The following is a 54,676-nucleotide window of genomic DNA, read 5'->3' as shown; positions in this document are numbered from 1 at the left end:
GGACGTCCGCGCGGTGGACCTGTCCATGCGACTGGAGGGCTGAACATGTCGACGCCACTCGATGCCATGCCCGATCGTCCGCTGCGACTGGGCGTCGCGGGGCTGGGCCGGGCCTTCTCGCTGATGCTGCCCACCTTCCTCGCCGATCGGCGGGTGCAGCTCGTCGCCGCCTGCGACCCGCGACAAGTCGCGCGCGACCAGTTCGCCCGCGACTTCAGCGCCACGGTGCACGAGACGGTGGAGGCGCTGGCGGACGATCCGGCGGTGGAGGCGGTGTACATCGCTAGCCCGCACCAGTTCCACGTCGCCCACACCGAGGTGGTCGCGGCCCGCGGCAAGCACATCCTCGTCGAGAAGCCGATGGCCATCACGCTCGACGAGTGCGACCGCATGCTCGAGGCCTGCCGCCGGGGCGGCGTGCAACTGGTGGTGGGGCATTGCCACAGCTTCGACACGCCTTACCTCGAGACGCGCCGGCTGATTGACAGCGGACGGCTGGGGCGCGTGCGGATGGTGCAGGCGCTGAACTACACCGACTTCCTCTACCGGCCGCGACGGCCGGAGGAGCTGCGCACCGCCGAGGGCGGCGGCGTGGTCTTCAGCCAGGCCGCGCACCAGGTGGACATCGTGCGCCTGCTCGCGGGCAGCCGCGCCACGCGCGTGCGGTCGGTGTCCGGGGCATGGGATCCCTCGCGTCCCACCGAAGGCGCCTACTCGGCGTTGATGTGGTTCGAGGACGGGGCGTTCGCCAACCTCACCTACAGCGGCTACGGCCACTTCGACTCGGACGAGTGGATGCAGTGGCAAGGCGAACTCGGTCAGACCAAGTCGCCCGCCGACCATGGTGCGGCGCGGCGCAAACTCGCGCAGCTGGGCTCACCGGAGGAAGAGACGCGGCTGAAGGCCGCCGCGACCTATGCGGGCCCGGCGTGGAAGATGCCGAGTGTGGCGGCGGCGACCGCCCACCAGCACTTCGGACCCACGCTGATCTCCTGCGAACGCGGCGTGATCCGGCCGATGGCCGATGGGCTGTGGGTGCTGGAGGATGACCGTCGCAGCTTCCTGCCGATCGCCGCACCCACCGTGCCCCGAGCCGAGGTGATGGACGAGCTGCTTGCCGTCGCCCGGCACGGCCGGCCGCCGCTGCACGACGGCCTGTGGGGCCGTGCGACGCTTGAGGCATGTTTGGCGCTGTTGACCTCTGCAAGCGAAGGCCGGGATGTCAGCCTATCGTTTCAGGTCGCGCTGCGCTCGAATCAATAACAAAGCACGCACCGGTAAGGCATCGAGGCCATAGATGCGCTGCCCCCAGGTTTCGTAGCGCTTCGATTTAGAGCTCAGGGGACTGCATCGTAGTCGTCAAAGCGGTGTTTGGCGCGGTGCCGCCAGCATGCTGGCGGCACCGCGCGGCGAACACGGCCGGCGGCACGTGCCCGAGGGTGCTGTGGCCGGTGGCGGTTGTAGTCCTCGCGCCAGTTCTCGATGACGCTGCGCATGTGGCTCAGGCTGGCGAACCAGTGCTGCGACAGACACTCGTCGCGGAAGCGGCTGTTGAAGCTCTCGATGTAGGCGTTCTGCACCGGCTTGCCGGGCTGATGAAGCGCAGCTCGACGCCGTTTCGGGCGGCCCTGGCCCTGCATATCGTCTGGCCCGCGGACTCCGGGCCGTTGTTAGTCAGTGCGGATCACCTTGGGCAGGCCCCGCCGGGCCTTCACTTGGTCGAGCACTTGTGTGACGTACAGCGCTGGGATCGACGTGTCCACGGCGATCTGGACTGCCTCTCTGCTGCAGTCGTCCACGACGGTCAGTGTCGTCGCCCGGCGGCCATCGGCCAGCTCGTCGAACACGAATCCGATGCTGCACACCTGGTCGCGGGTTGCATTGGGCGCACCAGAGGCTGCCGCACGGGCACCGGCAGCTTCTCGCGCCGGCGCTTGCGCTTGCGCACCATCAGGCCTTCTTCGCGGTAGACCCGGTAGGTGCGCTTGACGTTGATCGCCCAGCCGTCGATGCGGAGGCGGCTGTGCAGCATCCGGTAGCCGTGGCGGCGGTGCTGGCCGGCAAGCTCTGTCAGGCGCTTGCGCAGCCGGCCGTTGCTGTCGTCGCGGGGGCGGTAGCGCAGGGTGCTGGGCTCATGCCCACTTGCCTCAGGGCCTGGCGCTCCTCAAGCCCAAGTCCTGCAGCTGCCGCACCACCTCGCGACGCGCCGCCACGGCCGTCGCTTTCCCTTGAGCACCTCGCGCATCGCGTCGACTTCGAGCATCGAGTGGTCCAGCAGTTTCTTCAGCCCGTGTTCTCCGCCTCCAGCGCCTTCAGGCGCTGCGCGTCCGACACCTTCATGCCCGCGAACTTGGCCTTCCAGGCGTAGTACCTCGGCTCGCTGAAGCCATGCTTCCTGCACAGCTCCTTAACCGGCAGCCCGGCATAGGCCTCACGCAGGAAGCCAATGATCTGTTCCTCGGTGTAGCGCTTCTTCATCGGTCCGATCTCCATCTCGGGTTGATCGGACTCTAGAACTACTCGCTACGAATCCCTGGGGGACAGCGCGGCGAGAGTCCACGGCCTTCAACGACTCCATCGGCACTTGAACGGACGCTGGCGGTCCGCCTAGTCGCGACCACGGCATGCCCAGCGCTGTTCGCGCAGTGGGTGCAACCTCGCTTGACATGTCATACAGGCAGCGCGAAGAATAAGCTTAGGCGCCTAAAGAAGGCGCTGGTGGATCCACACGTAAAGTCGTATGGAACTGCATGACAAACGGCAGACGTGCCGCTTTACCGTGGCGGATTGCCGCCGGAGCCTTTTGACAAAGTTAACTAGGAGACACCTTATGAGCGACCAGTTCAGCCTGCGCCTTCGCGCGCCTGCCTTTCACTTCAAGGCGCTGTCGTTGGCAGTGATCTTGTCCATTGCCGGTTGCGGAGGCGGTGACGACGACGCCCCAGCGCTGGCCCAAATTCTGGGCTGCAACGGCACCGTGACGTACGACGAAGTCGAGGGGACGCTCCCCGGCGGGACACCTTGGGGCATGCGGCGACCGACGAATTGGAACGGTGTGCTGATCAACGATCTAGACTACATCCCACGGAAAGACAGCGCGCAGAACTGCTACTGGCTGCAGAGAGGGTACGGCCTTTCCGGCACGAACCGGCATCCGCAGCGAAATAACATCTACGATCCGGAGCGCGAAACTACCGAGTTGCTGTCGGTCATGGACAGCTTCACACAGCGTTACGGAAAGCCGACCAGGACCATCCAATATGGCCATTCGGGCGGCGGGTACGTCGCACTGAACTTTGCCGAGCGGTACCCGAATCGGGTGGATGGCGTGGTCGCGGGTTGCGCCCACGAGCCGGTCGTGTTAATGAACATGATGCACGACGGTTGGTACGTGCTGCGCACGCTTCTTGCGCCGCAGTTGCAGATCCTTAATTTCGATGCCTTGACCACTGTAAGCAGTCAGGCGCAGCAGTGGCGTACCGCGTTGACGCAGGCGCAGGCTACACCTGCGGGCAAAGCGCGCATTGCTCTTGCCTCGGCAATCGGTCAATGGGCGCCGTGGACGGACACCACCAAGCCGAAGCCCAACTTCAACGATCCGGTGGCGTTTCAGCAGGCGATCTTCGAAACTGCCATTGTCAATTCATCCCAGCCGGGCGGGCAGTCTCGCTACATGTTCGAGCACGCCGGTGGGTCGGCCACCGCGCGCAATCTGTCGTGGAATAGCGGTATCGACTACGGCCAGTTGTTTAATCGGGCCGAGCCGGCAACCAAGGCCTTGGTGGAGTCTCTCTATGCTGCAAGTGGTACCACGTTGCAGGCGGACCTGGCAACGCTGGGAAGCACGCAGCGGGTGCAGGCAGATCCTGGTGCGATTGACTTCTGGAACCAGCCGGGGCGCATCGTCCGCGGACGTCCGCAAGTGCCGGTGCTGCGAACTCACACCACCGGCGACCATGCGGTACCGCCAACAATCATCGACTCGTACACGCAGAAGATGCAGGCAAATCAGGGCAACACTGCCCTGTATCGCACGGCCATTGTCGATCGAACCGGTCACTGCACCTTCGATGCGTCGGAGGCGGCTGCATCGGTGGAAGTGCTGCTCGAGCGGATCAGCACGGGCACTTGGCCAGACACGACGCCCGCGGCGATGAACGCGCGCGCGAAGTCGCTGTTCCCGTCGTCCACCCCGCTGTTCGTCGCCTATCAGCCGGTGAGCGCGAACCGCCCACAGAACAACCCGTCGGGCGGTCTCTAAAGTGCTAAGGGCGGGGGCGCATCTGGCGCCCCCGCTCGTACTCATCATCTAGAAGCAGACATTACCATCAACCTTCCCCTTAGCGAGGGGGTCCGCCGCGCGGCCCTGCCGATCACTACCGTCGTCCAGGTCGCCGCGTCGGCGGCCGTTATCGGGCCGACCGTCGCGGCGCCGCTGCTCCTGCAGCGGCTCCAGCTCGGGCTGTTCGCGGTCGGGGTGTTCGTCGCGCTGGTCTACATCGGCGCGGTGTTCTCCACCCAAGTCGCCGCGATCGCGGTGGGACGCCTGGGGCCCATCCGCACCAGCCAGCTGTCGCTGCTTTGCACCGCGATCGGGGTGCTGCTGCTGACTTCCACGTTGCTGCCGCTGGCCGCGCTCGGCGCCGTCGTCATCGGCCTGGGCTACGGGCCGATCACGCCGGCCAGCAGCCAGATGCTGGCGCGCAGCACCGACCCTCGTCACTATGCGCTGGTCTTTTCGATCAAGCAGACCGGGGTGCCGCTCGGTGGCGTTCTGGCCGGTCTGATCGTTCCACCGCTGGCCGCCTTCAACAGTGGCGTAGTCGCGCTGCTCGGACTGGCCGTCATGTGCGTGGTGGCGGCTCTGAGCGCGATGCCGCTGGCCCGGGAACTCGACCGCGAACGCGTCGCCAGCGCCCGCTGGCCCCACTGGCGGGACTTCCTGGGGCCGGTGCGCGTCGTCATGGCCCACCGGGTGCTTCGCAGCGTGGCGCTGTGCAGCCTAGTGTTCTCCATCGTCCAGGTCACCCTGACCTCCTACATGGTCAGCTACCTCACTGCGGACCTGGGCTGGACGCTGGCGCGGGCTGGTGGCGCGCTGGCCATGGCCCAATTCTTCGGTGTCGGGGCGCGCATTGGCTGGGGGTACTGGCCGACCGGTGGCTCGGGCCGAAGCGCATGCTGCTGTGCCTCGCGGCGTCCATGGCCTGCTGCGGCCTGCTGATGCCGCTGCTGTCTGTCCATAGCCCCGAGGGGTTGGTGCTCACGTTGCTGTGCGCCTACGGCGCTACCGCGGTGGGGTGGAACGGGGTTTCGCTGGCCACGGTCGCGCGCGCCTCGCCGCCAGGGCAGGCGGCGACCGCGACGGCGGGCACCCTGTTCTTCACCTTCTCCGGCGTGGTCTCTGGGCCGCCGGTCTTCGGGTTCATCGGGGGTGCGCTGGGCGGTTACGGCTGGGCCTTCGCGCTCCTGGCGTTGCCGCTGGCAGGCAGCATCGTGCTGCTTACCCGGGCCTCCTTCGGCCCTGCTCGGTAGCGGTCCAGACACGGTGCGAATCACCGTCGAGTTGGTGCGGCCACAGACACGCACACCGCCGGCGGCCTGGGACGCTCTGCGACAATGGATTCAATTGATTCCCCAAAGGGCGCGTGTGGCTGGTGTGAAGGTCGATCGCAGTAAGGAGATTGCCGAGAGGGTGCTTCGCCACTGGCACGACGCCGTGCCCAACGATCGGATCGCCCATCTGGTGAAGGACGCCACCCGGGCGCTGCTGCGGTCGCTGCAGGCGCGGCTGTCCGCCCACAACGTGCAGCTTGGTCACTGGACGTTCCTGCGCATCCTGTGGGAGCAGGACGGCGTCACCAAACGCGAATTGAGCGTTGAGGCTGGCGTGTCCGAGCCGACCACCTTCATCGCGCTGCGGGCGATGGAGGCGCTGGGCTACGTCACGCTGAGCCAACGGGCGGAGAACCGCAAGAACGTCTATGTCTTCCTGACGCCGAAGGGCCGCCAGTTGAAGGGGAAGCTGGTGCCGCTGGCCGAAGATGTGAACGCCATCGCGCTCGCCGGCGTTTCCGATAAGGACGTGAGGATCGTGCGGCAGACGCTGCTGCGCATGATCGACAACTTGGCGGACGACGGGGCGCTGAACAAGGCGGGTTAGCCGGCGTCCCGGTCGACGTAGTCGCCCGTGCCGGGTGGTGACATCACCTTGGCGATCACGCCGCGCAGCCAGCGATGCCCATCGTCGAGGTGCTGGCGCCGGTGCCAGAACTGGTTGACCTGAAGGGCCGGCGTGGCGAACGGCAGCGCCATGACGCGCAAGCCCGACACGGTCGGCATGGCGCGGATCACGCGGTGCGGCACGCAGGCCAGCAGTTCGGTGCCCCGCACAATGAGCGGTGCCGCCAGGAAGTTGGGCACGGCCAGCGAGACTCGACGCTGAATCTTCAAGGCGCGAAGGGTCTGCTCCAGCGCGTTTGGCGACGGGCCGACGGGGACTACCGCGACATGCGATTCCGCGACGAAGCGGGCGAGGGTCAGCGAGCGGCCGACGCGCGGATGCTCCGCCCGTGCTAGGCCGACGAAACGGTCCTCGAGCAGGCGCTGCTGGAAGAAGGCGTCGCCCAACTGCGGCAGGTGGCCTACGGCCAGGTCGACGTCGCCCGCCTCCAGTGCGTCGCGGTAGCGGTCGCGGGGCAGCGTGACGGCGGTGAGGGTCACGTGGGGCGCGGTGTCGTGCAGCTCCACCATCAGCGCCGGCAGGTAGAGCACCTGGCCGACGTCGCTCAGCAGCAGGCGGAACTCGCGCCGCGAGGTGGCCGGATCGAAGCTCGACACGCCCTCCAATCCGGTGCGCAGCAGTTGCAGCCCGGCCCGCACCTGCTCGTGCAAGGCCAACGCCCGCGGGGTGGGGGCCATGCCGTGGCGCGTCCGCACGAACAGCGCGTCGCCGATCTGGGTGCGCAGGCGCTGCAGCGCCGCGCTGACCGCCGGCTGCGACATGCCGAGCGCGGCGGCCGCCCGTGTCACGCTGCGCTGGGCGACGAGCTGGTCGAGCACCGTGAGCAGGTTGAGGTCGACGTCCCTGATATTCGCCATCCGGATTCACCGAATACCCTTTATCGATTTGACCCATGATAGGTGTGGGCAGAAGATCCACGCTCGACACGGACAGGGAGACCGGCGATGGAACGGGTCCGGCAACCGCTGAACAGTGAGATGGGCTGGAGCACCCGGGAGCGCATCGTCGTTCGCGGGCTCGACCTGCCCAACGACATCCTCGGCCACCTCGACCTCGGCGAGATGGCGTGGCTGGAGCTGACCGGCCGGCGACCCACGCCGGGCGAGGCGGCCGTCTTCAACGCGGTGGTGGTGACGCTGGTCGAGCACGGCCTCACGCCCAGCGCCATCGCGGCGCGCCTGACGCTGCTGGGCGCGCCCGAGGCCATGCAGTCGGCGGTGGCCTCGGGCCTGAACGGCATGGGCAGCGTCTTCGCCGGCGGCTCCGAAGGCGTGGCGCGCCTGCTGATCGAGGCACAGGCGGCGCACCCGACCTCCGCGCACGAGGCCGTGGCCGCACAGATCGTGGAAGACCACCGGGTTCGGCGGACCGCGCTGCCCGGCCTGGGCCATCACCTGCACAAGCCGATCGATCCGCGCACCCCGCGGCTGTTCGAGATCGCGGCCGAGCATGGGTTCAAGGGCCGCCACGTCGCGCTGCTGGAGGCGGTCCAGCGCGAGGCGGAACGCGTCCACCAGCGCACGCTGCCGATCAACGCCACCGGGGCCATCGGCGCGTTGACCTGCGAGCTCGGGCTGCCCTGGCAGGCGTCCCGCGGGCTCGCCGTCATCGGTCGCGCCATCGGTCTTGTCGGGCACCTCGTCGAGGAGCTGCGCACACCGATCGGCAAGGAGATCTGGCTGCGCGCCGAAGAAGAGAGTTCGCGGGCCGCCGGCGCGGCCTGACGTCGCCTTCCGGGCCTTTCACCGCATCGGCCCTGTCCGAGGAGATGACATGAAGCGTTTTTCCCGAGCCGCCCAGCACCTGGCCGGCCTGCTGCTGCTGGCCCTGGCCACCGGCGCCGCCGCCCAAGGCGCATGGCCGAACAAGCCGGTTCGCCTGGTCGTGCCGTACCCGCCGGGCGGCGGAACCGATGCGGTGGTGCGCGTGCTGGCGCCGAAGCTGTCGGCGGCCCTGGGCCAGCAGGTGCTGATCGAGAACCGCGGCGGCGCCAGCACCATCATCGGCTCGGACCTCGTCGCGAAGGCGGCGCCGGACGGCTACACCTTCGGCGTCATCACCGACTCCCACTCGATCAACCCGAACTTCCATCCCTCGTTGCCGTACGACTCCATGAAGTCGTTCAAGCCGGTCGGCCAGTTGGTGACGGTGCCGTTCGCGCTCGTGACGTCGTCCTCGTCACCGTACAAGTCCCTGCAGCAGTTCATCGCCGGCGCCAAGGCGGCCCCTGGGCAGGTGCCCTATGCCTCCATCGGCGACGGCAGTCCGCATTACCTGGCCATGGAATGGATGAGGCTGCTGGCCGGCATCCAGCTCGTCCACGTGCCCTACAAGGGGGTGGGGCCGGCGCTCACCGACGTGATGGGCGGGCAGGTGCAGGCGATGTTCACCGGGCTGTCCACCGCCATCCCGCAGGCCAAGGCCGGTCGGCTGACGCTGCTGGCCGTCTCCAGCCCCAAGCGCGACCCGACGCTGCCCGACGTTCCCGCCGTCGCCGAGGCGCCGGGGCTGTCGGAGTTCGAGTACCGCGCCTGGTACGGGGTGGTCGCGCCCACAGGCACGCCGGACGACATCGCCAACCGCATGTCGACCGAACTGCGCAAGGCGCTGACGGACCCGGAGGTGGTCGAGCGGCTGCAGTCGCTGGGCGTCGATCCCGAGCCGTCGACGCCGGCGCAGTTCGCCCAGTTCCTGCAGCGCGACGCCGTCCGGATGACGAAGATCATCAAGGCCACCGGCGCCAAGGGTGGCGGTTGACGCCATGGGCCGCGCTGCACGGGGAGATGGACGATGACGATGCTCGATGGTGTTCGTGTCGTGGACCTGGGGTCCTTCATCACCGCGCCGTATGCGGCCATGCAGCTCGCCGAGCTGGGGGCCGACGTCGTCAAGGTGGAGCGGCCCCAGGGCGGCGATCCCTTCCGATCGTTCGCCGGCGGCCTGTACAGCCCCCAGTACCAGGCCCACAACCGCGGCAAGCGCAGCCTGGCGCTGGACTATGCGTCGCCGCAGGGGCTGTCGGTGCTGAAGGCGCTGGCGGCCAACGCCGACGTGCTGATCGTCAACCTGCGCCCCGGAGCGGCCGAGCGGCTGGGCCTCGGGGCGGCGGCGCTGCAGGCGTCGAACCCACGGCTCATCTACTGCGCCATCAGCGGCTTCGGCGAGTCCGGACCCTACCGCGACCGGCCGGCGTACGACACGGTGGGCCAGGCCCTGAGCGGCTGGCTGAGCCTGTTCCACGACTCCGCCGACCCGCGCATCGCGGGACCGGCGGTGTGCGACGCCATCACCGGCCTGTTCGCCGCGCAGGGGGTCCTGGCCGCGCTCTACGAGCGTGAGCGCACCGGCCGTGGCCGCCTGGTGGAAGCGAACATGGTGGAGGCCTGCCTGGCGTTCGCCACCGAGCCGCTGTCGCAGTTCTTCGCCAGCGGCAAGGCGGTGAGCCCGTTCAGCCGCACGGCGCTGTCGCAATCGTTCGTGCTGATGTGCGCCGACGGACGCCGCATCGGCCTGCACCTGTCGTCGCCGGACAAGTTCTGGCGCGGCCTGCTGCTGGCCATCGAACGGCCGGACCTGGGCGAGGACGAGCGCTTCGCCCGGCGCGAGAGCCGGGTCCGCCACTACGAGGACCTGGCCCGCGCGCTGGCCGAGGCGTTCGCCCGCCGGCCGGCGGCGGAATGGGAGCGGCGCCTGCTGGCCCACGACGTGCCGTTCTCGCCCGCCCTGCGGCTGGACGAGCTGGAGGACGACCCCCATGTGCGCCACCTCGACCCCTTCGTGCGCGCGCCGCACCCGCGGCAGGGCGAGGTGCGCGGGGTGCGCCACCCGCTGCGCTACGACCGCCAGCGGCTCCCGGACCTGCCGGCCCCGCCGGAGCTGGGCGAGCACAGCCTGCAGCTGCTACGGCAGATCGGCTTGTCAGATGGCGAAATTGACGCCATGGTGAAGGCCGGCATCGTGGCAGGCGCCTGAACTACCCGAGCATGACGGTGTGGGGTGGGGGAGCAGCTTTCGCGAACCGATCGCGTTACGCTTGAAGGCGGGCCAGCCGAAGCGCAATTATCACCTCAGTGATGCAGCATCCCTTCACCTTCAGGCCATTAGCGGATGGCGGACACGCTGCCCACTGGCACGGTCCCTTTCCACCTTTTGCGCCTCCTGCATCAGAAAGTCTGCGGTGGCGCTGTACCTAGAGTGGGCCTTCGATTTGACAAGCGTGAATGTTTGCTGCCAGGGGGAAATTGCCGAGCTAGACGGGACCGCCCACTTCCGGACACTGGAGATGACTAGCTCGTCGGCTTTCTTTTTCGCCGGCTTGTGCAATCACGTATGCAAACTACTTAAGCAGTGGATGACGCTTCGCTAGACCGCCTTACATACGAGAATTCGAGATTGTTAGGATCGTACAGGTCCTCGAAGGGGAGGGGCGTCAAGTGAAAATTTGGGGACCCGTCTTCTTTCAGTGGACGGGGATCGCGAGGAGTTGCGGCGCATGGTACGGCAGCCCCACTGCGGCAGCAGTGCGGTCGGTCGCTAAGGGTCACGCACGAAGGGCACTCGACATCGCTGCCCTTGTTCAGTGGAGGTTGGATATTGGTGGACTTCAATGATGGTGTATGTCAAGCATACAAGCGGGGAAGAGAGGCCGGCTGGACACCCGGTTTAGAGCAATTATTTGCCGTCGCTGAACGCCGCCATGTCTGCGCCAGTCGAATCAATCAAGCCTGTTTTGCAGGCGCGCCACCAGGACCTTACGCTTGACCTCGCTGCTGCGGAAAGCGTGCTCGCGCATTAACGCTTCCGCGCGGGACGCTTGGCCGTTTTCCAGCGCCGAAACAATGTCGGCATGGTCCTGCTGCGCCCGCTCCAGGAAGTGCAGCTCGCGCTGCTGTTGGCTCCGGTCGAAACCCATGGCGGCGGCGCTGGCCAGGGGCCGTCGAGCCACGTTCTCGAGCGCGGCGGCCAGCGCGCCGTTGCGCGCGCTGTCAACCAGCAGCCGGTGGAAGCGCTCGTTCACGGACACCCACGAGGTGTCCACCAAGTGACGGCCGCCGTCTCGCATGCTGCACACCACCGCTTGGCCCTCGGCCACGCAGGCCCGCATCTGCTCCAGCACGGCGGTGGTCAGACCGCGCTCAACCGCCAGCCGTGCGGCCATGCCCTCCAGCACGCCGCGAACGTTGATCGCGTCCGCGATCTCGTCGACCTCGAAAGCGCGGACCTTGAAGCCGCGGGTGGGCAGGCGCTCGACCAGGCCCTCCTTCTCCAGCTCCTCGAAGGCCAGCCGCACCGGCGTGCGGGAGACGCCCAGTTCGGCGGAGATCGGGACCTCGGTCAACCGACGGCCTGGCTCGAGTTGACCGGACAGGATCCGGCCTCGAACGTTCTGGATGACAGCGTCGACTTGCTTGGCCATCACACGGATTGTAGGAAGCCGGATCAGGACGGCGTCGCCAGCGCAGCGGGCTGGGTGCACCGCTGGCCACCTCGGTCCCGAACGCTGGACTGCATGCGGGAGGTGGTCGTTTGATGCGATTTGTGCCAGGATACAGCTCACAATGCATGCAAAGTGCTGAAGCCGCACGCCAGGAGCGAGCCATGGATCCGACCCCGACGCCACAAGGAACAGGCCCCTTCATCGGGGTGCCGCCCCCCTGCACCCCGGCATCACCGACACCAAGCACTGGTTCCAGGCCCTGGACAACTTCAGCCGGTTCATGGCCATCCGGCAGGGCGACCGGGTGCTCATGCTCACCGACCCCCTCCTGGACCCGCGCGTGGTCGACGCCTTTTCCGGACTGGCGGCGGCGCGCGGTGCGACGCTGACGGTTTACATGGCGCCGGACACCCGCCTGCCCCGAGTGCCGGACCAGCTCAAGCCGCTGATCGAGGACGCCACCTTCGTGGTGTCGACCTGGTTCTGCTCCATCGAGGATCCGTTCAACGTGGCGATGCGCAAGGCGGGTCAGCGCTGGGTGAAGATCACCTACTTCCGCGACCTGGACCTGCTGAAGACGCCCCAGGCCCGCTTCCCGGTGGAACTGGTCAGCGAATTGATCCGCGCCACCGAGCGGCGCATTCCCAAGGGGCGGGCCTTCGACCTGCGGTTCACCGATGGTCGCGGCAGCGACCTGCGCATTCCCTTCACCGCCGCCATGCGGGACGCGATGTACGCGAGCCTGCGCTGGCAGGGGAAGATCTCCGCGGCAGAGCCGGGCTGCTATGCGCACTACCTGCCCACGCACGGCCCCAACTTCTGGGACAGCACGGCGATGAAGCACGACAGCGATGCGCACCTGGCCGTCGAGGGCGTGCTCTACCCGCAGTCGGCGATCGGCTTCCCCCGACCCTTCGACGAGCGCATCGCCGTGGTGTTCAAGGACCGGTTCGTGACCGAGGTGCGGGGCGAATCGGCAGAGGCGGCCGAACTGCGCGACATGCTGGTGGGCGGCAGGCTGATCGAGGGCGGCGGGTGCGGCTTCAACCCCAAGGCGCCGCGCAACACCGTCTATCCGGCAGGCTCGAACGCGCCCGGCGCATTGCACTTCGGCATCGACCTGAAGAAGCCAAGCGACTTCCTTCGCCGGGTGCTGCCGAACTGGGAGGAGCCGCCGGTGCACCAGGACCTGGTGGTGCTCGACGCCACGGTCACCGCCGACGACGCGACGCTGATCGACCGGGGTTTCCTGGTGGCCCTCCGTGACCCGGCCGTGGTCGAGCTGGCCAGCCGGTTCGGCGACCCGGTCGAGCTGCTCGAAGCGTCCCTTTGACGCCGGTTCGCCCGGGCGATCCGTCGACGCCACGCGGTGCCGACGACCCACGGCGAAGGATCGACATGGACGACGACCGCGCCCACGCCAAGGGGGCCATCGTGGTGACCGGCGCGGGCCGGGGCATCGGCGCCCGGACCGCCATCACCCTGGCGCGCACCGGCTCGCCGATCGTCGCGGTCTACCGCAGCCGCACCGAGGACGCGGAGCAGGTGGCCACGGCCATCCGCGATGCCGGGGGGCGCGTGCTGCTGGTCCGTGCGGACGTGGCCAAGGAAGAGGACGTCCCGCGCATCTTCCGTGAGGCGAAGGACGCGTTCGGGACGATCGCCGGGCTGGTCAACAACGCGGCCACGAACGGGGGGCGGGCCCGCCTGACCGAGTTGCAGCGCCACCAGCTCGAGGAGACCTTCCAGACCAACGTCTACGGCTCCTTCCTGTGCGCGCGGGAGGCCGTTCGCCTGATGTCGGCCTCCAGCGGCGGCGCGGGCGGCGCCATCGTCAACGTCTCATCGGGGGCCAGCCGCACGGGGTCGCCCGGCGTGTGGGTGCATTACGCGGCGTCGAAGGCGGCCATCGAGACCATGACCGTCGGACTGGCCCGAGAACTCGCGTCCGAGGGCGTTCGCGTCAACGCCGTCCGCTGCGGGGTGATCGACACCGACGTCCACCAGGGCCATGGCGCGGACCGCCTCCAGCAGCTCATGGCCATGGTCCCGATGAAGCGCATGGGGCAGCCGGACGAAGTGGCGGGCGCCATCGCCTTCCTGATGTCGGAGGCCGCGTCATACGTCACGGGGGCCGTGCTCGATGTGGCGGGCGGGCTGTAGGGGATCGGCGCCATGAAGGTCACCGGCGCGGAACTGATCGTTCGCTCGCTCATCGCCTGCGGCGTCGACACGGTGTTCAACGTTCCCGGCTTCGGCATCCACCCGTTGCTGGACGCCATCCGCCGGCACCGGCAGGCCCTCGCCTATTACTGCGGACCCAGCGAGAGCGCGGTGGCGCTGATGGCCGACGGCTACGGCCGCCTGCGCCGCAAGCCGGCGTTCGTCAATGTCTACCACGCGTCGGGCACGGCGTTGGGCCTCATCGGCGTCACCACCGCCTGGGCCGACCGCAGCCCGATGCTGTTCACCAGCACGACCACCAGCCGCAAGCTCGCCCGCAGCGACGGCTATGCGTCGGTCCCCGGCGACGTGACCGAGATGAGCCGCCAGTTCTGCAAGTGGTCGTGGGAGGTGCCCACCGCCGAGCGCATTCCCGAGGCCATCGCCCGTGCGGTGCGGCTGGCCAGCACGCCGCCCATGGGCCCCGTGCACCTGGCGTTCCCGGGCGACCTGTACAGCGAGGAGGTGGACGAGGCGGTGCTCGCGACCGCGCTGCGTGCGGCGCAGGCGTCGGTCTACACCGGCGCGATGCCCGAGCCGGCAGGGCTGTCCGAAGCGCTCGCACTGCTGCGCGCCGCCCGCCGCCCTGTCGTCATCGCCGGCGGCGAGGTGGCCCAGCGTGAAGCCGTCGCCGAGCTGGTCGGCCTGGCGGAGGCCTGTTCGGCGGCGGTGTTCGGCGAGCCCTACGTGGCCTACATGGGCTTCCCGAACGCCCACCCTCGGTTCGTCGGTCGGTTCTCCGGCCGGGCCGCGCTGGTGAACGAAGCGGACCTGGTGGTCGTCGCCGGTGCGGAGCTGACCGGCGGCAGCGGCGCGCCCCTGCAGCCGCCCGCGTCGGCGAAGCAGCTGCTGCTCACGCACGAGCCGGTGGCCGTCGGCAAGCAGGTCTGGCCGGACGTGGCGCTGGTGGCCGACCTCCGCCACACCCTGGCCGCGCTGCGGGCCGGCCTGCAGGCCGATCCGGGAGCCAGCCGCGTCGAATGGGCGCAGCACACCAGCGCGGCCCAGGCCGCCTGGCGTGCGTCGCTGCCGCCCAAGCCCGAGGCGCCTCGGCCGGGGCCAGGGCCGGTCGGCATGCCGGCGCTGGTCGCGGCGCTGGAACGCGCGTTCGGCGACGACGTGGTCCTGGTCGACCATGCCACCACCGGAACCCCATACCTGCTGGACGTCGGCGACTTCTCACATCCAGAGCGCTATTTCGGCATTTCCGGCCGCGCCAGCGCCCAGGGCTGGGGAGTGCCCGCGGCAATCGGCATGCAGGTCGCCGCGGGCAAGCGCCGGGTGGTCAACATCGTGGGCGACGGCGGTTTCATGTTCACCGGCAACGCGCTGTACGCCGCCGCCCTGTGGCGGCTGCCCATGGTCTTCATCGTGCTGGCGAACGGCGGCTGGTACGACGTGGCGTACGGCGCACGGGTCAACCGCGGGTGGACGGACGAGGACATCCGCCATTTCGGCTGGACACACGACCCGCCGATCGACTTCGCCGGACTGGCGCGATCGCTGGGCCTCACCGGCCTGCGCGCCGCCGACGAGGCCAGCCTGGAAGATGCCCTCGCCACCGCGCGCGCCGCCCAGGGCCCCGTGCTGATCGAGGTCGACGCCGATCCGGTGGCGACCGAGTACTACCTGTCCTTCATCTCGCGCTGAGGGGCCGCCATGTTCCATTGCCCACGACGGCGCCGGTGAGGTGGCGACGCTGGGCGCTTGGAGGGAATGCCAGCGTTGCGCTCTTCGCTTCGGGCGCTCAAGGTTGCGCTGGCATCGACACACACACAGGAGACGAGCATGAAGAGAAGGTCATTCGTCACCACCGTCATGGCGACGCTGGGTTCGGCATGGGGCCCGGCCGGGGCCCAGAACGACGTCTTTCCGAGCCGGCCCGTCCGGCTGGTGCTGCCCTATTCCGCCAGCAGCGGTCCCGACGTCGTGCTGCGCATCATGGGCATCGAGCTGGCGAAGAAGTGGGGCCAGCAGGTGGTGGTCGAGAACCGACCCGGGGCCAATGGCGTGCTCGCCATCACGGCGGTCAAGCAGGCCAAGCCCGACGGCTACACGCTGACCGTCATCGACAACTCGATGACCTCGATCAACCCGTCGCTCTACAGCGACGTGCCGTACAACATCGACAAGGACCTGACGCCGCTCGCGCTCATGATGTCGACACCGTTCTACCTCATGGTGTCGGCCGACGGGCCGCTGCAGTCGGTCAAGCAGGTCATGGAGGTTGCCCGGGCGAACCCCGGCAAGCTGTCCTTCGGTTCGCCGACCGGCATCGGCCATGTCTCGCACCTGGCCATGGAAGCCTTCCTCCAGGACGCCGGGCTCAAGATGTTCGTCGTGCCTTACAAGGGCACGTCACCGATGCTGACCGACGTCGCCACGGGCGCCGTGTCCATGGGCTGGGCCAGTTGGGCCAGCGCGAGCGGCATGCTTGACAGCGGCCGGATCAAGGCCATCGCGGTGGGTGCGACCGAACGTCAGACGGTCTCGCCCAACGTGCCCACCATGAAGGAAGCCGGCGCGCCGGTGGACGTCGAAGCGTCGGCCTGGACGGCGTTGTTCGGTCCGGTGAACCTGCCCCAAGAAGTCGCGAGGACCCTCGGCGCCGATTTCCGGGAGGTGCTCAAGGCTCAGCAGGTCGCGGCGCGCGCGGCCGGGCTCGGCAATGTCACGTTGGACGGCGACGCGGCCGCGGTGAGGGCACGGATCGATCGGGAATCGAAGCGATTCAAGGACATTATCGAATCGCGGGGCTTGAGGACGTAGCGGCTTCCTCGAAAGGACACGAACCATGAGCATGTCGGCACCGCGTCGAACGCGGCGGGTGGTCAGCCAGCTCAGCGAGGCTGGCTTGATTACCTTGTGGATGGAGGAGACGGAACTGCCGCCGCCCGCGCCGGGCGAGGTCACGGTCCGGATGGAGGCCGCGCCGCTGCACTCCAGCGACATGCACAAGCTGTTCGGGCCCATCGACACCGACAGGTTGGTGCAGGCCGGCAGTGCCAAGGTCCCCCGGCTCACCGCGCCGCTTCGCGACGGCGCGATGGCCTGGCAGAAGAACCGCCTCGGCCTCGTCATCGCCGGCGGGTCCGAGGGCGTGGGGACCGTGGTCGCGACCGGCCCGGGGGCAGAGGCCTGGATGGACCAGCGGGTGGCGCTCTGGAACGTCAGCACGTACGGCGACCACCAGAACGTCAAGACGGCGCAGTGCCTCGTCGTGTCCCGGCAGGTCGATGTGGCGGACGCCGCGTCGGCGTTCAACAACCCGCTGACCGTGCTGTGCATCGTCGAGACGGCGCGGCGCCTGGGCTACCGGGCGCTCATCAACACGGCGGCGGCGTCCAACGTCGGCAGGATGTTGGTGAACGTCTGCCGCGAGGAGGGGCTGGGCCTGGTGAGCGTCGTGCGGAGGCCGGCCGCGGTCCAACAATTGCAAGCATTCGGTGCCGACCACGTTTTAGACAGTTCGTCGGCGGACTTCCAGGGCCGGCTGGTTGACGCCATCGACGCAACGGGCGCCATGGTCTGCTTTGATGCCGTGGGCGGGAAACTGGCCGGCGACATCCTGGCCGGCATGGAAAGCAGCGCCAGGAAACGGTCGTCCGAGTTTGCTCCATACGGTAGTTCGGAACGCCGGCACTATTTCATGTACGGCGCGCTTGACCCGGCGCCCATGGAGATTCCCCGTTCTGCTGGCCAGTCGTGGACCTGCAGCGGCTGGAGGTTTAGGGAGTTCATCAGACAGTCTAGCCCCGAGGACGTTCAGCGGCTTGTCTCTCAAATCGGGAAAGGGCTTGGCACGACGTTCAAGGGGCATTTCTCCCGCAGGATCGGCTTGCTGGACCTGCTGCATGCAAATGTTGTCCGGGAATGCTTTCAGCGCGGCACGGACAGCAAGACTCTGATCGCGATCTGAGGATATCACCGCGCTTCCACGCAAAGGAGTTGCGCGGCTGCTTCGAGGCAACGTAAATATCAGCCTATAGATCTAAGCGAGGCCGCGGCGAGCGATGGTGGCAGCCGCCTAGTTGTGTCGCACGGCACGGGGACGTGGAACAAGGCCATCGCACGCTGCGCACTGAAGGGCCCTTCGCTGCAGTAACGCAGCAGCAAGCTGCGCAGTGGTAGGTAGCGCGATGGAGGTGAGCAAGCCGGTGCTCGAGGATAAGAAGCATGGCGCTGCCTTCAAGGTCGCGCAGGAGTGGCACGTTGTCGTTGATGCGGTGTTGCCATACGCTCATCTTTCAACCAATTTCACGCTGTAGCGGTACGAAAAATAATGCTGCCACGTTGCACGCTTAGATTGTCCGTCAGAACGCAACGGCTCGTGTTCTCAATCGCTGAAATGCCGGCAGAGCTAGTCGCCGGCTACAGGCAGGTTCGCTGGACGGAAAGTACGATGGTTGATTCTGCATTCGAGCTTGACCCAAACGGTCACCTGCTCACAATCAGTCGAGATAGTCACTGTGAACCGCCCCGGATTTCGAGGAGGCTCAACACTCTGAGAGGATTGAGCCATGAGCAAGTCGAACAAGTTTTCGCCCGAGATGCGTGAGCGCGCGGTGAGGATGGTGCAGGAGCACCGAGGGGGAGTACCCATCGCTGTGGTCAGCCATCGAGTCAATTGCGCCGAAGATCGGCTGCGTGCCGCAGACGCTGAACGAATGGGTCAGGCGCGCGGAGGTTGATTCCGGTGTGCGCGAGGGCGTGACGACGAGCGAGGCCAGCGCGTGAAGGACCTTGAACGCGAGGTGCGCGAGCCGCGCAAGGCCAACGAGATCCTGAAGCTGGCCAGCGCGTTTTTCGCCCAGGCGGAGCTCGACCGCCGCATCAAGTCCTGAAGGCTTTCGTCGACCGGCATCGCCAGCGGTTCGGGGTCGAGTCGATCTGTCGCGTCGTGCAGATCGCCCCGTCGGCGTACTGGCGCCATGCGGCTGGCCGGCGCAACCCGGCGCTGTGCTCGCCTCGCGCGCAGCGCGACGCGTGCCTGATGCCCCAGGTCCGGCGCGTCTGGCAGGCCAACATGCAGGTCTATGGCGCCGACAAGGTCTGGCGTCAGCTCAACCGCGAAGGCGTGGCGGTGGCGCGCTGCACTGTCGAACGGCTGATGCGCCAAGAAGGACTGCAGGGCGTGCGCCGCGGCAAGGCGGTGCGCACCACGGTCTCTGACCCCAAGGCGGCATGCCCGCTGGATCGGGTCAACCGGCAATTCCGCGCCGAGCGGCCCAACCAGCTCTGGGTCTCGGACTTCACCTATGTGTCGACCTGACAGGGCTGGGTCTACGTGGCGTTCGTGGTGGACGTCTTCAGCCGGCGCATCGTGGGCTGGCGCCAGAGCAGTTCGATGCACACCGAGTTCGTGCTCGATGCGCTGGAGCAGGCCCTGTACGACCGCAAGCCGACCGAAGAGGACGGGCTCGTACACCACTCGGATCGCGGCTCGCAGTACCTGTCCATCGGAACTGGCGACGCTGGAATGGGTCGCTTGGTTCAACCACCACCGACTGATGGAGCCGCTGGGCCATCTGCCGCCGGCCAAGTTCGAGGCCAACTAGCATCGGCAACGCGCCGGTCAGGCCGCAACCGTCTGACTTAAACCAACGGGCCTCCGCGGAAGCCGGGGCGGTTCAATCGGAAGTCCGCACAGCCGCCCCGAAGCCCATGAGGTCATCCTCATCAACAGCCACGAAAAGGTGCCAGCTCGTACCAAATGCTGGCCGGGCTCTCCCGCTTCGTCTGATGCAATGGCCTGGTGTTGGGCGATGTGGTGGAGGACCTGCGCATCCCACACCGCGGCAATGTGCAGGGCGAGGTGATCGAGGGGGCGTTTTGCGTCCTCGACCAGTTCGAGGCCGTGCAAGCGCACACCGAAGCGATGAAGGGGCTGCAGCTTGAGCCGCCGGAACAAATCGCCTTTGCACGGCCGCCCTGGCCCTGCGCTTCGAGAACCAAAGTGTGGAGGGAGCGGCGGGCCCCGGCCGGCACCGGTGACGGCCGAGCAGCTGATCGAGGCACGCCGCCGCCCTGAGGACATCGGCCGCAGCCTGTGGACCACTTTCCAGCGGGCGCAGGAGAACGCGATCCGGGGTGGACAGCTCGGTCACAGTCCACAGGGCCGACGGCTGCAGACCCGGCCGGTGGGCAGCACCGACCGCGGCGTTAGCCTGAACCGAGCGCTGTGGACGTTGGCCGAGGAGATGCGCAGCTTGAAGGGCTTGAGTTGCGGGTTCAGGTAAAGAACTGCCGGCGAGCGCTGCCAAATCAGGCGCCAAGTACCGTGACAATCATGGCAACGAATGGGTCGGTAGAGGCAAGCGCCCGCAGTGGATCAAAGACGCTCTTGCAGCAGGAAAGACGCTAGAAGAGTTCGCCGAATAGAAGAAGACCCAGTGCATTATTCGTCAGCTGCGAGCAGGCATGGACACCGGAACCGTCAAGCCGGATCAGGGTGGCCGCTTAAAGCCGTCTGCCCGCTGGCTTTTGACGCCAGCACGAAGACGGTGGCGATGCCGGGGATGTAGCGGTACAGCGCGCGGAGCCCCGGGCGTCCTGACCGATCACCAGTTCGCGCAGCCCGCTGCGTACTCTGCGCCCGATCGGTGCCCCATCCCCGGAGGGCCGCGAAGGTGACGGGAGGATATCAACAGCCGCTTCGTCACGCGCCAGCAGCAATTTTGCAGAGAGCGGTCGTTGGCGACACAGGACGGCTCGAGCCCGCTGCGAACCAGCAGCTTCCAGCGGCTGATCTCCAGGCGCAAGCCGCTTACGCGCCCGCAAAACAGTGCTGACAAGCAAGTACGAGTTGCCAGCCCCTACACCTCTCCGGCAGATCAGCAGCGCCAGATACCAAGACCCGGAGCTCCGCTCCGGGTCGGCAGGGGAGCGCTTGCGAAGGGCGTCCGCGTCCGCCTGTGGCCACTCTCGCTGGGTGCTCTGGCGCGGTTGGCCTACGAGAGCGGGAAACCTACCTCTGCCGAATTCGCCTGCCGTCGATGAGAGCCGTGCGATCAAGGAGCCTCATGACAGACTCAGTGCAAGACTCGGCAGTTGCGCTGCCGACCAAACGGTTCTTCGTCTCCATGCTCAAGCGAGACATTGACCTCAAGGACGCGATTGTCGACTTGGTGGACAACTGCCTCGATGGCGCACTTCGATCGGCTGGGGTCTACCCGGCCGACTATGCGAAACACTCCATCGAAATTGAAGTCGGCCGCGCGGCGTTACGGATCGCAGATGACTGCGGTGGCATTCCGCGCGAGATCGCAAAGAACTACGCTTTCAAGATGGGCCGCGAACGCGCCGACCCGCACGACAGCGAATCCGAAACGATCGGCATGCATGGCATTGGTATGAAGAGAGCCATCCCCAACATGGTACGAACGGGTTGTCCGCTCTTTCGATGGTCCCGACAAGTTCAAGGTTCCGATCTCGGCAAGCTGGCTCCAACAACCGAACTGGGATCCGCTTCCGATCGTTGATCGCATGGGCGAGGACGAGCTCACTACACAAGGGACGACCATCGAGGTGAGCGACCTTTACGAGAGCGTCGCGCGCCAATTTGCCAACGATGGATTTGTCGATGACTTGAATACCGCGCTCAGTGAGCTCTCCACAACCTTCATTCAGAAGGGTTTGCGTATCAGTGTGAACTCAGTCGCTGTAGAGCCCGTTCGGATTGAAGTGCTCGTATCCACTGAAGCGGCCGGTCCAGCTCCATAGGTCCATACCAAGGACATTGATGACCTCAGCGTCTCCATCATCGTCGGCATTAACGCCGCTCAAAGCAGTGACGAGGAAGACGATGAATAGACGAAGTTCAGCGGTGACAGGTCGTCAACGACGGCGCGGTGGAACATCTTCTGCAACGACCGCGCCGCCCAGGGGCCGGCCGCTGAAGGTCACACTGGTACCGCTGGCCGAGGACGTGAATGCGATTGCGCTGGAGGGCGTTTGGGATAAGGACATTGACTGTCGTCCGGCAGGCGCTGCTGCGAATTATAGACAGCCTAGCCAGCGATTCGGCGCTCTACGGGCACGCTAGCCGCTGCGCTCGAGACGTCAATGACCGTCAGATTACCGTTGCATGACAGCGTCTCTGCATGGTCCGAGTGGTTGATGTGAGCTTGCGCCGCTAAGGCTGCTGTGACGCGCTCGTGCCGCCCGCTTTCACCCGGTGCAATGAGTTGGGGAAGGCAGAATCATCTGGCCGGTCAGGCGCTGTTCCATCACGTGCGCGACCCATCCGACGCTGCGTCCAATGGCCCAAAGGGCGGAGGCGCTGCGCTTGGGAAGCTCCAGTGCCCGCGCTAGGGCGACCAACCCGAGTTCCAGTGACATCGGAATGCCTGCTTCTGACTCCATCAGCTCAGTGAGCAGTTGAAGGTCAGACAGCGTCTTTGGCTCGGCAACGTCCACGGCCAAACCTAGAAGGTGTTTGGCGCGCGGATCGCCGACGCTGCCAAACCCGGGCAGTTTCGTCTCGCCTCGCCCCGCAGCTTTAACCAATTCACGCACACGGGCCGGGGACAGGCGAGCCACAAAGAAATCTTCTGCCCGGTCGCAGCCGCCGCCAAGAACATGCCCGGAATGGCCAGCGGTGGCCGCAACGATGCAAGCGTGAAGTCCCGCGCCGGTCGACGCAACGACTCGAGCCGCCAACGTGGCGGGTGAAAATCCGTAGTCTGCGCAGCAGATGAAGAGTGCATTAACCGCTGCAACAGAGCTCGGGTTCTGCTTCCCACCGAGCGCCCGCAGCGCAAAGTCGGCAATGGATTCCGCCTCTCTCGGGCGGACGAAGCAACCTTTGGTCTTCAGATGGGCCAGGCAGCCGGTGTAGGCATACACCATCCGCCGAGCGAGTTGGGCGGTGCTGCCCGAGCGCAATTCAGCGCCCGCAGCCTCGCCCAACGCGGTGGAGACGCCGGCCATGATCCGCAGGATCGGCGCCGGCGTTTCGCCATGCTGCAGGGACGCGACCACCGCCTCCAAGTTGTCGGGAAGCGGCATTACCTCCCACACCACCGGTTCATCAATGAGGACGCCGGTCCACAACAGTTCAGCTACGTTCTCGAGCACCCCCGGGCGGAGCGCAAGCGCAAGCGCGTCGCGTCCGCGATAGCGGTGTCCCTCGGGCGTGATGTCGGTGATCGAACTGCTCACGCTTCCCGAAATCTGCACTGATGCGTCAGCCGACTGTGCCCTACCGCGCTCCCGCTTTTTGGCCAATAAACGCTCGACGTCCTCGCGCAAGTACAAGGAGCGCTTCGAGCCCGGAAGGGAAGACCTCCTCAGCAGGCCCCGGCTTGCATAGGCGTACAGCGTCTGCTGCTTGATGCCCAGCAATTTCATCACTGTACTTGCGTCGAGCGGGGAGGGCGTCATGTCAATGGGATCAACGTTGCCGTTATAGAAAATGCCAGAGGATAATAATTGATTGATGGGATGCAAATCAACCTCTCGTAAACCCCATTGATCAATCAAGCAGATGTCATACAGTCGTGACCTGTTCGATCCTCGTAAGCGCGATGAAGCTCTGTCGATTTAACGCGGGGCGGCTCGGTCTGATGCATGGCGACGTGGTGTTCGACGTCACGCCTGCTTTAGACGTGCTGCCGGCTGTCCGCTATCCGCTGCCGCAGTGTGATTTGCTCATTGCGCACCTGTCGGCGGTGTGTGCGGCTGTGCGTCAGTTGTTGGCCACTGCCCCGCGGGTGGCGCTGTCGTCGGTCAGTCTGCTCAGCCCGGTCGCGAACCCTCCGAAGATCATCGGTGCGCCCATCAACTACAGGGCGCACATCGACGAGAGCGTCAAGGATGCGGGCATCGCGCATGGCCGGGCCGTGACTTCAATTCACGATTGGGGGCTCTTTCTGAAATCCCCTAGTTCGCTGATCGGCTTCGGCGAGGAAATCGTGTTGCGGAGGCCGGATCGCCGCAATGACCATGAGTGTGAGCTCGCCGTCGTCATCGGAAAGCGCTGCGACAGGGTGCCGCGCGCGGAGGCCCTGCAGTACGTGGCCGGCTATGCCATCGGCTTGGACATGACGTTGCGCGGGCCGGAGTTTCAATGTTGGCGCAAATCGGTCGACACCTACAGCGTGCTGGGCCCTTGGCTCGTCACCGCGGACGAGGTCCCGGATCCTGACGCTCTCGAGCTCAGCCTGCACGTAAACGGTGAACTCCGGCAACGCTCGAACACCAGACAACAGGTGGTCGACGTGGCGGGTCTGATCGAGATGGCGTCAGCCATGTACGCGCTCCTGCCCGGCGACATCATCATGACCGGAACGCCGGCGGGCGTGGGGCCGGTGAAGCCGGGCGACGTCATCCACGCCAGTGTGCAGGGCATCGGCGACGCGTCCGTCACCGTGGGGGCGCACTATGCCTGAGCTTTCCCTGGTCGATGAGCTCGCGGAGGCCGGCCTGCAGCCTCTCTGGGACCGCTACATGACGCTGCTCACCCGCGAGCCAGCGCCTATCGACAAGCCGATGCGCTGGGGCTGGCGCGAATTGCAGCCTCTGATCGAGCGCGCGGTTGCCGAGGTGTCAATGGCCGACGCTGAGCGACGGGTGATCCTGTTGTCTCATCCCGCCTTCGCACCTGATCCCTACACCACGACCAACCTGTCGGCCGGCTTGCAGATCCTGCTTCCGGGTGAGCATGCCGATTCGCACCGGCACACCGCCGCTGCACTCCGGTTCGTGCTCGAAGGCGAGGGTGCGGTGACTAAGGTTAACGGCAAGGCCTGCCGTATGGCCGAGGGCGACCTCATCCTGACGCCGGCTTGGTGCTGGCATGAGCACCAGAACGACAGCGACAACCGGCTGATCTGGTTCGATGGGCTCGACCTGCCGCTGGCGGCCCACCTGCGCTCCATCTTCCTCGAATTTGGCGGACGCGGTGCCGTGCCGCCTCAGGTAGACGATGCCGTGGCTCGAGCCGGTACCCTGCCGACCGATGTCGATCCTTCGTACCGGACGATCTCGCCGCGGTACCGATATGCCGGCACCGACATCGCTGCGGCCCTGGACGCCCTTCCTGCGCAGGCCGACGGCTCGCGTCGTCTGCGCTACGTCAATCCCGTCACCGGCGGGCCGGTGATGCCGACGCTTGACTGCTACGCCTGGCGCCTGCAGCAAGGCACCGCGACACGCGCCTACCGCACGACGGGCAATGCCGTCGCAGTCGTTGCCAAGGGCGCCGGCTGGTCGCGCGTAGGCGACCAGAAGATCGGCTGGCAGCAGGGTGACGTCTTCACGCTGCCGCACTGGCACTGGATCAGCCATTGTGGCGAGGCGGCTGACAATCAGCTGTTTCTGATGACGGACCAGGCGCTGCTGGACGTCATGGGCTATTTGCGAACGGAGCACGAAGCATGAAAACGACGCAGCAACACCCCGATCGGATCGCCTCGGAGCGGAAAGCGCGCCGCGGCGTGTGGGCGGCCGGTGTGATTGTTTGGTTGGCCGGCACGCTAGCGGGGCCAGTTCATGCCCAGTTCAGGGTCGGATTCATGGGGCCGATGTCGGGTCCGCTGGGCATCACCGGTCAAGAATTGAAGCGCGGCTTCGACTTGGCGCTTGAGCACCTTGGCGGCCGCATCGGCGGCCAGGACACTGTCGTGTCCTACGCCAACGATCAGGGCAGCCCGAGCATTGCTGTCTCGGAGTTTGCGCGTCTCATCGATAAGGACCGGATCGACGTGCTGGTGGGCATCGCCGCATCGAATGTCGCGATGGCCGTGTCCCAGCCCGCGGCGAACGCCGGCGTGACCGTGCTGCTCGCGCACGCTGGGCCGAACGACCTGGCAGGCAAGGGCTGCATGGAGAACGTCTTCGGCATCGGTCACCAGAACGAGCAATTCGGCGAGGCCATCGGCCGCTACATCAAGCAAGCCGGCGCGAAGTCGGTGTTTGCAATGGGGCTCGACTACCAGGCAGGCTGGGAGATGGTCGACGCCGTGCAGGCGGGCTTGGGTGCGCCTGTCTCCGGCAAAGCGCTGACGGCCATGTCACAGGTCGACTTTGCGCCGGAGCTGGCCCGTGTGCGAGAGGCCAAGCCCGACGCCTTGTTCGCGTTCTACCCTGGCAGCGCTGCCGTCGCCTTCGTGCGGCAGTACGCCGGCTCGGGCATCAAGAGCCAGGTTCCGCTGTACTCGGTCGGCGCGATTGCGGATTCGCTGGTGATTCGCGCACAGGGCGACGCGGCGCTCGGGGTGGTCAGCGCCAACACATGGAATGCCAACGTGCGCAATTCGCAAAACGATCGCTTCACGTCGGAGTTCAGGGCCAAGAATGCAGGACGAGACCCGACAACCTTTTCGGCCCAGGCCTACGACACGGTGATGTACCTCGATGCCGCACTGCGCCAAACGCAAGGTGCAAAGGATCCGAAAGTGCTCCGTGCCGCCCTGCGTGATAACAAGGGGTTCAAGTCCATTCGCGGCACGGTGAAGCTGAACACGAACCAGTTCATTATTCAGGACATGGTCATCCAGAGGGTCGAGAAGGACGAGAAAAACGGCTTTCAGCAAAAGCTGATTGCGACGATCCCGGCAGTGGGCGACCGGTTCGCCGCCGACTGCCGGCTGAAGTGACGACAGGGAACGCAGTGCGGAACTGTCGGCCATGAGCATCGTCTTGCTCTTCGAGCAGTTGCTGAACGGGCTGCAGTTCGGCCTCATGCTGTTCTTACTGTCGATCGGCGTGACACTGATCTTTGGCGTCATGGGACTGGTCAACATCGCGCACGGCAGCCTGTTCATGCTGGGCGCATACATCGGTTTCACGGTCGCGGACCGGTGGGGCTTCGCTATGGGCGTGTTCGCCGGACTGGCCGGGGCCGCGCTCGCCGGGTTGGCCATGGAAGCGCTGGTGATGCGCCGGCTCTACCACCGAGACCACTTGGACCAAGTGCTCGGCACGTTCGGCCTCATGCTGGTCTGCAACGAACTGGTCGTGCTGGTCTGGGGGCGCGAGCCGCTGATGGCGCCCATGCCCGGCTGGCTGTCGGGCTCGGTTCTGCTGTTCGGTGACCTGCAGTACCCGGCCTACCGCATTGCGATCTCGGCGGTCGCGGTCGTAGCCGGTCTGGGGGTGTACGCGCTCGTCGGCCGCACCCGGGTCGGCATGCTGATCCGCGCCGGCGCGGACAAGCGCACCATGGTCGAGGCCCTGGGCGTCAACATCGACGCCCTGTTCTGTGCGGTGTTCGTGCTGGGGGCGGCACTGGCAGCGCTGGCCGGCTTGATGATGGGGCCGCTCATCACCCTTGAGTCCGGAGTCGGCGAGCCGCTGCTCATCCTCGCGTTGGCGGTGATCATCGTCGGCGGTGCTGGCTCGCTGAAGGGCTGCTTGGCGGCCAGCCTGTTGATCGGGGTGATGGACACGTTGGCCCGCGCCTACATGAGCACATTGGGCGGCGGCGGCCGTGCAGCGGCCGGCATGGCGGTCTACTGGTTGATGATCGGCGTGCTGTTGTTGCGCCCCCGTGGGTTGTTCGTGCGATGAGTCCCGACTTTGTCTCGAAGGCGCTGGCGCCGGTGTCTTCCCGCCCGTCTTGTGATCGTCGCCTGGCGCTTCGCCTCCTGGGGGTGCTGACCCTCGGCCTGCTCGCGGTCGCGCTGCTAGACACCTATGCGCTCAAGCTGGTGGCTCGGGTGTACGCGGTCTGGATCTCGGTGGTGGGCCTGCAGTTGCTGGTGGCACATTCCGGCGTGATGAGCCTGGGCCATGCCGCGTTCGTCGCCATCGGCGCCTACGTCGCCGGCGTACTGTCGCTCGCCGGCGGCCATACCCTGTGGACCTTTCTCGCCGCGCTGCTCGTCGCCGGTGCCGGTGCCGGCCTGCTGATTGGCGTGGCGGTGCTGCGTACTCAGGGCCTGTACCAGCTGATGGCGACGCTCGCGTTCGGCCAGATGACCTACTACGGTCTGCAGAGCCAGCGCTCGCTGGGCGGCGACGACGGCTTCGCGCTCGTCGTGCGCCCGTCGCTGCTGCCCGGATGGTCAATTGACGTCGACCGGGCATACGGCGCCGCGGTGGTGGTGCTCGGCTGCGCCAGCGCGGCGCTGGTGGCCCGGCTGCGTGCGTCGGAACTTGGCGCTCGGATGCAGGCCGGTCGCGACGACGAGCGGCGCCTGTCCAGCCTAGGCGTCAACGCCTTCAACGTCAAGCTGGTGGCTTTCGTCGTGTCCAGCGCTCTCGCCGGGTTGAGCGGCGGGCTGCTCGCCCAGCTGTCGCGATTTGCCAGCCCGCAGTTGAGCCACTGGTTTTACTCCGGGGAACTGCTGGTGCTGGTGCTGCTGAGCGGGGGCTCGTCGCCGCTGGGCGCACTGCTGGCCTGTGCCGCGCTGGTGGTGCTGCAAGAGCTGCTCGCGCAGTACACCGAGCATTGGGCGCTGGCGTTGGGTCTACTGGTGCTGGCCCGGGTGCTGTTCTTCCAGCGCAGGGAGGGACGCCGATGAGCGCTGATCTCCAGGCGCTGCGGCTGCAGGGACTGAGCAAGCGTTTCGGCGCACTCCAGGTCACGCGCGACGTGTCCCTGGACGTCCGGGCGGACGAGATCCATGCCCTGATCGGACCGAACGGCGCCGGCAAGAGCACGCTGATGGCGCAGATCGCCGGCCAACTGGCGCCCGATGGCGGTCGCGTGTGGCTGCAGGGCGTTGACGTCACCCGCTGGACGCCGCACCGGCGCGCCCGCCATGGCCTCGCCCGCACCTTCCAGATCAGCAGCGTCTTCCGGTCCATGTCGGCTCAGGAGAACGTCGCGCTTGCGCAGAGGGCCAGACGGGGCCAGGCGTCGGCGTGGCGGCGTTTCGCCGCGTCGCTGGCCGGTGGCGCTTCCTCGGTGCTGAGCCAAATGCACTTTGCCGCCGACCCGACCGCCCGTGCCGCCACGCTGGACTACGGGGCAGTGCGCCAGATCGAACTGGCGATGGGGCTGGCGACGGCGCCGAAGGTGCTGTTGCTCGATGAGCCGCTGGCCGGCCTCAGCGCGGCCGAGGCCGAACAGGCCGTGGGCTTGCTTGCCAGCCTGCGTGGCCGCTTCGGCATGCTGCTGATCGAACACGACATAAACGCCGTCTTCTCGATCGCAGACCGCATCACGGTGCTGGTCGCCGGCGCGGTGATCGCCACCGGAACGCCTGACCAGATTCGCGCGGACGAAGGGGTCCGCAGGGCCTACCTGGGCGAACCATGAGCACGCCGATGCTGGAGATTTCCGAGGTCTGCGCGTCCTACGGCGAGGCGCAGGCGCTGTTTGGCGTAACGCTGAGCGTGATGCCCGGCGAGGCCGTCAGCCTGATGGGCCGCAACGGCATGGGCAAGTCGACCACCGTCAAGGCGGTGATGGGGATGCTGCCGCTGACGGCGGGCAGCATCCGGTTCGATGGCGAACTGCTGCGCGGCGAACCCGTCTATCGCGTCGCGCGGCGCGGCATCGGCTTGGTGCCGGAAGGCCGGCAGATCTTTTCGACGCTCTCGGTGCGGGAAAACCTCATCGCCACGGCCGGTGGAGAGGGTCCGTGGACGTTGAGCTCGGTTTACGCTCTGTTCCCACGGCTGCGCGAACGTGAGAACCACCTGGGCGCGCAGTTGTCGGGCGGGGAGCAGCAGATGCTGGCCATCGGACGGGCGCTGATGACCAACCCGCGCCTGTTGATTCTCGACGAGGCCACCGAGGGGCTGGCGCCGCTGATCCGCGAGGAAATCTGGTCGATCATCCGCCGCCTGCGAGATAGGCGGCAGGCCATCCTGATCATCGACAAGAACATCCGAGCGCTTAGCGAACTGTGTGACCGGCATGCAGTGCTAGAACGCGGACGGATCGTCTGGGAGGGGGGATTCAGGTGCCTTGGCGGAGCACAGCGACGTGGTCTCCCGGCACCTGAGCGTCTGAGGCGGCCCGGTCGGTCTCCTGCCAGGCAGGTCTGCAGGCTGGCAGGTTCATCGTCAACAGTGAATGAGTGATAGGGGATTGTGATGTCTCAAGTGGCAGCAGCGGCAACCCAAGACAACTTTCTGCGCGAAGGGTGGTACGTGGTGGCCCAAGCGGCGGACGTTGGACGCGCGCCGAAGCCGATCACGGTTTGCGGGGAACTGGTCGTGCTGTACCGGGCCGAGGACGGGCAGGTGGTCGCGTTGCAGGACCGTTGTCCGCATCGGCTCGTGCCTCTGTCAATGGGTCGGTTGATTGGTGATCGGATCCAGTGCGCCTACCATGGCGTCACCTTCGACCGCACCGGCCGCTGCGTCCACATCCCGGGCGACCCCCGCGGCGAGGAGCGGCTGCCGCGGCAGTACGACGTGCCGACATACGCCGTGCGCGAGGAGTACGGCTTCATCTGGCTGTGGCCCGGCTCCGGCGAGCAGGCGCCCACGGCGCCGCTGCCGCCGTTCACCGAGTACCTGGACCAGCCCGGCTGGACCTGTTTCCGGGGTTATCAGTACACCAAGGCCGATGCTTCGCTGATCATCGACAACCTGCTGGACCTGTCGCACGAGGCGACATTGCACCCACAGACTATCGGCAATGCGGCGGTGGGCGAGACCCCAGCCAAGACGACGATCGGCGAGCGGCGCATCGAGGTGGAACGCTTGATGGCCGACTGCCCGCCGCCGGCCATGTTCAGGGAGGCTGCCGGCTTCACCGGCAACATCGACCGCTATCAGCGGGTCGTCTTCACGCCGCCGAGCAGCTTCTGCATCGTGGTGCGGGCGACGCCAGTGGCCGGCACCACGGGCGCTTCGCTCGCATGGTACGTGCACCACCTGCTGACCCCGGAGAAGGACGGCGCGACTCACTACTTCTTTGCCCTGACGCGCAACTTCTCCATCGACGAGCCGAAGGTTACCGAGGTGCTGCGGCAGGGCGCCCACCGTACGCTTGCAGAGGACCACGTCATCCTGGAGGCGCAGCAGGTGTCGCTAGGCAGCGTTGCGTTCGAGAGCCGGCGCATCCACACCGCCTTCGACGGCGCGCCGAATGCCGGCCGAAAGATGATCGAGGCACTGCGGCGACTGGAGCGAGATAACGGTCAACGCGATCAAATGTCCGCATAATGCTGGCTGGACTCGCTGGACTCGCTGGAGTCCGCCTTCCGCGTCCTTCGTATGCAAGACAAGTTGCTCGCTTTGTATTGAGATTCCTCTAGGCAATCGACAGACAGCTTCAATCAAGGAGACATTCGATGGACTATTTGAAGCGCCGTCACCTCTTGCTGGCATCCGGCGCCGCCTTGCTGCCACCGTTGATGGCTGGCTGCGGCGGCGCAAATGCACAAGAGACACTGCCATTTCCCGACGTCGCGGACACGAAATACGCCTCGGCCGAGCTGGTTACCTTCATGAACAGCTACTTCGCCGCGAAGACCAGGCGAGACGTCAGCACGACGATGTCGTTTTTCTCGCCCGATCTGGTGACCTACATTGACGCGACCCTCGGCTGGGATGTCGCCGGCTTCTCGGCGCTTCAGGGGCTGTTCGCTCAGTACATGGCGCAATGGCCCAGCACAGCGAAGTCGTACCCCACCCGCATCGTCGGCGACATGACGGGCGCGATGATTGCCTTCACTGACACTCCTGAATTGTTCGGTGGGGAGTTGCGGCTGCAGGGCATCGTCGACTTTAAGGACGGCAGAATCGTCCGCTGGGTTGATTACTGGGACAGCCGCGGCTGGGAAAACAACTTCGGCTTGCCGAAGACGCAGTTGCTCAACCTGCGCGAGTCCCAGGTCCCCGCCCGTGCCAGCTACCGATTCAAGACGACGGGCCAGCAACTTGCTCAGACCCTGGGCATCGGCAACGCTGCCGCGGCCGTCGCCTTGTTTTCCGAAGACGCAATCTACGAAGACACGGCGCTTCGCCTGCGCCTGCAGGGTGCGCGTCAGATCAAGCGCTATTTTGATCGCGCCATCACCCAGTTGCCTCACGGGACTGGATCGACGCTGCGGCACCTTGCCGGCAACGACGCCGGCGGCGCCGTCGAGTGGGTCTCGGCCCCCGGGGCGCCGACCCGCTCCGGCATGTCGGCGCTGGTGCTGGACAGCGACGCAAAAATCATCCGCTGCAGCGTGATGTATGACGGTGGCTGGTACTCATCGCCTCAGCTCCTTGCCCTCGGCGCCTTGTCCTTTGACAACTAAGGACTTTCTGCTAAATCTGCCGACAACAGTAACCTGGCCGGCCCGCAACGCTCGCGGAGCGGGCCGGTAGTTCCTGCACCGTCTGCATCCTGCTGGCTGCAGACAGTTTTTCTTCGCATTGCAAGAAGTGGCTGTGCCGGTTCGAATCGACATGGATTCCCACTTACGAGTCGCCCTCAAAGTCAGTGCAGTGGCTGCCTCGGATACCGGAAAGGGGCCGAGTCACCTAGAAGGGAATCGACGTTACGGTGTTGGCCCTGCACATTCCGGCCACGTCTACTGACCTCCAGTGCAGCCCTGCCATCTCGTTGGTGCAAACCCCGGTGAAAAAGCGCGACTCGACCATGTTGCGCACCTGAGCTTCCGGGCATGGCAGCGATGGGCCAGGCCCTTGTCGGGCCGGCATCCCTCACGCAACTCGGTTGGGCCGGCATGGCCGGCAGTCATCACCACTTGATAGGGTGGCGTGCGGCGGGTGGTTTGCCTTGTCGATCCACGCTACCCCTTTCTTGCCGTCAAGGTCAGCTCGCTCGCGGGCGAGCGCTTTCGGCCTAAGGCCGTCTTCAAACCCTTACGGCTTCGCTGCGCCGTGGTACTCCGGTCTCGCGCAATCCCGCCCGACACCGACCGGAGTGCGTCATGTCGCATTTAATCTCTTCATCTGTGCAGCCTGCTGGCAGCAATAGCCTGCACGTTCGCGAGGCCGATGAACAGTGCCGGTCTGCTAGTGCCGACGAGGTGCTGCAGCATGCTCGCCGGGTGCTGGCGCACAGGGTTCGACGCGGCGCGACGACGAACTCGCCTCAGGCGGTCAAGGATACCTAAGACTGGAGAATGGGATGCTTGGGGGACGAGGTCTTTCGCGTGCTCTTCCTGGATGCACAGCACACGGTGATCCAACTCAAGCCGATGTCCCGCGGCACGGTGTCGCAGACCTCGGTCTGCGCGCGCGAGGTCGTCAAGGAGTCGCTGCGTTTGAACGCCGCGGCGGTGATCCTGGCCCACAGCTACCCGTCCGGGACGGCCGAGCCCAGCAGGGCCGATGAGCTCCTCACGCAGACGCTCAAGACCACGCTGGCGCTCGTCGACGAGCGGGTGCTGGATCACTTCGTCGTCACGGCCTCAGAGGTCGTCTCGTTCGCTGAACGTTGCCTGAACCGCCCCGGCTTCCGCGGAGGCCCGTTGGTTTAAGTCAGACGGTTGCGGCCTGACCGGCGCGTTGCCGATGCTAGTTGGCCTCGAACTTGGCCGGCGGCAGATGGCCCAGCGGCTCCATCAGTCGGTGGTGGTTGAACCAAGCGACCCATTCCAGCGTCGCCAGTTCCGATGGACAGGTACTGCGAGCCGCGATCCGAGTGGTGTACGAGCCCGTCCTCTTCGGTCGGCTTGCGGTCGTACAGGGCCTGCTCCAGCGCATCGAGCACGAACTCGGTGTGCATCGAACTGCTCTGGCGCCAGCCCACGATGCGCCGGCTGAAGACGTCCACCACGAACGCCACGTAGACCCAGCCCTGTCAGGTCGACACATAGGTGAAGTCCGAGACCCAGAGCTGGTTGGGCCGCTCGGCGCGGAATTGCCGGTTGACCCGATCCAGCGGGCATGCCGCCTTGGGGTCAGAGACCGTGGTGCGCACCGCCTTGCCGCGGCGCACGCCCTGCAGTCCTTCTTGGCGCATCAGCCGTTCGACAGTGCAGCGCGCCACCGCCACGCCTTCGCGGTTGAGCTGACGCCAGACCTTGTCGGCGCCATAGACCTGCATGTTGGCCTGCCAGACGCGCCGGACCTGGGGCATCAGGCACGCGTCGCGCTGCGCGCGAGGCGAGCACAGCGCCGGGTTGCGCCGGCCAGCCGCATGGCGCCAGTACGCCGACGGGGCGATCTGCACGACGCGACAGATCGACTCGACCCCGAACCGCTGGCGATGCCGGTCGACGAAAGCCTTCAGGACTTGATGCGGCGGTCGAGCTCCGCCTGGGCGAAAAACGCGCTGGCCAGCTTCAGGATCTCGTTGGCCTTGCGCGGCTCGCGCACCTCGCGTTCAAGGTCCTTCACGCGCTGGCCTCGCTCGTCGTCACGCCCTCGCGCACACCGGAATCAACCTCCGCGCGCCTGACCCATTCGTTCAGCGTCTGCGGCACGCAGCCGATCTTCGGCGCAATTGACTCGATGGCTGACCACAGCGATGGGTACTCCCCTCGGTGCTCCTGCACCATCCTCACCGCGCGCTCACGCATCTCGGGCGAAAACTTGTTCGACTTGCTCATGGCTCAATCCTCTCAGAGTGTTGAGCCTCCTCGAAATCCGGGGCGGTTCATCTCGCTGGTACGAACCCCCGTGAAAAAGCGCCACTCGATCAAATTTCGCTCCTGGCCTTCGGGCATGGCAGCGATGATTGCTTCTGCCTCCTCCCGTGTGAACGGATCGGGTGGGTCACGCTGCCATGCCGCCGACGGCACTCCGTCAACCGGATTGACGGTCAACAGTCGGTCGACGACAGCCAGCGCGCAAGCTAGACGCAGCACGCTGACGTAGTTGTTGACCGTCTTACCGGACATGTCGGGACGAGCGGCCAGGGCTGCCAGCACCTCACTGTGCTTCAGCGCCCGCAGAACGCGTGCACCTACCTGGACGCCGACCGATGGCGAGCGCATCGACCTCGAAGAGTAGGACCTCGAGGCACGGCGCAAGGCCATCAAGGAAGCGCGCCAGGTCTGGCGCGGCGACGATAAGGCGCACGCCGAGGTCATCGTCACCGTGGGTCGTGATGGGTCCGTCTAGATCATCCGCGGCCTGGTGCGCCCGGAGGATCGGCAAGCGACGAAGGCCGAGGCGCGAAGCCGGACCTCCCGGAAGCAGGGAGACGAGTCGGGCGCACTTGAAGCGGGAATGGCCGAGCCCGCCGAGGCACGCGCGCCGTTCAGCGAAACGCTGCTGCGCCGGCTTGCCGCGCATCGCACCGCGGCGCTGCAGGCCGTGCTGGCGAAGGACGCCCGTGCGCCGCTGGTGGCCTTGACGCACGCCCTGGCGCTGCAGGTGTTCGAGCGCCTCGGCCTGGACGCTCGGTCGGCGTTGCAGGTCACGGCTCGGCCGCCGCGGCATGAACTGCTGCGCGCCGCGGACGACCTGCTGGCCGGACGGGCATGGACCAGCCTGGAGGCGCGTCGCGCGGAGTGGCTCGGGCGCCTGCCGCAGGCTGAGAGCGAATGGCTGAATTGGCTTGCCGCCCTCCCTCAGCCGGAGTTGCTCGACCTGCTCGGCCTGTGCGCTGCGAGCCTGGCGCTCGTGCCGACCGGACAGGCGAGTGCGGCCAGTGCGCTCGGGCGCCTCGCCGGTCTCGACATGCGGCAATGGTGGGAGCCGACGCCGGAGGCCTTCCTGAACCACGTGTCGAAGGCGCAGATCGCGCAGGCGCTGCGGGAGGGCGGTGCCGGGTCGGAGGCGTCGGCGGCTGGCATGAAGAAGGGCGAGCTGGCCACCTTGGCGGCGACGAAGCTCACCGGCAAGGGTGGTTGCCGGAGCCGCTGAAGGCCGCCGCCTGCACGTAGCAGCTGAACGAGGGCGGGCGAGTTTCAGCGCCTGCCCGCTGAGGAGAAGGGCGATGTGGGTGATCTTTGCGCGGGCGCCATCGCCCGACGCCCAGGTCTGGCCGGGACGGCGGGTTCTCGCGTTCGTCGACGCTGTCGCCTGGCCCGCGGCGTGGGCGGCGTGGCTCCTTGGTCTGTCGATACCGCTCGGACTGGTGGGCCAGTGCGCGTTGGCGTGGTGCGGCGTCGTAGCGGTACGGCGTGCAGCACGCGCGGTGGTCGAGAACCACCGCTACCACTTCACCACCTGGCGATGGGGACGCTGGCTCGCGCTCGTGGTTCTCTTCGCCTACGGGTTGAAGCTGGTGGCGTCGCTCAGTGTGTGACGGCCGGGCGCGACTCGCTCCACTCGTCGAGATCCGACTGGCGCCACGCCACCGCGCGAGGTCCCAGGCGGACCGGGCTCGGAAACTTCCGCGCCACCACCATACGATAGATCGTCGAGCGGCCGAGGCCCGTGAGCCGCATCACGGTGGGCATACGCACGAGAAGCGGCGTCACAGCGTCCGAGTTGCGTGGCGATCGGGCGGACGGGTTGCGTTGCACGGTCGGTCTCCAATGAGAGGCATGCCGCCAACTCTAGGACCCCAGCAGCGGCAATCGCACGCCGGATTCGGCCCGAAATCCTGCAGACGCGGCCGTCTTCGTCTTCTAGCCGTCCACGGGCGCGCGCTCGCGCGCGGCCCGCTTTGCCGCAGGGCGCGATGGCTTCGAAGGCACGACGGGCACCAGGCCCCGTTCCACCTTCGCCAAGAGAGACGCCCACGCCGCCAGTGCGGCAGCTCGCTCGGAGAAGTAGTCGTGCCGGTCGTAGATGCCTTCGATATTGCCCAGCTTGTGGTTCAGCGACCGCTCGGCGACGAAGCGATCTACCCCGAGCCCTGCGAGGTGCGTCCGTGCTGTGCGTCGCATGTCGTGCACGGTGAAGTGTTCGATGTCGAGCAGCTTTAGGCGCCGCAGTGCGACGTTCAAGGTGTCAGGCCCCACATGGGCGTACCGATTCTTGCGCGCCTCGCCCATGCGCGACCGGACCAGACGGCGGGCCGGAAAGACGTAGGGCTTACCGAAGGAGAACACTCTGGCTTCCTCCAGCCAGGCGATGACGGGCTTCGCCAGCGGGATGCGGATCGACGAGCGGGTCTTCGTGTTCTCGCGTGCAAGGGTCCATACACCTGCATCGAGATCGAAAGCGTCCCATCTCGCGGACAGCAACTCCATCTTGCGAACGCAGAGCGCAAGCAGGAGCCATACCGCCAGCTCGTTCTCACGCCCGAAGTTGGGCGTAGTCCGCATGGATTGGGCGAGTTGCTGAAGCTCTTCGATGGTTAGCCAGCGGTCGCGCGAGGCCTCGTCGCCGCCTGCGTCTACGAGGTCGAAGTCGGCCGCTGGGTTGCGCTCAATCCAGTGATTGCGCACAGCCATCCGGAACATGCGACTCATGTAGCGCAAAGCGTCGTTGGCGACCGTCGGAGCACCACCGGCGACGATGCGTGTGAGCACACGGTCCACGTGAGCCGGCTGCACGTCGGGCGGGGCGACGGCCCCGATCACCGGATTGATGTGCTTGCGCAGCACGCGCGCGACGACCTCCGGATGCTTGTAGCGAGGCTGGATGTACCGCGCGAACCAAGCTTGACCGAGCCGCTCCACGGTGGGTACTTCGAGCACCAGTGCCTTCTCGGCCTGCTTGGCCGCCGCAACGTCGATGCCGCGTTCGATCCGCGCCCGGTCCTGCCTGGTTTGCTCCCGAGCATCTTTCAGCGACAACTCGGGGTAGCGGCCGAGGACCTTCTCCTTGGCCCGACCGTTCATGCGGTAGCGAAGGATCCACGAAGCCTTCCCGGCCTGTGCCGCGGCGACGCTCGCGACGAATGTCAGTCCTTCGCCGACGCCGCGATCGACGGCGCCGGCAGCAAGCCAGGCCTTGAGCTCGCGATCAGTGAGGGGTCGTTGCTGTCTGTTCATGTCCCAAAGGCTCCTGTGAGGCTGCGGGGGTTTTTGTCGGGAAGACGGGCGATGAGCGCCGCGAACCCGAAAAACCCCACAGTAAACCCCACAGGTTGCGCGCGCTTCGCTGCGACGCCCTGGGACGGCCCGGGACAAAATATCCTTATACGACAGCAGGTTAGCGTGATATCGGGGATCCCTTGGGACCCCCTGAAACCTCACTCCAAGTTCTGCACCTGCTCGCGCATTTGCTCGATGGCGACCTTCATCTCCACCGAGAGGCCGGTGAGCTCCAGCGCGGCGGACTTCGAGCCCAGGGTGTTGGCCTCGCGCTGCAGCTCCTGGATCAGGAAGTCGAGCCGCTTGCCCACCTCGCCGCCGGCCTTGAGCAGGCGCTCGATCTCGTCCAGGTGCGAGCCCAGGCGGGCGAGCTCCTCGGCGACGTCGATGCGCAGGGCGTAGGTGGCGGCTTCGCCGAGGGCGCGTTCCTGCAGCGCCTGCGGGGAGACGCTGCCGCCGGCGCCGGCGGCGCTGAGCGCCTCCTGCCAGCGTTCGAGGAAGCGCTGCTGCTGGCGCTGCACCACCTGCGGCACCAGCGGCCGGGCCTGGTCGGCCAGCTCGCGCAGTCGGACCACGCGTTCCATCAGCACGGCGACCAGCCGCTCGCCTTCGCGCCGGCGGGCGTCCTTGAGGCCGTCGATGCAGCGGCGGGCGGCCTTCAGGGCCGCGTCGTCCAGCCGCTGCGTCGGCGTCGCCTGGCGGCACCACTGCAGCGCCTCGTGGACCGACAGCGGCGCGGCCTTGGGCAGCCAGCCCTGCACGGTGCCTTCCAGCCGGGTGAGCTGGTGCAGCAGGTCGGGCGTGGGCTGCGGGCCCAGCGGGCCGTCCTCGCGGTGGCCGGCCAGGCGCAGCTCGATCTTGCCGCGGCGGAAGGACTGGTTGAGCAGCTCGCGCAGCGCCGGCTCGATGCCGCGCAGTTCGTCGGGCAGCCGGAACACCAGGTCGAGGAAGCGGCTGTTGACCGAGCGCAGTTCCACCGTCACGCCGCCCTTGGCGGCGGCCACCGGTTCGCTGTCGTCGCCGGTGGCGGGCCGAGGAGTCCCGGCCGTGGCGTCGGCGTTGGCATAACCGGTCATGCTGTAGACTGCCATCAGCCTTTGCGCTCCGAGGTCAAAGCCGCATTATGTCCAAGCCAAAGCCCGCGCCGTTGCCGGCAGGGACCGTGGTCGGCGGCTACCGCATCGTCAAGAAGCTGGCCGCCGGCGGCTTCGGGCTGGTCTACCTGGCCGAGGACGAGCACCAGCACCTGGTCGCGGTCAAGGAGTACCTGCCCTCCTCGCTGGCCGAACGCTCGCCGGGCGAACTCACCCCGCGCATCAAGCCCGAGAAGCAGCCGCTGTACCGCCTCGGCCTGAAGAGCTTCTTCGAGGAAGGCCGGTCGCTGGCGCAGATCAGCCACCCCAGCGTGGTGTCGGTGCTCAACTTCTTCCGCGAGAACGAGACCGTTTACATGGTGATGAACTACCTGCAGGGCGACACCCTGCAGGACTTCATCGTCACCGCGCGCGACCTGAAGCGCGACAAGGTGTTCCGCGAGTCCACCATCCGCAGCCTGTTCGACGAGATCCTGCGCGGCCTGCGCATCGTGCACCAGCACAAGATGCTGCACCTGGACATCAAGCCGGCCAACATCTTCGTCACCAACGACAACAAGGCGGTGCTGCTGGACTTCGGCGCGGCGCGCGAGGTGCTGAGCAAGGAGGGCAACTTCATCCGCCCGATGTACACCCCCGGCTTCGCCGCGCCCGAGATGTACCGCCGCGACGGCACGCTCGGGCCCTGGACCGACATCTACGCCATCGGCGCCTGCATCTACGCCTGCATGCAGGGCTTCCCGCCCAACGACGCGCCGCAGCGCATCGAGAAGGACCGGCTGGCGCTGTCGCTCTCGCGGCTGCGCAACATCTACTCGGACAATCTGATCGAGGTGACGGAGTGGTGCATGTCGCTCGATCCCCTGAGCCGGCCGCAGAGCGTCTTCGCGCTTCAGAAGGAACTGTCGCGCGAGACCGAGCGTCGTTACACCAAGCTCAGCTTCAGCGAGCGTCTGAAGCTGCAGCTGGAGAACCTGAAGACCGGCGCCAAGGCATGAAGCGTTCGTGCGGGTCGGTGGCGGCGGGGGTCGGGCGGCCATGAGGTTCTCGGTCTACCAGGTCAGCCGCAAGGGCGGCCGCGAGAAGAACGAGGACCGCATGGGCTACTGCTACACGCGGGACGCCGGCCTCTTCGCCCTCGCCGACGGCATGGGCGGCCACCCGCAGGGCGAGGTGGCGGCCCAGCTGGCGCTGCAGTGCATCGCGGCGATGTTCCAGCGCGACGCCCGGCCCAAGCTGAAGGACCCGCTGCGCTTCCTCAACGAGGGCGTGCTGGCGGCGCACCACCAGCTGCTGCGCTACGCCACCGACAAATCGCTGATCGACACCCCGCGCACCACCCTCGTGGCCTGCGTGCTGCAGGGCAACGCGGCCTACTGGGCGCACTGCGGCGACTCGCGCCTGTACCTGGTGCGCGGCGGCAAGCTGGTGGCGCGCACCCGCGACCATTCCTACAGCGAGCTGCAGCAGGCCCTGTCGCAGGTCGTGCCGATGGGCGAGCGCTTCAACCGCAACGTGCTCTTCACCTGCCTGGGCAGCCCGGGCAAGCCGGTGGTGGACACCGCCGGCCCGCTGGTGATGCAGTCGGGCGACCGGCTGCTGCTGTGCTCCGACGGGCTGTGGGGCACGGTGTCCGACCACGAGATCGCCGACCAGCTCTCGCGGCTGGACGTGGCCGAGGCGGTGCCCGAGCTGGTCGAGCAGGCGCTGCGCCGGGGCGGCGCCAAGGGCGACAACGTCACCGTGCTGGCGGTGGAGTGGGAGCGCGCCGAGGACGCGGCGGAGTCGCAGCCCGACGACGTGCACACCGAGGCCCTCGGCGACGAGGTCTTCGCCTCCACCATCCAGGCCAGCATGCGCGGGCAGGACGGGGACCAGGAACTGGACGAGGCGGAGATCGACCGGTCGATCCGCGAGATCAACGAGGCTATTCGCAGGTCGTCGCAGAAGAAGGGCTGAACGCCCTTCTTCTGCGCCTCTGCGAATCGCTTCGCGTTGAACGTTTCGCTCCCCCGAGCCCCCTCCAAGCGGGGGCTCCAGTCAGATGGACGAGGCCCGCTTGCGGTACGCGGGACAATCGAGCGTCGTTCACCTCTTGCATCCCATGACCATTTCCCGATCCTTTGGCCGGGCGGCCGACGCGCTGCGTCCTGTTTCGCTGACCCGTGGCTTCACCAAGCACGCCGAAGGCTCGGTGCTGGTCGCCTTCGGCGAGACGCGGGTGCTGTGCACCGCCTCGGTGGAGGAGCGGGTGCCGCCGCACAAGCGGGGGTCGGGGGAGGGTTGGGTGACCGCGGAGTACGGCATGCTGCCGCGCGCCACCCACACCCGCGGCGACCGCGAGGCCGCCCGCGGCAAGCAGAGCGGGCGCACGCAGGAGATCCAGCGGCTCATCGGCCGTTCGCTGCGGGCGGTGGTGGACCTGAAGGCACTGGGCGAGCGCACGGTGCACCTCGACTGCGACGTGCTGCAGGCCGACGGCGGCACCCGCACCGCGGCCATCACCGGCGCCTTCGTCGCGCTGCACGACGCGGTGGGCTGGCTGCTCGGCCGACAGCTGATCGCCACCTCGCCGCTGCGCGACCACGTCGCCGCGGTGTCGGTGGGGCTGGTCGACGACGTGCCGCTGCTGGACCTGGACTACACCGAGGACTCGGGCTGCGACACCGACCTGAACGTGGTCATGACCGGTGCCGGCGGCTTCGTCGAGATCCAGGGCACCGCCGAAGGCGCGCCGTTCTCGCGCGCGCAGGTCGATGCGCTGCTGTCGCTGGCGGGCCAGGGCATCGCCCAGCTGGTGCAGGCGCAGAAGCAGGCGCTGGCCACGGCATGAGCCGGCCGACATGACCCGCCTCGTCCTCGCATCCAACAACGCCAAGAAGCTGGCCGAGCTGCAGGCGCTGTTCGGTCCGTTGAAGCTCGAGTTGGTGACCCAGGGGGGCGCTCGGCATTCCCGAGGCCGAGGAGCCGCACGGCACCTTCGTCGAGAACGCGCTGGCCAAGGCACGCCATGCGGCGGCGGCCTGCGGCGGCGCGGCCATCGCCGACGATTCCGGCCTGTGCGTCGACGCGCTGGGCGGCATGCCGGGCGTGCAGTCGGCGCGCTACGCCACCCTGTTCGGCGGGCCCCGCGACGACGAGGCCAACAACCACCGCCTGCTGCAGCAGCTGCAGGGCGTGGCCGACCGGCGGGCGCGTTTCGTCTGCGCGCTGGTGGCGCTGCGGGCCGCCGACGACCCCGAGCCGCTGATCGCCTTCGGCCGCTGGCCCGGCGAGGTGCTGACCGAGCGCCGCGGCGTCGGCGGCTTCGGCTACGACCCGCTGCTGTTCATCCCGTCGCTGGGCGCCTCGGTGGCCGAGCTGGGCGCCGAGCGCAAGAACCGGGTGAGCCACCGCGCCATCGCCTCGCAGCAGATGCTGGCGCTGATGCGCGAGGTCTGGGGCCTGGGATGAACGATCCGCGGCAGACGGCCGCCGCGGCGGCGGTGCGCTTCCTGCGCCCGGGCGGCGTGCGGCTGGACGCCCTGCCGCCGCTGTCGCTGTACCTGCACCTGCCGTGGTGCCTGCGCAAGTGCCCGTACTGCGACTTCAATTCACACCAGCTGCAAGGCGAGGGCGTGCCCGAGGCCCGCTACCTCGACGCGCTGGTGGCCGACCTCGAATCCGCGCTGCCGCTGGTGTGGGGCCGCACGGTGTCGACGGTGTTCATCGGCGGCGGCACGCCCAGCCTGTTCTCGCCGGCGGCCATCGACCGCCTGCTGGCCGACGTGCGGGCGCGGATGAAGCTGGAGCCCAACGCCGAGGTCACGCTCGAAGCCAACCCCGGCACCTTCGAGCGCGAGCGCTTCCGCGGCTACCGGCAGGCGGGCGTCACCCGGCTGTCGATCGGCGTGCAGAGCTTCGACGACGCCAAGCTGGCGGTGCTCGGCCGCGTCCACGACGCCGAGCAGGCCAAGGCGGCGGTGGACGAGGCGGCCAGCGCCTTCGACACCTGGAACCTCGACCTGATGTACGCCCTGCCGGGGCAGGGGCTGGCCGACCTGGCGACGGAGCTGGACACGGCGCTCGCGTTCCGGCCGCCCCACCTGTCGGTCTACCACCTGACGCTGGAGCCGAACACCGTCTTCGCCAGCCGGCCGCCGGCCGACCTGCCCGACGACGACACCGCCAGCGAGATGCTCGACCTCATCGTCGAACGCACCGCCGCCGCGGGGCTGCAGCGCTACGAGGTGTCGGCCTTCGCGCGCGACGGCCACCGCTGCGCGCACAACCTCAACTACTGGCGCTTCGGCGACTACCTCGGCATCGGCGCCGGTGCGCACGGCAAGCTCAGCTTTCCCGAGCGCATCGTGCGCCAGGTGCGCTGGCGCGAGCCGGCGACGTACATGGACAAGGCGCTGGCCGGGCAGGCGGTGTCCAACGAGCACGAGATCGGCGCGGCGGACCTGCCGTTCGAGTTCATGCTCAATGCGCTGCGGCTGAAGGACGGGGTGGACCTGTCGCTCTTCGCCGAGCGCACCGGCCTGCCGGTGACCGCCCTGCAGCGCGGGCTGGCCGAGGGCGAGCGGCGCGGCCTGTTGGAACGCGACCTGCAGCGCATCCGGCCGACGGCGCGGGGGTTCGACTTCCTCAGCGACCTGCAGGCGCTGTTCCTGCCCGGCTAGACCCGGTTGGTCGAGACCCCGGCCGTGCTGCGCAGGTGGTCGATCAGCCGCGGGCCGATCTGCTTGAGCGGCAGCACCTCGTGCGCCGCGCCGTGGGCGATGGCCTCGCGCGGCATGCCGAAGACCACGCAGCTGGCCTCGTCCTGCGCGATGTTGAAGCTGCCGGCGTCGCGCATCTCGCGCATGGCGCGCGCGCCGTCGGCGCCCATGCCGGTGAGCATCACGCCCAGCGCGTTGGGGCCGACCACGCGGGCCGCCGAGCCGAACAGCACCTCCACCGACGGCCGGTGGCGGTTCACCGGCTCGCCGTCGCGCACGCGGGCGATGTAGTTGGCACCGGAGCGCTCCACGCTGAGGTGCAGGCCGCCGGGCGCGATGTAGGCATGGCCCGGCAGCAGGCGCTCGCCGTCGCGCGCCTCGGCCACGCGGATGCGGCACAGGCCGTCCAGCCGCTTGGCGTAGCTGGTGGTGAAGCCGGGCGGCATGTGTTGGGTGATGGCCACCGCCGGCGCGTCGGGCGGCAGGCTCATCAGCACTTCCTTCGTCGCCTCGGTGCCGCCGGTGGAGGCGCCGATGAAGATGATCTTTTCGGTGGACAGCCGGCCGATCGCGGCCACCGGTCGGGCGCTCTCGCCCGGGCCGCCCGGGGCGGCCGGCTGCGGCTCCTGGCGCGGCGCGCCGGCGCCGCCGGCCAGCGGGGTGGCGGCGCGGTGCACGGTGGCGCGCGCGGCGACGCGGATCTTGTCGGTGATGTCCGCGGCCAGCTGGCGCATGCCGTCGGCGACGCCGATCTTGGGCTTGGCGACGAAGTCCACCGCCCCCAGTTCCAGCGCCTTCAGCGTGACCTCGGCGCCGCGTTCGGTCAGCGTGGAGACCATGACCACCGGCATCGGCCGCAGCCGCATCAGCCGGGCCAGGAAGTCCAGGCCGTCCATCTTGGGCATCTCGACGTCCAGCGTGATCACGTCGGGGTCGACGTTGCGGATCAGCTCGCGCGCGGCGTAGGGGTCGCTGGCCACGCCAACGCAGGTCATGTCGGTCTGGCGGTTGATGATCTCGGACAGCAGGCTGCGCACCAGCGCCGAATCGTCGACCACGACAACGCGAGTTTTTGTCATGCCAGTCATCAAAACAGGTCGACGGAGCCGCCGCCGGTGGCCTGCGGCACCGCCTTCTGCACGGCGGCGCGGTCCTGGGCCACCAGGGCTTCGGGATGGGCGGCGGCCAGGCGCTTGACCATGGCCTTGCCGGAGGCGGGCAGGAAGCACACCTTGCGCGGGTAGATGTCGAGCACGTCCTTCGAGACGACGGGGATGTGCTCGGTCTTGAGGTAGTCCATCACGAACGCCGTGTTGCGTTCGCCGACGTTGATCGTGCTCATGCCGCTGATGACGGCGCCGCCGCCGAACACCTTGGCCTCCAGCGTCTGCCGGGTGGCGCCGCGCTTGAGCAACTCGTTGATCAGCAGTTCCATGGCGTAGGAGCCGTAGCGGCCCGAATCGCCGCTGCCCTCGGGCAGCATGAAGTGGTTCATGCCGCCCACCTTGGCATGGCGGTCCCACAGGCAGGCGGCGATGCAGGAGCCCAGCGTGGTCATCACCAGGATGTCCTCGCTGTCGACGAAGTACTCGCCGGGCAGCACCTTCACCGCGTCGTTGCGGAAGTGGGCGTCGTAGTAGAAGAACGAGGCCTCGCCGGGCTTGCGCGGCGCGCTGCGCAACCGGTCGAGCCGCGGGCTGCCGCCCATGGTGGGCAGGCGCGGCGGGCTGCCGGTCGTGGGGGCGGAAGAGGCGAGCATGGGCTGATGTCGGCTGCTGGAGGCGGGCGCTTGAGTCGGGAATTGCCGAGTGCGACGGCGCTCACAGCCGCTCGTAGATGGTCTTGCCGCGCAGGCGGAAGAGCGCCCTGGCGTCGGTGAAGTTCTCGGAGTGGCCGACGTAGAGCAGCCCGCCGGGCTTCATCGCCGCGTGCATGCGCTCCAGCACCCGGCGCTGGGTGGGGGCGTCGAAGTAGATCATCACGTTGCGGCAGAACACCACGTCGAAGGGTTCGCCCAGCGACGACCAGTCGGCGCCGATGAGGTTGAACGGCCGGAACTCGATGCGCCGCGCCAGCTCGGGCCGCACGCGCACCTGGCCGGCGTGGGCGCCCTTGCCGCGCAGGAAGTGACGGCGCAGCCGCTCGGCCGACAGGCCGCGCACCTCGGCGGCGTAGACCCCGCGCTCGGCGGTGGCCAGCACCTTGGTGTCGATGTCGCTGGCGACGATGCGCGCGCCGCTGTCGGCGCCCAGCGTCTCGGCCACCGTCATGGCGATGGAGTAGGGCTCCTCGCCGGTGGAGGCGGCGCTGCACCAGATGCGCGGCGCGCCCTGGCCGCGTGCGGCCAGCGCCTTCAGGTCGTCGACCAGCGAATGGAAGTGGTGCTCCTCGCGGAAGAAGGCGGTGAGGTTGGTGGTCAGGCAGTTGACGAACTCCTGCCACTCGGCCTCGCCGCCGGCCCCGGCGGCGCCTTCCAGACCGCGCAGGTAGTCGGCGAAGGAGCGGTGCCCCGTTTCGCGCAGGCGGCGCGACAGGCGGCTGTAGACCATGGCCTGCTTGCCGGCGTGCAGGCTGATGCCGGCGCGCTGGTGGATGAGTTGGCGCACGCGCTCGAAGTCGGCCGCCGAGAAGGCGAACTCGGCGTCCTGCCGGTCGGCATGGGTGGCGCTGGCGGTGGTGGCGGGCGGGGTGGCCAGGAGCGTCATCGTCTGGGGCGCGGGTGCGGTGCTGTGGGTGGGGCGCCGCGGTGGCGGTCGTCCTTCGTGTTGTCGGCCGGCGGCGGCGCGACTGAAGCGGTGCGCCGGAAGACCAGGGCTGCCCCGGTTTTGCCCCGCTGTTCGGGCCGCGGCGGCCGCGGGCCGGCGGCTAGACTGGTCGCGACCCACCGTCCTTGCCCCGTGCACGACCGCTTGCCCGTGACGCCCGCCAGCCCCGCCGCGCCGACCGCCACCGCCGACCTGCGGCTGGACGCGGCGCTGCTGTTGCTGGAGCAGTCGGGCCATGCGCTGCCGGCCGGCGAGCCGGGCAGCGCGCGCTGGCTGCAGGGGCTGGTCGACGCGCTGTGCGACCTGTCCAGCCGCGACGCGCTGACCGGGCTGGTCAACCGGCGCAGCTTCCTGGTCGCCCTCAACCGCGAACTCGACCGCGTGGCCCGCGCCGGCGAGCCGGCGCTGCTGCTGACGGTGGACGTCGACCACTTCAAGGCGGTCAACGACACCCATGGCCACGCCGCCGGCGACGAGGTGCTGCGGGCGGTGGCCCGGGCGCTGCAGGACAGCGTGCGGCCGATGGACACGGTGGCCCGGATCGGCGGCGAGGAGTTCGCCATCATCCTGCCCAACTGCCCGCCGGCCTTCGGCGAGACGGTGGCCGAGCGCATCCGCCGCCGCATCGCCCGCCAGGCGGTGCCCCAGCCCAACAAGGCGCCGCTGGCCGTGACCGCCAGCCTGGGGGGCGCCTATGCGCCGCCCTGGGTGCGCTCCACCGCCAGCCTGTGGACCGAACGCGCCGACCTGCAGCTCTACCGCGCGAAGGCGCAGGGCCGCAACCGCGTCTGCATCGAGCCCACCGCCGTCTCCCAGGTCAGCGCCGAGGAGAAGGGCCTGCTGTTCGGCACCTCGCAGTTTCAGGACCTCGAGCCATGACCTCCCGATCCGCCCCCCTGGCCGCCGAACCGACGCCGGCGGCGCCGCCCGCCGGCGTGGCCGCGGGCGCCGCGCGCCGCGGCCGCATCGCCGCCATCACCAGCGGCAAGGGCGGCGTGGGCAAGACCTTCACCGCCGCCAACCTGGCGGCGGCGCTGGCCCGCCAGGGCGAGCGCGTGCTGGTGCTGGACGCCGACCTCGGCCTGGCCAACCTGGACGTGGTGCTCAACCTCTTCCCCAAGATCACGCTGCACGACGTCTTCACCGGCAAGCACAGCCTGGACGAGGCCATCCTGCCGGCGCCGGGTGGCTTCTCGGTGCTGCTGGCGGGCTCGGGCATGGTGGAGTATTCGCGGCTGACGGCCGAGGTGCGCCAGCAGCTGCTGCAGGTGATCGAGCAGGTGACGCCGCGCTTCGACCGGGTGCTGCTGGACACCGGCGCCGGCATCTCCGACGTGGTGCTGTTCACCGTGTCGCTGGCCGACGAGGTGATCGTGGTCGCCACGCCGGAGCCGACCTCGCTGACCGACGCCTACGCCACCATCAAGGTGCTGGCCAACACCCAGCAGCGGCAGGACCTGAACCTCATCGTCAACCAGGTGTCGCGACCGGGCGAGGGCCGCGTCATCCGCGGCCAGCTGCAGCAGGTGGTGGACCGCTACGTCAGCCCGCCGCTGGGGCTGCCGGTGCGGCTGCACTTCCTCGGCGAGGTGCCGGTCGACCCGGCGGTGCGCGAAGCGGTGCAGCGGCGTCAGCTGCTGCTGCAGTGCTTTCCCGGCTCGCCGGCGGCGCAGGCCGTGGCGGCGGTGGCGCAGAAGGTGATCGACCGGTGAGTGCAGCGTCGGACGACGCGCCTGCCGCGACCGCCTTCGACGCGCTCGGCGGCGAAGCCGTGGTGCGCCGGCTGGTCGACCGCTTCTACGACCTGATGGACCTCGAGCCCGGCTACGCCGACCTGCGCGCGCTGCACCCGACGAGCCTGGACGGCTCGCGCGACAAGCTGTTCTGGTTCCTCTGCGGCTGGCTGGGCGGCCCCAGCCACTACACCGAGCGCTTCGGCCACCCCCGGCTGCGCGCGCGGCACCTGCCCTACGCCATCGGCATCCGCGAGCGCGACCAGTGGCTGGCCTGCATGGCCAAGGCGCTGCGCGACGAGGGCATCGACGCCGACCTGGCGCAGCGGCTGGTCGAGGCGTTCTTCAACACCGCGGACTGGATGCGCAACAAGGGCGGTTGAGGACGGTCAGCGGCTGCAGTCCTCGAGCAGCACCACCAGCGCCCCTGCGCCGCCCTCGGCGGCACGCGCCTGGGTGAAGGCCACCACCTCCTGCTTCTGCACCAGCCAGCTGCGCACCTTGCCCTTGAGCACCGGTTCGCGGCCGGGCGAACCCAGCCCCTTGCCGTGGACCACGCGCACGCAGCGGTGGCCGCGGCGCAGGGCCTCGCGCACGAAGGCGGACAGCCGTTCTCGGGCCTCCTCGCGCCGCAGCCCGTGCAGGTCGACCTGCGACTGGATGGCCCAGTCGCCGCGACGCAGGCGTTTGAGCACCTCCGGCCCGACCTGGGGGCGCCGCCAGCTCAGGCCTTCGTCCGTCTCCAGCAGCGACTCGACGTCGAACTCGTCGGACAGGGCCTCGCGCAGCGCGGCTTCCTCGTCCAGCACCCGCTGGCGGGCCACCGGCGCCGGCCGCGGCCGGTCGAGTTCGCGCCGGCCCGGGTCCTTCAGCGGATGGACCGGCCCGACCGACGCGGCGAACAGCGCCTGCTCGCGGGCCAGCCGATCGCGTTCGCGCCGGGCCTGCTCGTCCTCGAGGCGACGCCGTTCGGCGCGTTCCGCCAGGTGACGGCGCAGCGGGCCGAGGTCGGCCAGGGTGCGCAGCGACGGGGCGGGGGTCTGCTTCTTCATGGCCGCCGGTCATGGTAGCCAAGGCGGCATGCCGGCGGTGCCGGCCGGGGCTTGCGCCCCACGCCGGCCGCGCCCTCAGGCGGCGCCGTGCTCCAGGCGGAACACGCTGACCAGCTCGACCAGCTGCGACGACTGCTGCTTCAGGCTCTCGGCGGACGCCGCGCTCTGCTCGACCAGCGCCGAGTTCTGCTGCGTCACCCGGTCGAGCTCGCTGACCGCGGTGCAGACCTGGCCGATGCCGCTGCTCTGCTCGTTGGTCGCGGCGTCGATTTCGCCGAGCAGGTCGGCCACGCGGCTCACCTGGCCGACGATGTCGTCGATCGCGCTGCCGGCCGCGCCCACCAGCTGCGAGCCGGCGTCCACCTTGGCGGCGCTGTCGCCGATCAGCGCCTTGATCTGCCGCGCCGCCTCGGCCGAGCGCTGCGCCAGGGTGCGCACCTCGCCGGCGACGACCGCGAAGCCGCGGCCCTGCTCGCCGGCGCGGGCCGCTTCCACCGCGGCGTTCAAGGCCAGGATGTTGGTCTGGAAGGCGATGCCGTCGATGACGCCGATGATCTCGGCGATCTGGCGCGAGCTGCCGCTGATCTCGCCCATGGTGCTGATCACCCGCTGCATCACCTCGCCGCCCTTGTGCGCAGCCTCCCGGGTGGCGGTGGCGAAGGCCGAGGCCTGCCGGGCGGTCTCGGCGTTCTGCTTGACGGTGGCGCTCATCTCCTCCATCGAGGCCGCGGTCTGCTGCAGGCTGGACGCTTGCTCCTCCGTGCGCTGGGACAGGTCGGCGTTGCCGCCGGCGATCTCGCGGCTGGCGGTGCCGATGGCGTCGGACGCGCTGCGCACGCGGCCCACCAGGTGCGCCAGCGCGGCCTGCATGCCGGCCAGCGAGGCCATCACGCTGCCGGACGGTGCACGGTCGGTGCCGGGCAGCGCGCTCAGGTCGCCGGCGGCGACGCGCTGCGCGGCCTCGCCGAGGGCCGACGGCTCGGCGCCGAGGGCCCGCGACAGCCAGCGGGTGATGCCCAGCGCCAGCGCCAGCGCCAGGGCCACCGCCATGCCGCTGGCCAGCAGCAGCAGGTTGCGGTTGAAGACGAAACCGGCCTCCGCCGCGTTCACCTCCGCCACGCCCTGTGCCGCGGCGGTGTCGATGTAGCGGTTGGTGGCCTGGACCAGCGCGGCCAGCAGCGGCCGGCAGTCGTTGTTCATGCGGCTGATCGCCTCCGGCTGCTGCTGCTTGAGCGCCAGGTCGACGATGTTCAGCGCCACCGGGCCGTAGCGCGCCTCGATCTGCTCGATCTGCTCGAAGGGCGCGGTCTCGCGCTGCTGCGCGGTCGGGTCCTCCGCGATCTCGCGCTTGAGTTCGGTCATCGCCCGGCCGAGCTGCTCGTGCGCGGCCACCACCGCCTTGTGCTCCGGCGCCTGCTCGCCGGCACCGCTGACGAGCACCAGGTTGCGCGCCGCGATGGCCCGTGCGTTCGCGGCGTTCAGCACCTCGTTGGCCAGCGTCATGCGGCGGCCGATCTGTTCGACGTAGCGGGCATGGTCACGGTGGCCGCGGTCCAGCGCCAACAGGCTCAGGGCGGACACGCCGAGCACGAGCGCGGCGAGGGCGCCGAAGGACAGGCCCAGGCGGCTGCGGACGGTGAGTTTGGACAGGGGCATGGCGGGTTGCGGTCGTCGAAGGAGGCCGGCGTACAACTCAACGCCGAAGGGCCGGGCCGGGCGCTGTGGGCGTACACGGTCCGTCTACTTGCTTCGGGTGGTTCTACGGCCGCTTGAGCCGGCCGCTGTAGGGCTTTCTCCAACGCGGGTTCGTCCCGGGTCACATGAGACCGCGTTCCGCGAACGACGTCACACATCCGGCCCCGACGACGAGGTGATCGAGCACCTTCACATCGACCAGGTGCAGCGCCTGGCGCAGCGCCTGTGTCAGCAGCTCGTCGCTGCGCGACGGTTCGGCCACGCCGGACGGATGGTTGTGGGCCAGGATCACCGCCCCCCGCGTTGCGCGCCAGCGCCCGCTTGACCACCTCCCGCGGGTAGACGCTCGTCTGCGTCAGCGTGCCGCGGAACAGTTCTTCGACGGCGATCAGCCGGTGCTGCGCATCGAGGAAGAGCACGGCGAACACCTCGTGCTCCAGCCCGCCCAACCGCAGTTGCGCGAACGCCTTGACCTGCTGCGGCGACTCGAAGACCGGACGGTCGTGCAGCGGCTGCGCCGCGGTGCGGCGAGCGATTTCCAGCACCGCCAGCAGCTCGGCCCGCTTGGCCGGCCCCAGCCCCTTCAGGCCCTGGCCGCGCAGCGTCAGGCTGTCGGCCTGCATCAGCCCGCCCAGCCCGCCGAAGCGGTCGAGCAGCGCCTGCGCCAGCGCCAGCACCGGCTGGCCCGGGGTGCCGGTGCGCAGCAGCAGCGCCAGCAGTTCGGCGTCGCCGAGCGCGGCGGGACCGCGCGCGAGCAGCTTCTCGCGCGGCCGGGCGTCGGCCGGCAGTTGCCTCAGGTCCATGGCGGTCACCCCGGGGTCCGTAAAATCGCGGGCAGTCTAGGCTTCCCCCTGCCGCGCCGGCGACCGGTCCGGCTCCCTACCTTGAACGCCGTCCAACCGGGGTCCTTCCTGACCCTGCACTACCGACTCACCGGCCCCGGCGGCGAGGACGTGATCAACACCTTCGGCGGCAAGCCGGCCACGCTGTCGCTGGGCACCGGCGAGCTGAGCGAAGCCATCGAGTCGCGCCTGCTCGGCCTGGAGGAGGGCGCGCACACCCGATTCGAGCTGCCCGCCGGCGAGGCCTTCGGCCCGCGCAACCCGGCGCTGCTGCAGCGGGTGAAGCTGGCGCTGCTGCGCCAGTTGGGCGACCCCGACGCCAGCTACGCCGTCGGCGAGGTGGTGCAGTTCCCGACGCCGGACGGCCGCGGCCGGTACGCCGGGGTGGTGCGCGAGGTGGGCGACGACTGGCTGCTGTTCGACTTCAACCACCCGTTGGCCGGCCTGCCGGTCGGCTTCGAGGTGCAACTCATAGGCGTGCTCTGATGGACAACGTGCAGGAAGTGCTGCTGGCCGAACCGCGCGGCTTCTGCGCCGGCGTGGACCGCGCCATCGAGATCGTCGAGCGGGCGCTCAAGAAGTTCGGCGCGCCGGTCTACGTGCGCCACGAGATCGTGCACAACACCTACGTCGTCAACGACCTGAAGTCGAAGGGCGCCGTCTTCATCGAGGACCTGGCCGAGGTGCCGCCCGGGGCGGTGCTGGTGTTCAGCGCCCACGGCGTCAGCAAGGCGGTGCGGCTGGAGGCGGCGCAGCGCGGCTTCGAGGTCTACGACGCCACCTGCCCGCTGGTGACCAAGGTGCACGTCGAGGTGGCCAAGCTGGCCCGCGAGGGCTATGAATTCATCATGATCGGCCACAAGGGGCACCCGGAGGTCGAGGGCACGATGGGCCAGTTGAGCGACGGCATCCACCTCGTGGAGGACGTGGCCGACGTCGACCGGGTGCCGGTGCGCAACCCCGGGCGGCTGGCGGTGGTGACGCAGACCACGCTGTCGGTGGACGACGCCGCCGAGATCCTGTCCGCCGTCAAGCGCCGCTTTCCCGCGGTGCGCGAGCCGAAGCAGCAGGACATCTGCTACGCCACGCAGAACCGGCAGGACGCGGTCAAGGTGCTGGCGCCGCAGGTGGACGTCGTGATCGTGGTCGGCAGCCCGACCAGCTCCAACTCCAACCGACTGCGCGAACTGGCCGAACGGCTGGGCACGCCATCGCACATGGTCGATTCGGCCGAGCAGCTGCAGCCGGCGTGGTTCGACGGCCGGCCCCGCGTCGGCCTGACCGCCGGCGCGTCCGCGCCCGAGCTGTTGGTGCAGCAGGTGGTCGACCGGCTGAAGGCGCTGGGGGCGGTGTCGGTGCGCCGGCTGCAGGGCGTGGAAGAGACGATCCAGTTCCCCCTGCCGCGCGGCCTCGGCGACAAGGCGATGGCGGAAGCCGGCCTGGCGCCCTGAACGACCCCAGCGCCCCGGGCGCCCCGGCCCGCGCTGCCTAGAATCCCCGGCCGCCCCTGCGGGCGGCCTTTGTCTTCCTCGACTGCTCGCCCCCATGCTGGACATCAACCTGCTGCGCAAGGACCTCGACTCGGTGATCGAGCGCCTGTCGCGGCGCAAGCGGCCGCAGCCCTTCCTCGACGTGCCGCGCTTCCAGGCGCTGGAGGCCGAACGCAAGCGGCTGCAGACGCGCACCGAGGAGCTGCAGGCGCGGCGCAATGCGCTGTCCAAGCAGATCGGCCAGAAGAAGGGCAAGGGCGAGGACGCCGCCGACCTGATGGCCGAGGTGGCCGGCATCGCGGACGAGCTGAAGGCCGGCGCCGAGCGGCTGGAGGTGCTTCAGGCCGAGTTGCAGGCGCTGTTGATGCAGCTGCCGAACCTGCCGCAGGACGACGTGCCGGTCGGGGCCGACGACAGCGCCAACGTCGAGGTCCGCCGTTGGGGCGCACCGCGCGCCTTCGACTTCCCGGTCAAGGACCACGTCGACCTCGGCCAGCCGCTGGGGCTGGACTTCGAGACCGGCGCCAAGCTGGCCGGCTCGCGCTTTTCCTTCCTCAAGGGGCCGGTGGCGCGGCTGCACCGGGCGCTCGCGCAGTTCATGCTCGACGTGCAGACGAGCGAGCACGGCTACACCGAGTGTTATGTGCCCTACATCGTCAACCGCGAGGTGCTGGAGGGCACCGGGCAGCTGCCCAAGTTCAAGGAGGACATGTTCTGGGTCAGCCGAGGCGGAGATGAGCAACAGGCCGAGCAGTACCTCATCTCCACGTCGGAGATCCCGCTGACCAACAGCGTGCGCGAGCAGATCGTCGACGGCGCGACGCTGCCGATCAAGCTCACCGCCCACAGCCCCTGCTTCCGCTCGGAAGCCGGCAGCGCCGGCCGCGACACCCGCGGCATGATCCGCCAGCACCAGTTCGACAAGGTCGAGATGGTGCAGATCGTCGAGCCCGCGCAGAGCCATGGCGCGCTGGAGCAGATGGTCGGCCATGCCGAGGCCGTCCTGCAGAAGCTGGAGCTGCCCTACCGCGTGGTGCTGCTGTGCACCGGCGACATGGGCTTCGGCGCGGCCAAGACCTACGACCTGGAGGCGTGGCTGCCGGCGCAGGACACCTACCGCGAGATCAGCAGCTGCTCCAACTGCGAGGCCTTCCAGGCGCGGCGCATGCAGGCCCGCTTCCGCAACGCGCAGGGCAAGCCGGAGCTGCTGCACACGCTCAACGGCTCCGGCCTCGCGGTGGGCCGGGCGCTGGTGGCGGTGCTGGAGAACCACCAGAACGCCGACGGCAGCATCAACGTCCCGGCGGCGCTGCGGCCCTACCTGGGCGGCCTCGAGGTGCTGCGCCCCGCCTGAGCGGCGCCGCAGCGGGCCGCCAGCCGGCCCGTCAGCCGAGCAGCGCGCGGACCCGCGGCAGCAGGTCGTCGAACAGCCGCTCCTTGCCGATCAGGCCGCAGGCGCCGCATTGCGCCGCCTGCTCGCGCAGCGTCTCGGTGATGTAGCCCGAGGTCAGCAGCACCGGCGGCGCATCGGCGCGGCCCTTCAAGCGGTCGGCCAGGTCGAACCCGGTGACCTTGGGCATGTTGAGGTCGGTGATGACCAGGTCGAACCGGTCCACCGCAGCCTCGCCGTCCAGCAGCGCCAGCGCCTGCTCGC

53 protein-coding genes, 6 pseudogenes and 2 other annotated features (2 of these 61 running past the window's edge) are annotated in these 54,676 nt (G+C 68.2%); of the genes and pseudogenes, 43 read left to right on the top strand and 16 right to left on the bottom strand.

The window, feature by feature from the left end; translation table 11 throughout:
• Window positions 1–43, top strand: a pseudogene (nadC, locus tag LRS07_RS19205) (carboxylating nicotinate-nucleotide diphosphorylase) (it extends 819 nt beyond the left edge of the window).
• A gap of 2 nt (window positions 44–45) precedes the next feature.
• Entirely contained in the window at window positions 46–1,263 is a 1,218-nt protein-coding gene (locus tag LRS07_RS19200) for a Gfo/Idh/MocA family oxidoreductase (RefSeq protein WP_409450566.1), read from the top strand.
• Window positions 1,264–1,330: 67 nt separating this feature from the next.
• Here LRS07_RS19200 and LRS07_RS19195 read toward each other — a convergent pair.
• Window positions 1,331–2,478, bottom strand: a pseudogene (locus LRS07_RS19195) (IS3 family transposase).
• Window positions 2,479–2,830: 352 nt separating this feature from the next.
• On the opposite strand from LRS07_RS19195, the gene LRS07_RS19190 reads away from it, so the two are divergent.
• From LRS07_RS19190 to LRS07_RS19175, 4 genes are all read left to right on the top strand, one after another.
• A complete protein-coding gene (locus LRS07_RS19190) occupies window positions 2,831–4,261 on the top strand; it encodes an alpha/beta hydrolase (RefSeq protein ID WP_260499524.1) in 1,431 nt (476 codons plus the stop codon).
• Between the two features lie 60 nt (window positions 4,262–4,321).
• Window positions 4,322–5,224 (top strand): MFS transporter, encoded by a 903-nt coding sequence (locus LRS07_RS19185; protein WP_312028382.1) that lies wholly within the window; start codon window positions 4,322–4,324, stop codon window positions 5,222–5,224.
• Entirely contained in the window at window positions 5,224–5,535 is a 312-nt protein-coding gene (locus LRS07_RS19180) for an MFS transporter (RefSeq protein ID WP_260499523.1), read from the top strand. Before LRS07_RS19185 ends, LRS07_RS19180 begins: the two co-directional genes overlap by 1 nt.
• A gap of 160 nt (window positions 5,536–5,695) precedes the next feature.
• The gene (locus LRS07_RS19175) at window positions 5,696–6,163 is read left to right on the top strand and encodes a MarR family winged helix-turn-helix transcriptional regulator (protein ID WP_260502177.1); all 468 of its coding nucleotides are present in this window, start codon (window positions 5,696–5,698) and stop codon (window positions 6,161–6,163) included.
• Here the strand turns inward: LRS07_RS19175 and LRS07_RS19170 are convergent.
• Window positions 6,160–7,101: a LysR family transcriptional regulator gene (locus LRS07_RS19170; RefSeq protein ID WP_260499522.1), complete on the bottom strand. Its 942-nt coding sequence runs from the start codon at window positions 7,099–7,101 to the stop codon at window positions 6,160–6,162. The two genes, LRS07_RS19175 and LRS07_RS19170, sit on opposite strands and share 4 nt — an antisense overlap.
• 87 nt (window positions 7,102–7,188) lie before the next feature.
• On the opposite strand from LRS07_RS19170, the gene LRS07_RS19165 reads away from it, so the two are divergent.
• From LRS07_RS19165 to LRS07_RS19155, 3 genes are read left to right on the top strand one after another with little or no spacing between them, the layout of a single operon-like run.
• On the top strand, window positions 7,189–7,968 hold the full coding sequence (locus LRS07_RS19165) for a citryl-CoA lyase (RefSeq protein ID WP_260499521.1): 780 nt from the start codon (window positions 7,189–7,191) through the stop codon (window positions 7,966–7,968).
• 49 nt (window positions 7,969–8,017) lie between these two features.
• Window positions 8,018–9,001: a tripartite tricarboxylate transporter substrate binding protein gene (locus LRS07_RS19160; RefSeq protein ID WP_260499520.1), complete on the top strand. Its 984-nt coding sequence runs from the start codon at window positions 8,018–8,020 to the stop codon at window positions 8,999–9,001.
• A 33-nt stretch (window positions 9,002–9,034) separates the two neighbouring features.
• A complete protein-coding gene (locus LRS07_RS19155) occupies window positions 9,035–10,216 on the top strand; it encodes a CaiB/BaiF CoA transferase family protein (RefSeq protein ID WP_260499519.1) in 1,182 nt (393 codons plus the stop codon).
• A 742-nt stretch (window positions 10,217–10,958) separates the two neighbouring features.
• Here the strand turns inward: LRS07_RS19155 and LRS07_RS19150 are convergent.
• Window positions 10,959–11,660, bottom strand: a complete 702-nt coding sequence (locus tag LRS07_RS19150) for a GntR family transcriptional regulator (protein WP_260499518.1) — start codon at window positions 11,658–11,660, stop codon at window positions 10,959–10,961.
• Window positions 11,661–11,961: 301 nt separating this feature from the next.
• Between LRS07_RS19150 and LRS07_RS19145 the strand changes: the two genes are divergently transcribed.
• From LRS07_RS19145 to LRS07_RS19090, 11 genes and pseudogenes are all read left to right on the top strand, one after another.
• Window positions 11,962–13,014, top strand: coding sequence for an HAD family hydrolase (locus LRS07_RS19145; RefSeq protein WP_260499517.1), 1,053 nt, complete (start codon window positions 11,962–11,964; stop codon window positions 13,012–13,014).
• Between the two features lie 65 nt (window positions 13,015–13,079).
• Window positions 13,080–13,844: an SDR family NAD(P)-dependent oxidoreductase gene (locus LRS07_RS19140; protein ID WP_260499516.1), complete on the top strand. Its 765-nt coding sequence runs from the start codon at window positions 13,080–13,082 to the stop codon at window positions 13,842–13,844.
• A 12-nt stretch (window positions 13,845–13,856) separates the two neighbouring features.
• On the top strand, window positions 13,857–15,554 hold the full coding sequence (locus tag LRS07_RS19135) for a thiamine pyrophosphate-binding protein (RefSeq protein WP_260499515.1): 1,698 nt from the start codon (window positions 13,857–13,859) through the stop codon (window positions 15,552–15,554).
• 168 nt (window positions 15,555–15,722) lie between these two features.
• Entirely contained in the window at window positions 15,723–16,673 is a 951-nt protein-coding gene (locus tag LRS07_RS19130) for a Bug family tripartite tricarboxylate transporter substrate binding protein (RefSeq protein WP_260499514.1), read from the top strand.
• Window positions 16,674–16,698: 25 nt separating this feature from the next.
• Window positions 16,699–17,823: an MDR/zinc-dependent alcohol dehydrogenase-like family protein gene (locus LRS07_RS19125; RefSeq protein ID WP_260499513.1), complete on the top strand. Its 1,125-nt coding sequence runs from the start codon at window positions 16,699–16,701 to the stop codon at window positions 17,821–17,823.
• Window positions 17,824–18,043: 220 nt separating this feature from the next.
• A complete protein-coding gene (locus LRS07_RS19120) occupies window positions 18,044–18,172 on the top strand; it encodes a hypothetical protein (protein WP_260499512.1) in 129 nt (42 codons plus the stop codon).
• Window positions 18,173–18,424: 252 nt separating this feature from the next.
• Window positions 18,425–19,462 (top strand): annotated as a pseudogene (locus LRS07_RS19115) (IS3 family transposase).
• Window positions 18,703–18,819: a sequence feature (AL1L pseudoknot), on the top strand. It overlaps the preceding pseudogene by 117 nt.
• A 209-nt stretch (window positions 19,463–19,671) precedes the next feature.
• Window positions 19,672–19,935 carry a DUF932 domain-containing protein gene (locus LRS07_RS19110; RefSeq protein WP_260502176.1) on the top strand — a complete coding sequence of 88 codons (264 nt, stop codon included), beginning with the start codon at window positions 19,672–19,674 and terminating at the stop codon, window positions 19,933–19,935.
• Window positions 19,936–20,147: 212 nt separating this feature from the next.
• Window positions 20,148–20,285 carry an H-NS histone family protein gene (locus LRS07_RS19100; protein WP_260502175.1) on the top strand — a complete coding sequence of 46 codons (138 nt, stop codon included), beginning with the start codon at window positions 20,148–20,150 and terminating at the stop codon, window positions 20,283–20,285.
• Between the two features lie 641 nt (window positions 20,286–20,926).
• On the top strand, window positions 20,927–21,385 hold the full coding sequence (locus tag LRS07_RS19095) for an ATP-binding protein (RefSeq protein WP_260499510.1): 459 nt from the start codon (window positions 20,927–20,929) through the stop codon (window positions 21,383–21,385).
• Window positions 21,386–21,389: 4 nt separating this feature from the next.
• Window positions 21,390–21,626, top strand: coding sequence for a hypothetical protein (locus LRS07_RS19090; RefSeq protein WP_260499509.1), 237 nt, complete (start codon window positions 21,390–21,392; stop codon window positions 21,624–21,626).
• Window positions 21,627–22,073: 447 nt separating this feature from the next.
• Here the strand turns inward: LRS07_RS19090 and LRS07_RS19085 are convergent, their stop codons facing one another.
• Window positions 22,074–23,387, bottom strand: a complete 1,314-nt coding sequence (locus LRS07_RS19085) for a citrate/2-methylcitrate synthase (protein WP_260499508.1) — start codon at window positions 23,385–23,387, stop codon at window positions 22,074–22,076.
• A gap of 17 nt (window positions 23,388–23,404) precedes the next feature.
• Here LRS07_RS19085 and LRS07_RS19080 point away from each other — a divergent pair, with 17 nt between their 5' ends.
• From LRS07_RS19080 to LRS07_RS19035, 10 genes are all read left to right on the top strand, one after another.
• Window positions 23,405–24,295 (top strand): fumarylacetoacetate hydrolase family protein, encoded by an 891-nt coding sequence (locus LRS07_RS19080; RefSeq protein ID WP_312028326.1) that lies wholly within the window; start codon window positions 23,405–23,407, stop codon window positions 24,293–24,295.
• A gap of 58 nt (window positions 24,296–24,353) precedes the next feature.
• Window positions 24,354–25,286 carry a cupin domain-containing protein gene (locus LRS07_RS19075; protein ID WP_260499507.1) on the top strand — a complete coding sequence of 311 codons (933 nt, stop codon included), beginning with the start codon at window positions 24,354–24,356 and terminating at the stop codon, window positions 25,284–25,286.
• Entirely contained in the window at window positions 25,283–26,503 is a 1,221-nt protein-coding gene (locus LRS07_RS19070; RefSeq protein WP_260499506.1) for an ABC transporter substrate-binding protein, read from the top strand. The genes LRS07_RS19075 and LRS07_RS19070 overlap by 4 nt, the downstream gene beginning before the upstream one ends.
• A gap of 31 nt (window positions 26,504–26,534) precedes the next feature.
• Entirely contained in the window at window positions 26,535–27,416 is an 882-nt protein-coding gene (locus LRS07_RS19065; RefSeq protein ID WP_260499505.1) for a branched-chain amino acid ABC transporter permease, read from the top strand.
• Complete coding sequence (locus LRS07_RS19060; protein ID WP_260499504.1) at window positions 27,413–28,372, top strand: branched-chain amino acid ABC transporter permease; 960 nt, start codon at window positions 27,413–27,415, stop codon at window positions 28,370–28,372. Before LRS07_RS19065 ends, LRS07_RS19060 begins: the two co-directional genes overlap by 4 nt.
• On the top strand, window positions 28,369–29,112 hold the full coding sequence (locus LRS07_RS19055) for an ABC transporter ATP-binding protein (RefSeq protein WP_260499503.1): 744 nt from the start codon (window positions 28,369–28,371) through the stop codon (window positions 29,110–29,112). The genes LRS07_RS19060 and LRS07_RS19055 overlap by 4 nt, the downstream gene beginning before the upstream one ends.
• Window positions 29,109–29,882, top strand: a complete 774-nt coding sequence (locus LRS07_RS19050; RefSeq protein WP_260499502.1) for an ABC transporter ATP-binding protein — start codon at window positions 29,109–29,111, stop codon at window positions 29,880–29,882. Before LRS07_RS19055 ends, LRS07_RS19050 begins: the two co-directional genes overlap by 4 nt.
• A gap of 12 nt (window positions 29,883–29,894) precedes the next feature.
• Complete coding sequence (locus LRS07_RS19045) at window positions 29,895–30,974, top strand: aromatic ring-hydroxylating dioxygenase subunit alpha (RefSeq protein ID WP_260499501.1); 1,080 nt, start codon at window positions 29,895–29,897, stop codon at window positions 30,972–30,974.
• Window positions 30,975–31,102: 128 nt separating this feature from the next.
• On the top strand, window positions 31,103–32,056 hold the full coding sequence (locus LRS07_RS19040; protein ID WP_260499500.1) for a nuclear transport factor 2 family protein: 954 nt from the start codon (window positions 31,103–31,105) through the stop codon (window positions 32,054–32,056).
• An 834-nt stretch (window positions 32,057–32,890) separates the two neighbouring features.
• Window positions 32,891–33,247, top strand: a complete 357-nt coding sequence (locus LRS07_RS19035) for a JAB domain-containing protein (protein ID WP_260499499.1) — start codon at window positions 32,891–32,893, stop codon at window positions 33,245–33,247.
• Window positions 33,248–33,284: 37 nt separating this feature from the next.
• Here LRS07_RS19035 and LRS07_RS19030 read toward each other — a convergent pair.
• Both LRS07_RS19030 and LRS07_RS19025 read right to left on the bottom strand, forming a co-directional pair.
• A pseudogene (locus tag LRS07_RS19030) lies at window positions 33,285–34,321 on the bottom strand (IS3 family transposase).
• Window positions 33,928–34,044: a sequence feature (AL1L pseudoknot), on the bottom strand. It overlaps the preceding pseudogene by 117 nt.
• Before the next feature lie 12 nt (window positions 34,322–34,333).
• Window positions 34,334–34,642, bottom strand: coding sequence for a site-specific integrase (locus tag LRS07_RS19025; RefSeq protein WP_260499498.1), 309 nt, complete (start codon window positions 34,640–34,642; stop codon window positions 34,334–34,336).
• A gap of 301 nt (window positions 34,643–34,943) precedes the next feature.
• Between LRS07_RS19025 and LRS07_RS19020 the strand changes: the two genes are divergently transcribed.
• Window positions 34,944–35,582 (top strand): hypothetical protein, encoded by a 639-nt coding sequence (locus tag LRS07_RS19020; protein WP_260499497.1) that lies wholly within the window; start codon window positions 34,944–34,946, stop codon window positions 35,580–35,582.
• A 73-nt stretch (window positions 35,583–35,655) separates the two neighbouring features.
• Window positions 35,656–35,967 (top strand): hypothetical protein, encoded by a 312-nt coding sequence (locus tag LRS07_RS19015; protein WP_260499496.1) that lies wholly within the window; start codon window positions 35,656–35,658, stop codon window positions 35,965–35,967.
• Here LRS07_RS19015 and LRS07_RS19010 read toward each other — a convergent pair.
• From LRS07_RS19010 to LRS07_RS19000, 3 genes are all read right to left on the bottom strand, one after another.
• Window positions 35,957–36,121 carry a helix-turn-helix transcriptional regulator gene (locus LRS07_RS19010; protein WP_260502173.1) on the bottom strand — a complete coding sequence of 55 codons (165 nt, stop codon included), beginning with the start codon at window positions 36,119–36,121 and terminating at the stop codon, window positions 35,957–35,959. The two genes, LRS07_RS19015 and LRS07_RS19010, sit on opposite strands and share 11 nt — an antisense overlap.
• A gap of 171 nt (window positions 36,122–36,292) precedes the next feature.
• Complete coding sequence (locus tag LRS07_RS19005; RefSeq protein ID WP_260499495.1) at window positions 36,293–37,606, bottom strand: tyrosine-type recombinase/integrase; 1,314 nt, start codon at window positions 37,604–37,606, stop codon at window positions 36,293–36,295.
• Window positions 37,607–37,806: 200 nt separating this feature from the next.
• Complete coding sequence (locus LRS07_RS19000) at window positions 37,807–38,739, bottom strand: YicC family protein (protein WP_260499494.1); 933 nt, start codon at window positions 38,737–38,739, stop codon at window positions 37,807–37,809.
• Window positions 38,740–38,771: 32 nt separating this feature from the next.
• Here LRS07_RS19000 and LRS07_RS18995 point away from each other — a divergent pair, with 32 nt between their 5' ends.
• The 5 genes and pseudogenes from LRS07_RS18995 to hemW all read left to right on the top strand — a co-directional run bounded on the left by LRS07_RS18995 (window position 38,772) and on the right by hemW (window position 43,406).
• On the top strand, window positions 38,772–39,740 hold the full coding sequence (locus LRS07_RS18995) for a serine/threonine protein kinase (RefSeq protein WP_260499493.1): 969 nt from the start codon (window positions 38,772–38,774) through the stop codon (window positions 39,738–39,740).
• Window positions 39,741–39,780: 40 nt separating this feature from the next.
• Window positions 39,781–40,701: a PP2C family protein-serine/threonine phosphatase gene (locus LRS07_RS18990; RefSeq protein WP_260499492.1), complete on the top strand. Its 921-nt coding sequence runs from the start codon at window positions 39,781–39,783 to the stop codon at window positions 40,699–40,701.
• Window positions 40,702–40,846: 145 nt separating this feature from the next.
• Window positions 40,847–41,575, top strand: coding sequence for a ribonuclease PH (gene rph / locus LRS07_RS18985; RefSeq protein ID WP_260499491.1), 729 nt, complete (start codon window positions 40,847–40,849; stop codon window positions 41,573–41,575).
• Between the two features lie 10 nt (window positions 41,576–41,585).
• Window positions 41,586–42,195 (top strand): annotated as a pseudogene (rdgB, locus tag LRS07_RS18980) (RdgB/HAM1 family non-canonical purine NTP pyrophosphatase).
• Complete coding sequence (gene hemW / locus LRS07_RS18975) at window positions 42,192–43,406, top strand: radical SAM family heme chaperone HemW (RefSeq protein WP_260499490.1); 1,215 nt, start codon at window positions 42,192–42,194, stop codon at window positions 43,404–43,406. Before rdgB ends, hemW begins: the two are co-directional and overlap by 4 nt.
• Here hemW and LRS07_RS18970 read toward each other — a convergent pair.
• From LRS07_RS18970 to LRS07_RS18960, 3 genes are all read right to left on the bottom strand, one after another.
• A complete protein-coding gene (locus tag LRS07_RS18970) occupies window positions 43,403–44,524 on the bottom strand; it encodes a protein-glutamate methylesterase/protein-glutamine glutaminase (protein ID WP_260499489.1) in 1,122 nt (373 codons plus the stop codon). The two genes, hemW and LRS07_RS18970, sit on opposite strands and share 4 nt — an antisense overlap.
• A gap of 8 nt (window positions 44,525–44,532) precedes the next feature.
• Window positions 44,533–45,204 (bottom strand): chemoreceptor glutamine deamidase CheD, encoded by a 672-nt coding sequence (gene cheD / locus LRS07_RS18965; RefSeq protein ID WP_409450565.1) that lies wholly within the window; start codon window positions 45,202–45,204, stop codon window positions 44,533–44,535.
• 61 nt (window positions 45,205–45,265) lie between these two features.
• Window positions 45,266–46,150 (bottom strand): CheR family methyltransferase, encoded by an 885-nt coding sequence (locus LRS07_RS18960; protein WP_260499488.1) that lies wholly within the window; start codon window positions 46,148–46,150, stop codon window positions 45,266–45,268.
• A 204-nt stretch (window positions 46,151–46,354) separates the two neighbouring features.
• On the opposite strand from LRS07_RS18960, the gene LRS07_RS18955 reads away from it, so the two are divergent.
• The 3 genes from LRS07_RS18955 to LRS07_RS18945 are packed head-to-tail and all read left to right on the top strand — an operon-like array spanning window position 46,355 to window position 48,326.
• A complete protein-coding gene (locus LRS07_RS18955; RefSeq protein WP_260502171.1) occupies window positions 46,355–47,089 on the top strand; it encodes a GGDEF domain-containing protein in 735 nt (244 codons plus the stop codon).
• Window positions 47,086–47,922: a MinD/ParA family protein gene (locus tag LRS07_RS18950; protein ID WP_260499487.1), complete on the top strand. Its 837-nt coding sequence runs from the start codon at window positions 47,086–47,088 to the stop codon at window positions 47,920–47,922. The genes LRS07_RS18955 and LRS07_RS18950 overlap by 4 nt, the downstream gene beginning before the upstream one ends.
• The gene (locus LRS07_RS18945; RefSeq protein ID WP_260499486.1) at window positions 47,919–48,326 is read left to right on the top strand and encodes a group II truncated hemoglobin; all 408 of its coding nucleotides are present in this window, start codon (window positions 47,919–47,921) and stop codon (window positions 48,324–48,326) included. The genes LRS07_RS18950 and LRS07_RS18945 overlap by 4 nt, the downstream gene beginning before the upstream one ends.
• Window positions 48,327–48,332: 6 nt before the next feature.
• Here LRS07_RS18945 and LRS07_RS18940 read toward each other — a convergent pair whose 3' ends face one another.
• The 3 genes and pseudogenes from LRS07_RS18940 to radC form a co-directional block, all read right to left on the bottom strand.
• A complete protein-coding gene (locus tag LRS07_RS18940; protein ID WP_260499485.1) occupies window positions 48,333–48,995 on the bottom strand; it encodes a Smr/MutS family protein in 663 nt (220 codons plus the stop codon).
• Between the two features lie 75 nt (window positions 48,996–49,070).
• Entirely contained in the window at window positions 49,071–50,651 is a 1,581-nt protein-coding gene (locus LRS07_RS18935; RefSeq protein ID WP_260499484.1) for a methyl-accepting chemotaxis protein, read from the bottom strand.
• Between the two features lie 160 nt (window positions 50,652–50,811).
• Window positions 50,812–51,493 (bottom strand): annotated as a pseudogene (radC, locus tag LRS07_RS18930) (RadC family protein).
• Between the two features lie 81 nt (window positions 51,494–51,574).
• On the opposite strand from radC, the gene LRS07_RS18925 reads away from it, so the two are divergent.
• The 3 genes from LRS07_RS18925 (at window position 51,575) to serS (ending at window position 54,376) form a co-directional block, all read left to right on the top strand.
• Entirely contained in the window at window positions 51,575–52,018 is a 444-nt protein-coding gene (locus tag LRS07_RS18925; protein ID WP_260499483.1) for an FKBP-type peptidyl-prolyl cis-trans isomerase, read from the top strand.
• Complete coding sequence (gene ispH, locus LRS07_RS18920; protein WP_260499482.1) at window positions 52,018–52,983, top strand: 4-hydroxy-3-methylbut-2-enyl diphosphate reductase; 966 nt, start codon at window positions 52,018–52,020, stop codon at window positions 52,981–52,983. The genes LRS07_RS18925 and ispH overlap by 1 nt, the downstream gene beginning before the upstream one ends.
• A gap of 94 nt (window positions 52,984–53,077) precedes the next feature.
• Entirely contained in the window at window positions 53,078–54,376 is a 1,299-nt protein-coding gene (serS, locus tag LRS07_RS18915; protein WP_260499481.1) for a serine--tRNA ligase, read from the top strand.
• 31 nt (window positions 54,377–54,407) lie between these two features.
• Here serS and LRS07_RS18910 read toward each other — a convergent pair whose 3' ends face one another.
• Window positions 54,408–54,676, bottom strand: the final stretch of a protein-coding gene (locus tag LRS07_RS18910) for a hybrid sensor histidine kinase/response regulator (RefSeq protein ID WP_260499480.1). The gene runs 1,900 nt beyond the window's last position; 269 of the gene's 2,169 nt are visible here — the last part of the coding sequence; its start codon lies off the right edge, out of view; it ends in the stop codon at window positions 54,408–54,410.

The organism is Aquabacterium sp. J223 (assembly GCF_024666615.1).
Classification (GTDB): Bacteria; Pseudomonadota; Gammaproteobacteria; order Burkholderiales; family Burkholderiaceae_C; genus J223.
Note: the sequence above shows the minus strand (reverse complement) of the source record. Positions and strands in the feature narration are given on the sequence as shown.

What these genes read in the sequence shown, in the direction of transcription:
- LRS07_RS19075 (WP_260499507.1), top strand. Translation starts at nt 24,354, where the DNA reads ATGACGCTGCTCACCCGCGAGCCAGCGCCTATCGACAAGCCGATGCGC.
- rph (WP_260499491.1), top strand. Translation starts at nt 40,847, where the DNA reads ATGACCATTTCCCGATCCTTTGGCCGGGCGGCCGACGCGCTGCGTCCT.
- hemW (WP_260499490.1), top strand. Translation starts at nt 42,192, where the DNA reads ATGAACGATCCGCGGCAGACGGCCGCCGCGGCGGCGGTGCGCTTCCTG.
- LRS07_RS19005 (WP_260499495.1), bottom strand. Translation starts at nt 37,606, where the DNA reads ATGAACAGACAGCAACGACCCCTCACTGATCGCGAGCTCAAGGCCTGG.
- LRS07_RS19010 (WP_260502173.1), bottom strand. Translation starts at nt 36,121, where the DNA reads ATGCCCACCGTGATGCGGCTCACGGGCCTCGGCCGCTCGACGATCTAT.
- LRS07_RS19170 (WP_260499522.1), bottom strand. Translation starts at nt 7,101, where the DNA reads ATGGCGAATATCAGGGACGTCGACCTCAACCTGCTCACGGTGCTCGAC.
- LRS07_RS19130 (WP_260499514.1), top strand. Translation starts at nt 15,723, where the DNA reads ATGGCGACGCTGGGTTCGGCATGGGGCCCGGCCGGGGCCCAGAACGAC.
- LRS07_RS19150 (WP_260499518.1), bottom strand. Translation starts at nt 11,660, where the DNA reads ATGGCCAAGCAAGTCGACGCTGTCATCCAGAACGTTCGAGGCCGGATC.
- LRS07_RS19180 (WP_260499523.1), top strand. Translation starts at nt 5,224, where the DNA reads ATGCCGCTGCTGTCTGTCCATAGCCCCGAGGGGTTGGTGCTCACGTTG.
- ispH (WP_260499482.1), top strand. Translation starts at nt 52,018, where the DNA reads ATGGACAACGTGCAGGAAGTGCTGCTGGCCGAACCGCGCGGCTTCTGC.
- LRS07_RS19135 (WP_260499515.1), top strand. Translation starts at nt 13,857, where the DNA reads ATGAAGGTCACCGGCGCGGAACTGATCGTTCGCTCGCTCATCGCCTGC.
- LRS07_RS19015 (WP_260499496.1), top strand. Translation starts at nt 35,656, where the DNA reads ATGTGGGTGATCTTTGCGCGGGCGCCATCGCCCGACGCCCAGGTCTGG.
- LRS07_RS18950 (WP_260499487.1), top strand. Translation starts at nt 47,086, where the DNA reads ATGACCTCCCGATCCGCCCCCCTGGCCGCCGAACCGACGCCGGCGGCG.
- LRS07_RS19050 (WP_260499502.1), top strand. Translation starts at nt 29,109, where the DNA reads ATGAGCACGCCGATGCTGGAGATTTCCGAGGTCTGCGCGTCCTACGGC.
- LRS07_RS19125 (WP_260499513.1), top strand. Translation starts at nt 16,699, where the DNA reads ATGAGCATGTCGGCACCGCGTCGAACGCGGCGGGTGGTCAGCCAGCTC.
- LRS07_RS19055 (WP_260499503.1), top strand. Translation starts at nt 28,369, where the DNA reads ATGAGCGCTGATCTCCAGGCGCTGCGGCTGCAGGGACTGAGCAAGCGT.
- LRS07_RS18990 (WP_260499492.1), top strand. Translation starts at nt 39,781, where the DNA reads ATGAGGTTCTCGGTCTACCAGGTCAGCCGCAAGGGCGGCCGCGAGAAG.
- LRS07_RS19090 (WP_260499509.1), top strand. Translation starts at nt 21,390, where the DNA reads ATGGGCGAGGACGAGCTCACTACACAAGGGACGACCATCGAGGTGAGC.
- LRS07_RS19155 (WP_260499519.1), top strand. Translation starts at nt 9,035, where the DNA reads ATGACGATGCTCGATGGTGTTCGTGTCGTGGACCTGGGGTCCTTCATC.
- LRS07_RS19045 (WP_260499501.1), top strand. Translation starts at nt 29,895, where the DNA reads ATGTCTCAAGTGGCAGCAGCGGCAACCCAAGACAACTTTCTGCGCGAA.
- LRS07_RS18960 (WP_260499488.1), bottom strand. Translation starts at nt 46,150, where the DNA reads ATGACGCTCCTGGCCACCCCGCCCGCCACCACCGCCAGCGCCACCCAT.
- LRS07_RS19200 (WP_409450566.1), top strand. Translation starts at nt 46, where the DNA reads ATGTCGACGCCACTCGATGCCATGCCCGATCGTCCGCTGCGACTGGGC.
- LRS07_RS19120 (WP_260499512.1), top strand. Translation starts at nt 18,044, where the DNA reads ATGGAGGTGAGCAAGCCGGTGCTCGAGGATAAGAAGCATGGCGCTGCC.
- LRS07_RS19000 (WP_260499494.1), bottom strand. Translation starts at nt 38,739, where the DNA reads ATGGCAGTCTACAGCATGACCGGTTATGCCAACGCCGACGCCACGGCC.
- LRS07_RS19140 (WP_260499516.1), top strand. Translation starts at nt 13,080, where the DNA reads ATGGACGACGACCGCGCCCACGCCAAGGGGGCCATCGTGGTGACCGGC.
- LRS07_RS19065 (WP_260499505.1), top strand. Translation starts at nt 26,535, where the DNA reads ATGAGCATCGTCTTGCTCTTCGAGCAGTTGCTGAACGGGCTGCAGTTC.
- LRS07_RS18940 (WP_260499485.1), bottom strand. Translation starts at nt 48,995, where the DNA reads ATGAAGAAGCAGACCCCCGCCCCGTCGCTGCGCACCCTGGCCGACCTC.
- LRS07_RS18970 (WP_260499489.1), bottom strand. Translation starts at nt 44,524, where the DNA reads ATGACAAAAACTCGCGTTGTCGTGGTCGACGATTCGGCGCTGGTGCGC.
- LRS07_RS19040 (WP_260499500.1), top strand. Translation starts at nt 31,103, where the DNA reads ATGGACTATTTGAAGCGCCGTCACCTCTTGCTGGCATCCGGCGCCGCC.
- LRS07_RS19165 (WP_260499521.1), top strand. Translation starts at nt 7,189, where the DNA reads ATGGAACGGGTCCGGCAACCGCTGAACAGTGAGATGGGCTGGAGCACC.
- LRS07_RS19145 (WP_260499517.1), top strand. Translation starts at nt 11,962, where the DNA reads ATGGCCATCCGGCAGGGCGACCGGGTGCTCATGCTCACCGACCCCCTC.
- LRS07_RS19070 (WP_260499506.1), top strand. Translation starts at nt 25,283, where the DNA reads ATGAAAACGACGCAGCAACACCCCGATCGGATCGCCTCGGAGCGGAAA.
- cheD (WP_409450565.1), bottom strand. Translation starts at nt 45,204, where the DNA reads ATGCTCGCCTCTTCCGCCCCCACGACCGGCAGCCCGCCGCGCCTGCCC.
- LRS07_RS19035 (WP_260499499.1), top strand. Translation starts at nt 32,891, where the DNA reads ATGGGATGCTTGGGGGACGAGGTCTTTCGCGTGCTCTTCCTGGATGCA.
- LRS07_RS19095 (WP_260499510.1), top strand. Translation starts at nt 20,927, where the DNA reads ATGACAGACTCAGTGCAAGACTCGGCAGTTGCGCTGCCGACCAAACGG.
- LRS07_RS19020 (WP_260499497.1), top strand. Translation starts at nt 34,944, where the DNA reads ATGGCCGAGCCCGCCGAGGCACGCGCGCCGTTCAGCGAAACGCTGCTG.
- LRS07_RS18995 (WP_260499493.1), top strand. Translation starts at nt 38,772, where the DNA reads ATGTCCAAGCCAAAGCCCGCGCCGTTGCCGGCAGGGACCGTGGTCGGC.
- LRS07_RS19190 (WP_260499524.1), top strand. Translation starts at nt 2,831, where the DNA reads ATGAGCGACCAGTTCAGCCTGCGCCTTCGCGCGCCTGCCTTTCACTTC.
- LRS07_RS19160 (WP_260499520.1), top strand. Translation starts at nt 8,018, where the DNA reads ATGAAGCGTTTTTCCCGAGCCGCCCAGCACCTGGCCGGCCTGCTGCTG.
- LRS07_RS18935 (WP_260499484.1), bottom strand. Translation starts at nt 50,651, where the DNA reads ATGCCCCTGTCCAAACTCACCGTCCGCAGCCGCCTGGGCCTGTCCTTC.
- LRS07_RS19060 (WP_260499504.1), top strand. Translation starts at nt 27,413, where the DNA reads ATGAGTCCCGACTTTGTCTCGAAGGCGCTGGCGCCGGTGTCTTCCCGC.
- serS (WP_260499481.1), top strand. Translation starts at nt 53,078, where the DNA reads ATGCTGGACATCAACCTGCTGCGCAAGGACCTCGACTCGGTGATCGAG.